This is a genomic window from Hydrogenophaga intermedia (genome assembly GCF_023715105.1).
Classification (GTDB): domain Bacteria; phylum Pseudomonadota; class Gammaproteobacteria; order Burkholderiales; family Burkholderiaceae_C; genus Hydrogenophaga; species Hydrogenophaga intermedia_A.
The window spans coordinates 1-54,799 of the sequence record NZ_JAMBNO010000004.1; the positions used below are offsets into that span (position 1 = coordinate 1).

Consider the following 54,799-nt stretch of genomic DNA (forward strand, 5'->3'; position numbering starts at 1 on the left):
GGGGCGATCTGCAGCACCTTGCAGATCGACTCGACCCCGTAGGCCTGTCGATGCTGATCGATGAAGCCCTTCAGGACTTCAGACGGCGGTCGAGCTCCGCCTGGGCGAAAAACGCGCTGGCCAGCTTGAGGATCTCGTTGGCCTTGCGCAGCTCCTTGTTCTCGCGCTCGAGCTCCTTCAGCCGCTGCAATTCGTTGGTGGTGATGCCCTCGCGCGCACCCGAGTCGATCTCGGCGCGCTTGACCCACTCGTTGAGGGTCTGCGGCACGCAGCCGATCTTGGCTGCAATCGATTCAATGGCCGCCCACAGCGAGGGGTACTCGCCCCGATGCTCCTGCACCATGCGCACCGCGCGCTCGCGCACTTCGGGTGAGAACTTGTTCGACTTCTTGTTCATGGCTCAATCCTCTCAGAGAAAAGAGCCTCCTCAAATCCCGGGGCGGTTCAGACTTCCGCCGAAGCGGGCGATTGCGAGAGGTAAAGGCATGTTTTCGCCCCATGGTGGATCGATCGCTCAGGCAGCAGTTGTACGACCTTACTGAGAACAGCAACTTTTTGAGCATGCACTTGCCGAACTCCTTGCACGCGTTCGGGTTGCGGCGCTTCGACTGGCGGCCCTGCCACGACCAGCCGGCCCCCCGGCAAGGATCCGGCAACTGTCGGCCTCCCGCCCGCGAATATCACTGTCATGAGGTTCTTGTCTAGCTAGTGCATCACCTATGGCAGGGTGACGTTCATGGGCTGAGTATTCGGTTTGACAAGAAGTTGTCGCCCATCATTCGACATCGACTGCCAGTGCTGCCAGTCAGATGTCGGGCAAGAAAGCCCGAATCGGTCCACGACTGGTTCGGGCTTTTTTGTTTTCCGGCTCCACCCCAACGCTCAGGCGAGCCGCTGTGCTCACCTGCAGGCGGAGCCGTGTCCGACTCAGCTTCGGGAGGTGATGTGGTCGGCTGCTTGTTGGTCGATCTCCCCATGGAGATCGCCGGTAGTCCATCCGTAAACCACCGCTAGGAGCTTGACCATGACAGAGATGAATCGGCGTGACGTCATCAAATCCACAGGATCCATGCTGATCCTGGGCGCCACCTCAGGAGTGCACGGCCTGGCCAGTGCTCAGGAAACTGTGAAGCTGGGCTTACTGCACTCGCTCTCCGGCACGATCGCGATCGCCGAGGCGTCGTTGGTCGACGCAGAAAAGATGGCCATTGACGAGATCAACGCCGCCGGGGGCGTGATGGGCCGGAAGATCGAAGCAGTGATCGAAGATGGCGCCAGCGATAACGCTGTGTTCGCCGAGAAGGCCCGCAAGCTGCTGGAGCGCGACAAGGTCGCGGCCATCGTCGGCTGCTACACCTCGGCCTCCCGCAAGGCCGTGCTGCCGGCACTCGGCCGTGCCAAGGGTCTGCTGTACTACCCGACCTATTACGAGGGTCAGGAGCAGGACAAGCAGGTGTTCTACCCCTCCCAGGAGGCCACCCAGTCGGTGATTGCAGCGGTGGAATGGCTTGCCAAGGAAAAAGGCAAGACCTTCTTCCTGGTGGGCTCCGATTACATCTATCCGCGCACCTGCAACAAGATCGCCAAACCGACCATCGTGAAGGCTGGCGGCAAGGTGCTTGGTGAAGAGTACGCCCCTCTGGGCCACACCGAGTTCTCCTCCATCATCAACAAGATCAAGGCAGCCAAACCAGACTGCATATACAGCACGGTGGTGGGCGGCTCCAACGTGGCCTTCTACAAGCAGTTGCGCGCAGCAGGCCTGGATGGCACCAAGCAGGTTCTGCTGTCGACCGTCGTTTCCGAGAACGAGGTCGAGGGCATCGGCAAGGACAACGCTGCCGGGTACTACGCCTGCATGGGGTACTTCCAGAGCATCAAGTCTCCCGTCAACGAGAAGTTCGTCAAGGCGTTCAAGGCCAAGTACGGCCAAGACCGTGTCATCGGTGACCCGATGCAGGTCGCGTACAACAGCGTATACCTGTGGAAGATGGCCGTGGAGAAGGCCAAGTCTTTCGATGTCGACAAGGTGATCGCTGCATCCGGTGGCCTGGAGCTGCAGGCGCCTGAGGGCACGGTTCGCATGGACGCGACCAACCATCACGTCTGGAAGAAGGTCCGCATCGGGCGTGCGCGCCCCGACGGCCAGTTCGATATCGTCTGGGAAGCGCCTTCCCTGATCGAGCCCAACCCGTTCCCCAAGATCTAACGACGACTGTGGTTATGCCGACTGTCCGTTGGGCAGTCGGCCGGTTCAACGACTTGGGAGCCTGGTGATGGGTTTCGACATCGCGGTAATGCAGGTGTTCAACGGCGTGAGCCTGTTCAGCATCCTGCTGTTGATGGCTATCGGCCTGGCCATCGTCTTTGGCCTGATGGGCGTCATCAATATGGCGCACGGGGAGCTGATGGCGCTAGGGGCCTACATGACCTACTTGGCCTCGCTGGGTTTTGAGCGCTGGGCGCCTCAGTGGATGGATATCTACCTGTTCGTGGCTATCCCATTCGCCTTCCTGGTCACATTTGCATTCGGCTATGTACTGGAGCGTGGATTCATCCGCTTCTTCTACAACCGGCCGCTGGACACGCTGCTGGCCACCTGGGGTTTGAGCCTCATCCTGCAGCAGTCCTACCGGAGCGTGTTCGGTGCCCAGGAGGTCAGCGTGCCGCTGCCCACCTGGCTGGCCGGAGCCTGGGAGCCCTCCGAGGGCATCCAGCTGCCCATCAACCGCATCTTCATCGTTGGGCTCACGGTGGCCGTGGCCGTGGCGGTGTACCTCCTCCTGTACCGAACGCGCTGGGGTCTGAAGGTAAGGGCCGTCACGCAGAACCGCTCGATTGCCGGTGCGGTGGGCATCAATACGCACCGCGTGGACGCATTGACGTTCGCACTGGGGTCCGGCCTGGCAGGTATTGCCGGCTGCGTGTTCACCATGATCGGATCCACCAACCCCGGAACCGGCCAACTCTACATCGTCGACTCCTTCATCGTGGTCGTCTTCGGGGGTGTGCAGAGCCTGCTGGGCACCGCCCTGTCTGCGCTCTCGATTGCGCAGGGCCAGACCTGGCTGGAGTTCCTGATGAGCGGCTCAATGGCCAAGGCCACCATCTTGGTGCTGGTCATCGTGGTCCTGTACTTCCGTCCCAACGGCCTATTCGCCGTGCGCTCCAGGAGCTGAGCATGTCCACCCACCACCGTTCCGACCTGGTCCGCTACGCCGCGATCCTGGCGCTGTTGGCCGTGGCACTGCCGCTGCTGCTGGATCCGTTCCGCCTCAATCTGATCGGCAAGTACCTGGCGCTGGCATTCGTTGCCATCGGGATTGTGCTGACTTGGGGTTACGGCGGCATCCTCAGCCTGGGGCAGGGCGTCTTCTTCGGTCTTGGCGGCTACATGATGGCCATGTTCCTCAAGCTGGAGGCATCGGCGCCCGAGCTGCCCGATTTCATGGTGTGGAGCAGCGTCGAGTCACTTCCGCTGTGGTGGCTGCCCTTCAAGTCCTTCGGGATCACGGTCCTGGCGATCCTGGTGATTCCGGCAGCACTGGCATACCTGTTCTCCTACGCCATCTTCCGCAGGCGCGTCAGCGGCGTGTACTTCGCCATCGTGACCTTGTCCCTGGCCCTGACCCTCACGGTGGTCGTGGTCGGTCAGCAGGGTGACACCGGTGGCGCCAACGGCATCACCGATTTCCGCACGATCATGGGCATGGACATCCTGTCCGACAGTTCGCTGCGATGGCTGTACTTTATCCAGGTGGCGTTCCTTGCGGTGGCCATGGCGTTGGCACTGCTGGTGGTGCGCAGCCGCTTCGGAAAGATCCTGATCGCCATCCGCGACCGTGAGGACCGTGTCCGGTTCTCCGGCTATGACACCGCCCACATGAAGGCCTTCGTATTTGCCTGTGGTGCCGTACTGGCCTCGGTGGGCGGCGCCTTCTTCACCCTGCAGACCGGGCTGATATCTCCCAGCGTGATTGGCGTGGTCGCTTCAGTCGAAATGGTGATCTATGCGGCAGTGGGCGGGCGGCTCTCCATCCCTGGCGCTGTTGTCGGAGCACTGCTCATCGGCTTCCTGAAGTCCTATCTCTCGGAGACGTTCCCGGAGATCTGGCTGTATTTCCTTGGTGCCATCTTCATCTTGGTCGTCTGGGTGATGCCCAACGGTTTGGCTGGTTTGAAGGCCCAGTGGCAAGCCCGCAAGGCGGTGGAGAGCGCGCCATGACCGCGAGTCTTGCCGTGTCCTCCATGAAACATCCCATCTCCACCATGCTCTCGTCCCAGCGCTCCAACCAGGTCCTTCAGGTTGAGAACCTGACTGTCTCCTTCGATGGTTTCAAGGCGGTTGACAACCTGAGCCTGCAGGTCGAACGCAATGAGCTGAGGGTCATCATCGGACCTAATGGAGCAGGTAAGACCACCTTGCTCGACATGATCTGCGGGAAGACCCGACCCACGTCCGGTAGGGTGTTATTCGAAGGTCAGGACCTGACTCGCATGAACGAGCACCGCATCGTTCGCACCGGTGTGGGCCGCAAGTTTCAGACACCTTCCGTATATGAAGACCTCACTGTCTTCGAGAACCTGGAGATCTCCTTCCCTCGGATGCATGGGCTGTTCCAGTCGCTCACCTTCAAGCGCACACCGAGCATCATCCAGCGGATTCAGGAGATGGCCGAGCAGATCTTCCTCGTCGATAGGCTGGGTCATCGGGCTGGGCAGCTCAGCCACGGCCAGAAGCAGTGGCTGGAGATCGGTATGTTGCTCATGCAAGAGCCCAAGCTGCTGCTGCTGGATGAACCCGTCGCCGGGATGAGCCCCCGGGAGCGTGAGCAGACCGGCGATCTGCTGAGTCGTCTGGCAGCCGGCCGCTCGGTAGTCGTGATCGAGCATGACATGGACTTCGTGAAACGAATTGCCCACAAGGTCACGGTGCTGCACCAGGGAAAGCTGCTCAGCGAAGGCTCGGCTGCCGAAGTTCAAGTCGATCCTCGCGTCATCGACGTATACCTGGGTCATTGAGGAGCTCGACCATGTTGCAAGTCTCCTCACTCAATGTGTCGTACGGTGAATCACGGGTGATTCACGATGTATCGCTAACCGTCAAGCCACGGGAGTCCGTGGCGATCATGGGGCGCAACGGCATGGGAAAGACCACCTTGCTGAAGTCCTTGATCGGACTATTGCCGGCCCGCTCTGGGGACATACAGATGGAAGGTACTTCCATCGCCGCAATGCCGAGCTACCGCCGAGTCCAGCATGGACTTGCCTTCGTTCCCCAGGGGCGGATGGTGTTTCCGTTCCTGACGGTTGAGCAGAACATCCTTTCAGGCGCCGAACACTCGGGGCACCGAACGGTGCCGGAATACCTGTACCAGTTCTTCCCGGTGCTCAAGGAGATGAAGCACCGCAAGGCCGGCAACCTTTCCGGTGGACAGCAGCAGATGCTGGCTATTGCTCGAGCGCTGATCTCAGAGCCCAGATTACTGATCCTTGATGAGCCCACTGAAGGTATCCAGCCTTCGATCATCAAGGAGATCGCCCACACCTTGAACGTGCTGCGTCACGAACGCGGTTTCTCCGTGATCGTGTCGGAGCAAGTACTCAGTTTCGCCCTCGACCTTGCTGACCGATTCATGGTCATCGACCGCGGGCGCATCGTGCACGAAGAACTGCGTGCCCATCTTGACCAGGACAAGGTCAAGTCTTTCCTCACTGTCTGACCACCAACCCCAAGGAGAACCTCATGCGACATGGTGACATTTCCAGCAGCAACGATTGCGTCGGCGTGGCCGTCGTCAACTACAAGATGCCCCGCCTGCACACCAAGGCCGAGGTCCTGGAGAACGCCCGCAAGATCGGTGACATGCTGGTGGGCATGAAGAAGGGTCTGCCCGGTATGGATCTGGTGATCTTCCCCGAGTACTCGACTCACGGAATCATGTACGACTCCAAGGAGATGTACGAGACCGCCTCGACCGTGCCAGGCGAAGAGACGGCGATCTTTGCCGATGCCTGCCGGCGGGCGAATGTTTGGGGCGTCTTCTCGCTCACCGGCGAGCGTCACGAGGAGCACCCTAACAAGGCGCCTTACAACACCCTCATCCTGATGAACAACCAGGGCGAGATCGTGCAGAAGTACCGCAAGATCATGCCGTGGGTGCCCATCGAGGGCTGGTATCCGGGTGACTGCACCTACGTGAGCGAAGGCCCCAAGGGCATGAAGATCAGCCTGATCATCTGTGATGACGGCAACTATCCCGAGATCTGGCGTGACTGCGCCATGCGCGGCGCCGAGCTGATCGTGCGTTGCCAGGGCTACATGTACCCAGCCAAGGAGCAGCAGATCATGGTGGCCAAGACCATGGCATTCATGAACAACTCCTATGTGGCGGTGGCCAATGCCACGGGATTTGATGGGGTCTATTCCTACTTCGGTCACTCGGCGCTCATCGGCTTTGACGGCCGCACCCTGGGCGAGTGCGGTGAAGAAGAAATGGGCATCCAGTACGCAGAACTCTCTAAGAGTCTCATTCGCGATGCCCGCAAGAACGGTCAGTCCCAGAACCACCTCTTCAAGCTGGTTCACCGCGGCTACACCGGGCTGATCAATTCCGGCGACGGCGACAAAGGCGTAGCAGCCTGTCCCTACAACTTCTATGCCAACTGGGTCAACGATCCTGAGGGCACCCGCGAGATGGTGGAGTCATTCACTCGCTCGACTGTCGGCACCGCAGAGTGCCCGATGGAGGGCATTCCTAACGAGACGACCAAGCACCGCTGAGGGCTGGGCCCCCTTGATTCGACCGACCGTATCTGAGGCCTTCATGAGTCAACCACTGGACGATCACCTTATCCGGCAAGAGCCCTTCTATCAATCTGCCGGTAACGAGGTGGAGTGCTACGAGAGGGCCTATCGCCACCGGATGCCCCTCATGCTCAAGGGACCGACTGGCTGCGGGAAGACCCGATTTGTCGAGTACATGGCCTGGAAGCTGGGCAAGCCCTTGGTGACGCTGGCCTGCAACGAAGACATGACGGCATCGGATCTGGTCGGTCGGTTCTTGCTGGATGCTGATGGCACCGCCTGGCATGACGGACCGCTCACCATGGCGGTCCGTCACGGAGGCATCTGCTATCTCGATGAGGTGGTCGAAGCCAGGCAGGACACCACCGTGGTGATTCATCCGCTGACCGATGCCCGGCGCATCCTGCCGCTGGACAAGAAAGGGGAGGTCATCCAGGCCCACCCCGACTTCCAGCTGGTGGTGTCGTACAACCCTGGCTATCAGAGCAGTGCTAAGGACATGAAGGCCTCGACCCGGCAACGCTTCTCGGCACTCGAGTTCGACTATCCGCCGATGGAGACAGAGGCGCTCATCGTGGCCCGCGAGGCCGACGTTGCTATCGATCTGGCGTTGCAGCTGGTGAAAATCGCTCACTGCACCCGTACGCTCAAGCAGCGCGGTCTGGATGAGGGCGCATCGACCCGGATGCTGATTTATGCAGGCACCTTGGTCCGGGATGGCCTTTCGCCCACCCAGGCATGCGAAATGACGCTGGTACAGGCCTTGACCGATGACCCGGACATGGCACAAGCGATTCGGGACTTTGTGCAGGCGCAGTTCGGATGAAGACGGACGACCGATCGTCCGGCGATGGCCTTGATGGGCTGCAGCGCAGCCTCTGTGGTCTGGCGACGGGCTTACTGGGTCGGCCCCTGGCAGTTGCCGCTGCAGACGCCAGCGCGCCCGGCTTGCGCTCCATCATCACATCGCAACACCTGCTGCTGGGCCGGTCGTTGCCTGAGGCCGGAGGCCCGCTTGGATCGGCCTGCGCAGCCGCGGTTGCCCATGCGGTTGCTCATCTGTTGTTCTCTCCGTTGGCTCAGCCAGCCAGATTGCTCAAGCCGATGAGTCAGGCGGTGGTGTCAGCCCTGGAGGACGCGCGGGTCGAGCAACTGCTGGCACGACGCTTCCCAGGTGTTCGGCGCTGGTTTTCCATCCACCGAGCACCGTTACCGCAGCCGGGTAACTTCAGCTTTGAAGCCCTCATTACCCGACTCGACTGGGTGCTGGCCGAGCCGCACCACGAGGACGACAACTACTGGGTCAACAAGGCCAGGCGGTTGTTCCTTGAGGCCAACGAGCAGCATGGGCTGGAAGATCCAGCCGCGTTCCGTGCAGTGGCGTCGATCCTGGCCAATGACCTGGGGCAGATGCGAGTGCGATTTGACCCCCAGCACTATGTGGTGCCGTCCGCATACCGTGACGACAACAGTGTTCTATGGACATTCGATCGGCAGGAAGAAGAGCAGGAGCAGACGCTATCGGTTTCGCAGGCAGCCAGGGCATTGCCTAGCGTGGACCGTGTTCCACAAAGTGCTGAAGGTCCGTCATCCATCCAGGAAGAAATCGAGCTTGGGCGTTACTCCCATCCGGAGTGGCACCATCGGTTGGCCCTGTGGCGCCGTGACTGGTGCACCGTAGTGGAGAAGCTGCCTGCGGCGTCGCTGGCTGGCGCAGCCTCTAGCCATCGGGCTTGGTGGTCGCGTGAAGCGCCTCTGTCGATCCAACGGCTCAGGCGTCTGAGCCGCCGGCAACGGCTCAGGCGCCAGTGGGAAGGAGACGACATCGACCTCAATGCCGCTATTGATGTGATGGTCGACAGAAGGGCGTTGCTCCAGCCCGAGCCTCGGCTTTTCATGCGCCCGGGTCGTGAGAGCACGACGTCGAGCATTCTGATCCTGCTGGACCTCTCGGAATCCACCAATGACCTCTCGACGGTGACCGGGCGATCCCTGTTGGATCTGGAAAAACAGGCTGCGTGGATGCTCGCCCAGGCCACCGGCCACACGGCTGACCGGATTGCCATCCATGGATTCCTGTCCAACACCCGATCGGAGGTGAGTTACTACCGGCTGCTGGACTGGGATCAGCCGGTCGATGAGCTGGCCTGCAGCCGGGTGATGTCGGTGAGTGCGCGTCACTCCACGCGTCTGGGTGCAGCGCTTCGGCAGGCCACCACTCACCTGCAGGTCGAGTCGGGCCGCTACCGCGGCATCCTGGTCGTCACCGATGGGGAGCCTGCCGATGTCGATGTCTTCGAGCCGGATTACCTGGTCGAGGACGCACGAATGGCGGTTCAGCAGGCCCAACGCCTGGGTATTCGAACCTTCTGCCTCGCCGTCGATCCCAAGGCCGATCGCTACGTCCGGCGCATCTTTGGCTGGCGCGACTACGGAATCGCCGATGACCCGCACCAGCTTCCAGTACAGTTACAGCGAGCCTACGTCAGGCTGGCCGCTGGATGACAACTGTCTTCCATCAACCACCTGACGATTGACCCAGCGCATGCCTTTGAATCGATCCACGCTCCATCAGCCAGCTGTCTTCAGCTGTCTCCCGCTGTCTTCATGTCCGAGGTCCGCATGATTGAGCGAGATCCGGTACGTGTGGGTGTGCTTTTCTCCGAAACTGGGGTGACCTCCACTATCGGGTTGTCCCAGCTGCATGGTGCCTTGCTGGCCATCGATGAGATCAATGAGGCGGGCGGTATCCATGGCCGGGAGTTGGTGCCGGTCCAGTACGACCCCCAATCCAATCCGCTGCGCTATGCACAGCTGGCCGAGCAGCTGATCCTGCACGACAAGGTCAATGTGATCTTTGGTTGCTACATGTCTAGCAGCCGTAAGGCCGTCATTCCCATCATCGAGAAGTGGAACAAGCTTCTGTTCTACCCCACCTTGTACGAGGGATTTGAGTACTCGGCCAACGTGATTTACACCGGGGCGGCCCCCAACCAGAACAGCGTGCAGCTCGCCGAGTTCATGACCGCCAACTTCGGCGCACGGGTCTACCTGATTGGCTCGGATTACATCTATCCCTACGAATCCAACCGGATCATGGGTGAGTTGGTGCTGCAGCGTCAGGGCAGCGAAAAACTAGCCGAGCGTTATGTGGCGCTGGATGCGACCGAGAAGGACTTCGCTGAGATCATGGTCGACATTCGCCAGAAGCGACCTGACTTCATCTTCTCCACGGTGGTGGGCGACTCGACGGCAGCGCTCTATCGCGCATACGCCGACGCCGGATTCGACCCCAAGGTGATGCCCATAGGCAGCCTCACCACGTCGGAGGCTGAGGTCTCTCAGATGGAGCGGGGCCTGGCAACAGGACACTACACATCGGCGCCGTATTTCCAGTCGATCGATTCGGCTGCGAACCAGCGTTGTCTGAACAACCTGCGTCGGCGGTTTGGGGAGTGTTGTGTTCCCAATCTCTGCTGGGAGGCGTCGTATTTTCAGATGCACATTTTTGCCAACGCGATACGTCAATCAGGGAGTGACGAGATCTCTGAGCTGATGCCTCACGTGCTGGGCAGCGAATTCGACGCTCCGCAAGGTCGGGTGAAGATCGATCCTACGAATCATCACACTTGTCTCTACCCTCGAATCGGCAGAGTCAATCCTGAGGGGCAGTTCACCATCGTTCGACAAGCCCGGCGATCGGTGTATCCCGATCCCTACCTGGTCACCCATTCGCTGGGCGATTGGGCAGCTCGGCTGGATGCTCTGGAGTACTGATGGCAGACCGTCCGGAGCACCGACCACCGCTGCGGGCTACTCCGCAGCAGCTCAAGGAGCTTCGCACGCTGACGGTCGCGGTCATTCACCCGGACGATGCCGACGGCAAACAGCTCACCCAGCAGCTACAGCGTATTGGCTGCAAAGTGCAGGCCTTCTGGCCGCCTGCCCAGTCGGTCGGCAAGGATGTCGATGTCGTGTTTGTTGCAGTGCGGCCTGACATCCTCAACCTCAACATGGACTGGGCCCATGCGGAAGATGCGCCTACCGTGATAGCTGTAGTGAACTACGAGAATCCCACCATCGTCGAAGTGGTGCTCGGTCTGCAGGCCAAGGCCGTCCTGCCCTCGCCAGTTCGTTCCTTCGGGCTGCTGTCCACGCTAGTCCTGGCCCGCGAAAGCCACAAGGTGGCCAGGACTTTGGCCCGTCGCCTAAAGAAGGTGGAGGCCAAGCTGCTGGGCGTCAGGCACATTGCAGATGCCAAGGCCATCCTCATGAAGACGCACCAGGTGTCAGAGACAGAGGCGTATGACTTGATCCGGGATCAGGCGATGACCAAGCGCACAACCACCGAGGAGGTAGCCATGGCGATCGTCGAGGCGCACGAGCTGCTCTCTCTGGCGGTGTCGCCGAAGCCGCGACCAGGCGGCTGAATCCTCGCAGCGTCCAGTCCGCATCGGTCTAGGGCCTGTTAACACATCCTCAGCCCATCAGCGACGAGCACGAAGCTGATGAAGCCCAGGAACATGAGGTCGAGCTTCTCGAACCGCGAGAAGATACGGCGATAGCCTTTGAGCCGACGGAACAAGCGCTCGACCTCATTGCGACGCTTGTACATCTCGCGGTCGTACTCCCAAGGTTCGATCCGCGTCTTCATTGGCGGTACCACCGGAATGAAACCCAGATCCAGTGCCAGCTGCCGTGTCTCGTTGCCTTCGTACGCACCTAGGGCCTGCAGATCAGCGCACATCTGCTTGAGGGTGCGCCGCTGCTTGCGCGAGCGTGTGGACTCGGTCTTGAGCCAGGCGGCCAGCTTGGCGGCAAAAGGGTCGAGCTTGCTCACGCTGCGCCGCCCGGCGTACCGGGGCTCGACCGTCTCGGCGCGAAGGTACTTGCGGATCGTGTTGCGAGACAGGCCGCTGCGGCGGGAGATCTCGCGGATGGACAACTGCTCTCGCAGCGCCCACCGCCTGATGACACTCAGTGTTGCCACGTCTATCACTCCTCATCTCCTGCTGCACACAAAAGCAGCAGGCTAGGGTTAGTACGTGGGTCAGTTCTGGATGGAAATCCCCTGACTTACTGGGTCACTTCTGGGTGGAAATCAACAGCGAGATCTCGCGGTTCAGGGCCATTGCGGTCGGAACGTGAGGCCGATGGCTGGAGCCATTACTCATGTGGCGAGCAGCTCAGGTACTTCCCGTCGGCGGTGCCCGAGTGTCGGCATTGCGTCGGGACTTTGAACGACTCTTTATGGCCGATTGCGGAAGTCTAGCCATCGCCGAGCCAACGGCGAGCAGGCGATCTAGCGGTATCGAGGATGAACGACCGCAACGTGGCGTAGAGCGAACATCCAGCGCTGCAGGTCGACCGGCCGCAACCGCTGCATAGCCGCCCCTATGGGGTACTCAGGCACAGCAGCAAGGCAAGCCTGACATGCCTCTGCTCCCTAACGCCCCCTTCTAGTACCTGGGGAGAAGTCCATCAACCGGTGTGGTGGCTAGATCGCGTCAGATGCCCAACGGTCGCAAGGCCCGAGGTCTCAATCTGTGAGGGCTACAGATGGGCTATGAATGGGCTACAGATGGGCTAAAACAAAAAGGCCCTCGTTTCCGAGGGCCTCATTGACAAGCAAGTGCTTGATTTTGTTGGTTGCGGAGGCAAGATTTGAACTTGCGACCTTTGGGTTATGAGCCCAACGAGCTACCAGGCTGCTCCACTCCGCGTCAAGCCTTAAATTATATCACGCTTTGTCTGCTTCACCGGCCTCGGCCGCCGGCTCGGCGCGGTCGACCAGCTCGACCAGAGCCATGGGGGCGTTGTCGCCCACGCGGAAGCCCATCTTCAGGATGCGGGTGTAGCCACCCGGTCGCGCCTTGAAGCGCGGGCCCAGTTCGTCGAACAGCTTGACCACCACATCGCGGTCGCGCAGGCGGTTGAATGCCAGGCGGCGGTTGGCCACGGTGGCTTCCTTGGCCAGGGTGATCATGGGTTCGACGACGCGGCGCAATTCCTTGGCTTTGGGCAGCGTGGTCTTGATGACTTCGTGCGTGAGCAGCGAGTTCATCATGTTGCGCAGCATCGCCTGGCGGTGCTCGCTGGTGCGGTTGAGTTTGCGAAGTCCGTGTCCGTGACGCATGGTGTTTCCTTTCCGTCTTTTGCCGCCGGCCGGATCAGGTACCGGCGGTTCGTCATGGTCTGGCCCGAAGGCTCAGGGTTGAAAAACGATCAGTGCTTGTCGAGGCCAGCGGGCGGCCAGTTCTCGAGCTTCATGCCCAGCGTGAGACCACGCGAGGCCAGCACTTCCTTGATTTCGTTGAGCGACTTGCGGCCCAGGTTCGGGGTCTTGAGCAGCTCGTTCTCGGTGCGCTGGATCAGATCACCGATGTAGTAGATGTTCTCGGCCTTGAGGCAGTTGGCCGAGCGCACGGTGAGCTCGAGCTCATCGACCGGGCGCAGCAGGATCGGATCAAACTGCTGCGAGCTGCGCTGTTGCGGCGCTTCAGCGAACAGTTCGGCGCCTTCGAGTTGCGCGAACACGGCCAGTTGCTCGACCAGGATCTTGGCAGAGGCGCGAACGGCCTCTTCCGGACCGATCGAACCGTTGGTTTCGATCTCGAGAACCAGCTTGTCGAGGTCGGTGCGCTGCTCGACGCGGGCGCTCTCGACTGTGTAGCTCACGCGCTTGACGGGCGAGAACGAGGCGTCGAGAACGATGCGGCCGATGGAGCGACCGGCGTCGTCGCCGCGGCGCAGGGTGCCGGGCACGTAACCGCGCCCTTTCTCGACCTTGATCTGCATGTCCAGCTTGGCGCCGGCAGACAGCGTGGCGATGACGTGACCCGGATTGACGATCTCGACGTCATGCGGCGTCTGGATGTCGGCCGCGGTCACGACGCCTTCGCCATCCTTGCGCAGGCTGAGCGTGACTTCATCGCGGTTGTGGAGCTTGAACACCACGCCCTTGAGGTTGAGCAACAGGTTGACGACGTCTTCCTGCACGCCATCGATGGAGGAGTACTCGTGCACCACACCGGCGATCGTCACTTCGGTTGGCGCGTGGCCCACCATGGACGACAGCAGCACGCGGCGCAGCGCATTGCCCAGGGTGTGTCCGTAGCCGCGCTCGAAGGGTTCGAGGGTGACCTTGGCGCGATTGGTCGAGATTTGCTCGACGTTGATGGACTTGGGCTTGAGCAGATTGTTGAGCATTCAGACTTCCTTCAGGACCCTCGGCTCGTTACACCGATAAGGCAGACGGAGCATGGAATGACCCGGCCATCGCGGCGCGTGCCGCGGCGACCGGGGACGAGGATTAACGCGAATACAGTTCGACGATGAGCGACTCGTTGATGTCCGAGCCAAACTCGTCGCGGTCCGGGGTCTTCTTGAAGACGCCTTCGGCCTTGTCGACCGAGACCTCGACCCAGCCGGGGAAGCCGATCTGCTTGGCCAGTTCGAGCGCTTCGATCACGCGGGCCTGCTTCTTCGACTTCTCACGCACGGCAACCACGTCGCCGGCCTTGACCAGGAAGGACGGAATGTTGACCGGTTGACCGTTCACCGTGATGGCCTTGTGCGAAACCATCTGGCGCGCTTCGGCGCGGGTGGAAGCAAAGCCCATGCGGAAGACAACGTTGTCCAGACGCGATTCCAGCAGGAACAGCAGGTTGGCGCCGGTGTTGCCGCGGCGGCGATCGGCCTCGGCGAAGTAGCGGCGGAACTGGCGCTCCAGCACGCCATAAGTGCGCTTGACCTTCTGCTTCTCGCGCAGCTGCACGCCGAAGTCAGAGGTGCGCTGGCCCGAGGTACGACCGTGCTGGCCGGGCTTGGAGTCGAACTTGGCCTTGTCGCTGATGGAGCGGCGCGCGCTCTTGAGCAACAGGTCGCTGGCTTCGCGACGGGAGAGTTTGGCCTTGGGGCCGAGATAACGTGCCACGTTGGTGTCCTTGTGATGTCTGCCGCAGCCGGTTTGCTGCGGGAGCCACCCGCGATGGCGGGGGCGGTGGGCTTAGCAAAAATGCCACCGAAGCAACAACGCTGCGGTGGCGGCTCGAAAAACCCGGCATTCTACCGCGAACGCGGCGAACCTCCGGGTTGATGATCAGATGCGGCGGCGCTTCTGCGGACGGCAGCCGTTGTGCGGCACCGGCGTCACGTCGGAGATCGACGTGATGCGGATGCCCAGGGCACCCAGGGCACGCACCGACGACTCACGACCCGGGCCGGGGCCCTTGATTTCGACGTCCAGGTTCTTGATGCCTTGCTCGATGGCGGCGCGGCCGGCCACTTCGGAGGCCACCTGGGCGGCGAACGGGGTCGATTTGCGCGAACCCTTGAAGCCCTGCCCACCCGACGAAGCCCACGACAGCGCGTTGCCCTGGCGATCGGTGATGGTGATGATGGTGTTGTTGAACGACGCGTGCACGTGCGCAATGCCGTCCGCAATGTTCTTGCGGACCTTCTTGCGAACGCGGGCAGCGGCGCTGCTGGCGGGAGACTTGGCCATGGTTTTCCTTCGAACCGATTACTTCTTCAGCGACTGAGCAGCCTTGCGCGGGCCCTTGCGGGTGCGGGCATTGGTCTTCGTGCGCTGACCGCGCACGGGCAGGCCGCGGCGATGACGGAAACCGCGGTAGCAGCCGATGTCCATCAAACGCTTGATGTTCATCGTGGTCTCGCGGCGCAGATCACCTTCGATCGTGAAGGTGTTGACCTGGTCACGCACCTTCTCGAGCTCGGCGTCGCTCAGATCCTTGATCTTCTTGCTGTAAGCAATGCCGCAAGCGTCGCAGATCTGGCGAGCGCGGGTGCGGCCGATCCCGAAGATGGCGGTCAGACCGATCTCGGCGTGCTTGTGCGGCGGAATGTTGATGCCTGCAATACGGGCCATGTGAATCCTCTTACGAAATCGATCAGCCTTGACGCTGCTTGTGGCGGGGATCGGTGCAGATCACGCGCACGATGCCGTGGCGCTTGATGATCTTGCAGTTGCGGCACATCTTCTTCACAGAAGCCGAAACTCTCATTTGTCTTCTCCTAGAAATCCAGTAAACGTTCAGGTCGTGCGCTTCACTTGGCGCGGAACACGATGCGGGCGCGGGTCAGGTCATAGGGCGTGAGCTCCACCTTCACCTTGTCGCCAGGCAGGATGCGGATGTAGTGCATACGCATCTTCCCGGAGATGTGGCCGAGCACGATGTGCCCGTTTTCGAGCTTGACCCGAAAGGTCGCATTGGGGAGGTTTTCGACGACCTCCCCCTGCATCTCGATCACATCGTCCTTGGCCATGGTTCAGCCGCCGAGGGAGGTTTTGAAGTTCGCCTTTTTCAGCAGTGATTCGTACTGCTGCGACATCATGTAATTCTGTACCTGCGTCATGAAATCCATGGTCACGACCACAATGATCAGGAGCGAGGTGCCGCCGAAATAGAACGGCACGTTGTACTCAAGGATCAGGAATTCGGGCAGCAGGCACACCGCGGTGATATAGATCGCACCGGCCATCGTCAGGCGCAGCAGGATCTTGTCGATGTGGCGCGCGGTCTGGTCGCCCGGGCGAATGCCCGGAATGAATGCGCCACTCTTCTTCAGGTTGTCGGCAGTTTCCCGGCTGTTGAACACCAGGGCCGTATAGAAGAAGCAGAAGAAGATGATCGCCGCGGCATACAGGGCCACATAGATCGGCTGACCCGGCGACAACGCAGACGCAATGTCACGCAGCCAACGCGTCGAATCCCCGGTGCTGACCCAGCTCACCACCGTTGTGGGCAGCAGAATGATCGACGACGCGAAGATGGGCGGAATCACCCCGGCCATGTTCAGCTTGAGCGGCAGGTGCGACGACTGGCCGCCGTACACCTTGTTGCCCACCTGGCGGCGCGCGTAGTTCACAAGGATCTTGCGCTGGCCGCGCTCCACGAACACCACGAAGTAGGTCACCAGCACCACTAGGGCGATGATGAACAGGGCCACCAGCACGTTCATGGCGCCAGTGCGAACCAGTTCGAGCAGGCCACCAATCGCGCTTGGAAGGCCGGCCACGATACCCGCGAAGATCAGCAGCGAGATGCCGTTGCCCAGACCGCGCTCGGTGATCTGCTCACCCAGCCACATCAGGAACATGGTGCCCGCCACCAGGCTGACCACCGCCGTGACCCGAAAGCCCATGCCGGGATCGATCACGAGGCCGGCCTGCCCTTCGAGTGCCAGGGCAATGCCCATGGCCTGGAAGATGGCCAGTGCCAACGTGCCGTAGCGCGTGTACTGCGTGATCTTGCGACGGCCCGCCTCGCCTTCCTTCTTCAGCTGCTCGAACGTGGGGACCACGTACGTCATGAGCTGCATGATGATGGACGCCGAGATGTACGGCATGATGCCCAACGCGAACACGGTGAAGCGCGAGAGCGCGCCGCCCGAGAACATGTTGAACAGGCTCAGGATGCCGCCCTGCTGCCCCTGGAACAACTGCTGGAGCTGTTCCGGGTTGATGCCAGGCACAGGAATGTGCGCGCCGATGCGATACACCACCAGCGCCAGCAGCAGGAAGACCAGCCGGCGACGGAGGTCGCCGTACTTGCCGGTCTTGGCCAGGGACGGGGAAGCGGTTGCCACGAGGTCCTTTCGAACAGGCGCGGTCAGGCAGCGGCCACCTGGCCACCGGCGGCTTCGATCGCCGCCTTGGCACCAGCGGTGGGCACCACGTCCTTGAGCGTCACCGCGCGGGTGATCTCACCGGACTTGATGACCTTCACGCGCTTGGCCAGCTGGTGCACGAGGCCGTGTTGCTTGAGCAGCAGCACGTCGATCTCCTTGGCGTCGAGGCCATTCAGATCGGACAGCGTGACTTCCGCGTTGTACTGCAGCAGGGCCGACTTGAAGCCGCGCTTGGGCAGACGACGCTGCAGCGGCATCTGACCGCCTTCGAAGCCCACCTTGTGGTAGCCGCCGGCGCGCGATTTCTGACCCTTGTGGCCGCGACCCGCGGTCTTGCCCAGGCCCGAACCGATGCCGCGGCCCACGCGACGCTTGGCGTGCTTGGCACCGTCAGCCGGCTTGATGTTGTTGAGTTGCATGTCGTCGGTCTCCGATCAGAGCACTTGGACCAGGTAGCTGATCTTGTTGATCATGCCGCGCACCGCAGGCGTGTCCTGCAGCGTGCTGGTGCTGTTGAGCTTGCGCAGGCCCAGGCCGCGCACGGTGGCACGGTGGTCCTCTTTGCAGCCGATGGGGCTGCGCACGAGCTTGACCGTAACGGTGTTCGTGTTGCTCATGGTGATTCCTCTCAGCCCAGGATTTCCTCGACCGTCTTGCCGCGCTTGGCAGCGACTTCGGCCGGGGTGGTGGACTTCTCGAGTGCGTCCAGCGTGGCGCGCACCAGGTTGTAGGGGTTGCTCGAGCCGTGGCTCTTGGCCACGACATCGGTCACGCCCAGCACTTCGAAGACGGCGCGCATCGGGCCGCCGGCGATGATGCCGGTACCCTTGACGGCCGGCAGCATCATGACGTTCGAAGCGCCGTGCTCGCCGTGCACCGCGTGGTGCAGGCTGCCGTCGCGCAGCGAGACCTTGATCATGTTGCGGCGGGCCTGCTCCATGGCTTTCTGCACGGCCACCGGCACCTCACGCGCCTTGCCCTTGCCCATGCCCACGCGGCCATCGCCGTCACCGACGACGGTGAGTGCAGCGAAACCGAGGATACGACCACCCTTGACCACCTTGGTCACGCGGTTGATCGCGATCATCTTCTCGCGAAGACCGTCCTCGTTCGCTTCGTTCTTGATGTTTGCCTGAAACTTAGCCATGTCGTGTATCCCGTTTCATCAGAACTGCAGGCCGGCCTCGCGGGCGGCGTCTGCAAGGGCCTTGACGCGACCGTGGTACGCGAAGCCGGCGCGATCGAACGCGACCTTCTCGATACCGGCGGCCTTGGCCTTCTCGGCGATGCGCTTGCCGATGATCGCGGCGGCAGCGGCGTTGCCACCCTTGCCCGAAGCACCCAGCTGCGCGCGCACTTCCTTCTCGGCCGTGGAGGCAGAGGCGAGCACGCGGCCGCCGTCGGCCGAGATCACGTTGGCGTAGATGTGCAGGTTGGTGCGGTTCACCGTCAGGCGCACGGCGCCCTGTTGGGCAATGCGGATGCGCGTCTGGCGGGCGCGACGCAGGCGTTGTTCTTTCTTGGTCAGCATGATCGGACTCCTTATTTCTTCTTGGTTTCCTTGATCACGACCTTCTCATCCGCATAGCGGATGCCCTTGCCCTTGTAGGGCTCGGGCGGACGCACGGCACGCACTTCCGAGGCGATCTGACCCACACGCTGACGATCGGCACCCTTGATGACGATCTCGGTCGGCGCAGGCGTTTCCACCTTGATGCCGGCCGGCATGTCGATGACCACGGGGTGCGAGAAACCCACCGTAAGGTTGAGCTTGGCACCCTGCGCCTGGGCCTTGAAGCCCACGCCGACCAGGTTCAGCTTCTTCTCGAAACCCTTGCTGACGCCCGTGACCATGTTGTTCACCAGCTGACGCATGGTGCCCGACATGGCATTGGCTTCGCGCGACTCGTCGACGGGGGTGAAGCTCACCTTGCCGCCGTCGAGCTCGACCTTGACCAGCGCGTTCAGCGCCTGGCTCAGGGCGCCGTTGGCGCCCTTGACGTTGACCAGGCCGTCCTTGACGGCCACTTCGACCCCGGCGGGGACGGTGACCGGCAGTTTTCCAATACGTGACATTCAAATTCTCCTTGAAGCCCGCATCAGGCGACGTAGCACAGGACTTCGCCGCCCACGCCGGTGGCGCGGGCTTTGCGGTCGGTCATCACGCCGCGCGGGGTGGTCACGATGGCCACGCCCAAGCCGTTTTGGACCTGGGGGATGGCGTTGCGGCCACGGTAGACGCGCAGGCCGGGGCGGCTCACACGCTCGATGCGCTCGATCACGGGACGGCCGGCGTAGTACTTGAGGGCGATTTCGAGTTCGCTCTTGCCGCCCTCGTTGACCAGCTTGAAACCGTCGATGTAGCCCTCGTCCTTCAGGACCTGGGCAATCGCCGTCTTCACTTTGGACGCCGGCATCGACACGGTGGCCTTCTCGACCATCTGCGCGTTGCGGATGCGGGTCAACATGTCGGCGATGGGATCACTCATGCTCATGTGGGGATCTCCTGAGGCTTACCAGCTGGCTTTGGTGATGCCGGGAATCTCACCGGCAAACGCCATCTCGCGCACCTTGGCGCGGGCCAGGCCGAAATGGTTGAAGGTGCCGCGCGGACGACCGGTGATCTCGCAGCGGTTGCGCTGGCGGGTCGGGTTCGCGTTGCGGGGCAGCTTCTGGAGCGCCAGGCGCGCGGCGTCGCGCTCCTCGTCGCTCTTCTTGGCATCACCAGCGGTGGCCTTGAGTTCGTTGTATTTCTTGGCGAACTTGGCGGCGAGCTTCTCGCGCTTCAGTTCACGTTGGAGCAGTGCTTGTTTGGCCATGCGCCACCTCAGTTCTTGAAGGGGAATTTGAAACCAGCCAGCAGTGCCTTGCACTCCTCGTCGGTCTTGGCGGTCGTCGTGATGCTGATGTTCAGACCACGCAGGGCGTCGACTTTGTCGTACTCGATCTCGGGGAAGATGATCTGTTCCTTGACGCCGACGTTGTAGTTGCCACGGCCGTCGAAGGAGCGACCCGAAATGCCACGGAAGTCGCGCACGCGGGGCAGCGCCACGGTGACGAAACGGTCCAGGAATTCGTACATGCGAGCGCCACGCAGGGTGACCATGCAGCCGATGGCCTGTTGCTCGCGGATCTTGAAGCCGGCGATGGCCTTGCGAGCCTTGGTGACCACGGGCTTCTGGCCGGCGATCTTGGTGAGGTCGCCGACGGCGTTGTCCATCACCTTCTTGTCGGCCACGGCTTCGCTCACGCCCATGTTCAACGTGATCTTGGTGATGCGGGGCACCTCCATCACGGACTTGTAGCCGAACTTCTTGGACAGCTCGGGGACCACCTTCTCGCGGTAGTGTTGTTGCAGTCGTGCCATGGTCATGCCACCTTGATTTCTTCGCCGTTGGACTTGAAGACGCGCACGTTCTTGCTGTCCACAGCCTTCACACCCACGCGGTCGGCCTTGCCCGTCGTCGGGTTGAAGATCGCCACGTTGGACTGGTCGATGGGCATGGTCTTCTCGACGATGCCGCCCGTGACACCCTTCATGGGGTTGGGCTTGGCGTGCTTCTTGACGATGTTGACGCCCTCGACCACGACGCGCTGTTCGTCGGCGCGGGAGAGCACCTTGCCGCGCTTGCCCTTGTCGCGGCCGGCGATCACGATGACTTCGTCACCGGTACGGATCTTGTTCATGGGATGTTCCTCAGAGAACCTCGGGGGCCAGCGACACGATCTTCATGAACTTCTCGGTACGCAGTTCGCGCGTGACCGGGCCGAAGATGCGGGTGCCGATGGGCTCGAGCTTGGCGTTGAGCAACACCGCGGCGTTGCCGTCGAATTTGATCAGCGCGCCGTCCTGGCGGCGGATGCCTTTGGCGGTGCGGACCACCACAGCGTTGTAGACCTCGCCCTTTTTGACGCGGCCGCGCGGCGCTGCTTCCTTGATGCTGACCTTGATGACATCGCCCACGCTGGCGTAGCGGCGCTTGGAGCCACCGAGCACCTTGATGCACATCACGGACTTGGCGCCCGTGTTGTCAGCAACATCGAGTCGAGATTGCGTTTGGATCATTTGATTTAAGTCCCAACTTGAATCGTGAGGGCCACCACGGCCCGCAGCGATCAGTCTTGGGCCCGTCGTTGGAGGACACCCACTGCAAGCGGCTGCTGCCGCGGCGGATGCCACCCTTCGGTGGGCAGAAGGCTTGCGCCAGACACATCGCCCCAAAGAGCGAAGCCGCGGATTATGGCATGACCGCGATGGTCCGTCAAACGCTGACGTTGGCGTAACGCTGTGCCAGGCACAGAAAGTCGTCAGCGCGCGGGTCGGCCACGCCTTCTTCGCGCAGGATGGACGCGACCGCGGGCGCCATCTGCATGGCTTGGGCGGCATCCAGAAACAAGGCCCGCCACCGCCTGGCAAGAACATCCTCAACGGTGAGTGCATACTCTTTTCGAACGGCAAACCGGACCATCGCTGCGGTCAGACCAAGCCCCAGGGCCTGGTCGGCACCCGGCAGTGCCCGCACCTCGTCGGCTTCAGCGCCATACAGGTGCCAGCCGGGCGCGGCGTGGATCGGCACCGAGGCACTGGCTGGCGCGCCCACCAGCCGGTGGTGCACGCTCTGCCCGCCCTGGCGTGGCGGCAGGCGGCCGGCATCAAAGCACTGCTGCAGCACGTCCTCGGCCATGGCGCGGTAGGTCGTCCATTTGCCCCCCGTCACGGTCACCAGGCCGTTCGGGTCGACCACCACGGTGTGTTCGCGCGACAAGGCCTTTGTATTGCCGCCCCCCTCGGCCGGCGGCGCCACCAACGGGCGCAAACCCACCCAGACGCTGCGGATGTCGCTGCGGCCCACTGGCCGGCTCAGCGCGCGCGAGGCCTCGTCGAGGATGAACGCCAGCTCGTCGGCAAACGGCTCGGGCTCGCGCGCCAGGTCCTGGCGCGGGGTGTCGGTGGTGCCCAGAATGACCTTGCCCAGCCAGGGCACGGCAAACAGCACGCGGCCGTCTCGCGTCTTGGGCACCAACAGCGCGTGCTCGCCCCCGAGAAACTCACGGTCGACCACCACGTGCACGCCCTGGCTCGGGCTGACCATGTGGGAGGGCGTGCCCGCGGCTTGGCGCATGGCGTCGACCCAGACGCCGGTGGCGTTGACGACGCAGCGTGCGCGCACGCGGTACTCGCCACCGCCAATGCGGTCGCGTACGGTCACGGCGTGGCCGTCGCTGTCGGAGGCGATCGCGGTCACTTGCGCATGGTTGAACATGCGCGCGCCTGCGGCTTCGGCAGTTCGGGCCAGTGCAATTGCGAGGCGCGCGTCGTCGAACTGGCCGTCCCAGTAACGCACGCCGCCGCGCAGCCCGTGCGGGCTGACGCCGGGCAGCGCTTGCATGGTTTGCGCCCGGTTCAAGAATTCGGTGGGCCCCAGGCCGGCACGGCCGGCCAGCAGGTCATACAGCTTGAGCCCGATGCCATAGAACGGCGTCTGCCACCATTGATGGCTGGGCATCACGAACGGCAATGGCTGCGCCAGGTGCGGCGCGATCGCCATCACGGTGGTGCGCTCAGCCAGCGCTTCACGCACCAGCGCCACATTGCCCTGCGCCAGGTAGCGCACGCCGCCGTGCAGCAACTTGGTGGCCCGTGACGAAGTGCCACCCGCGAAATCGTGTGACTCGAACAGCGCGACGGTGAAGCCGCGCAGGCTTGCGTCGAGCGCCACGCCCAGCCCGGTGGCACCGCCACCGACCACGACGAGGTCGAAGCGGTCGGTGTCGGTGAGCGATGCGAATCGTTGTTCTCGGTTCATGGGCGTGGCGCTCAGGCCCCGGCGCGGGTGGGCGCCGGGGTTTCAATGGGCAAGGTCGCGATCAGCGGACCTTGCCCGCCTTCCATGCATTCAGCAGGGAATCGTAGGCGATGGTTTCGCCCTTGGGCTTCTCGTTGGCCAGCTTCTTCCAGGGTGCGGCCTTGTCGCTCAACCACTTGTTGGGATCGCTCTTGGGGTTGAGCTTGGGCGCGCAACGCTCCATGCCAGCGCGCTCCAGACGGGCCAGCACCTGGTCCATCTGGTCGGCCAGGCCGTCCATGGCCTGCTGCGGCGTCTTCTCACCCGTCACGGCCTGTGCCACGTTCTGCCACCACAGCTGCGCGAGCTTGGGGTAGTCAGGCACGTTGGTGCCGGTCGGGCTCCAAGCCACGCGAGCGGGCGAGCGGTAGAACTCCACCAGACCGCCGAGCTTGGGCGCCATGTCGGTCATGGCCTTGCTCTGGATGTCGCTCTCGCGGATCGGCGTGAGGCCGACGATGGTTTTCTTGAGCGAGGTGGTTTTGGCGGTGATGAACTGCGCGTAGAGCCAGGCGGCTGCCGTCTTGTTGGCGTCGTGGTTCTTGAAGAAGGTCCACGAACCCACGTCCTGGTAGCCGTTCTGCATGCCTTGCTTCCAGTACGGGCCGTTGGGGCCGGGGGCCATGCGCCACTTGGGCGTGCCATCGGCATTGACCACCGGCAGGCCGGGCTTGGTCATGTCGGCGGTGAAGGCGGTGTACCAGAAGATCTGCTGCGCGATCTGTCCTTGCGCGGGCACCGGGCCGGCTTCGCCGAAGGTCATGCCGGTGGCCTCCTTGGGCGCGTACTTCTTCATCCAGTCCACGTACTTGGTGAGCGCGTACACGGCAGCCGGCGAGTTGGCCGCACCGCCGCGCGCCACCGAGGCGCCCACCGGCGTGCACTTGTCAGCGCCGACGCGGATGCCCCACTCGTCGATCGGCAGACCGTTGGGGTTGCCGATGTCGGCGGTACCGGCCATGGAGAGCCAGGCGTCGGTGAAGCGCCAGCCCAGCGACGGGTCCTTCTTGCCGTAATCCATGTGACCATAGATCGGCTTGCCGTCAATGGTCTTGACGTCGTTGGTGAAGAACTCGGCGATGTCTTCGTAGGCGCTCCAGTTCAGTGGCACGCCCAGGTCGTAGCCGTACTTGGCCTTGAACTTGTCCTTCAGATCCTGGCGCGCGAACAGGTCGGCGCGGAACCAGTACAGGTTGGCAAACTGCTGGTCGGGCAGTTGGTAGAGCTTGCCGTCGGGCCCGGTGGTGAACTTCAGGCCGATGAAGTCCTTCAGGTCGAGGCCGGGGTTCGTGAACTCCTTGCCCGGGCCGGCCATGTAGTCGGTCAGGTTGAGGATCTGGCCGTAGCGGTAGTGCGTGCCGATGAGGTCGGAGTCGCTGATCCAGCCGTCATAGATGCTCTTGCCCGACTGCATGGAGGTCTGCAGTTTCTCGACCACGTCACCTTCCTGGATCAGGTCGTGCTTGACGGTGATGCCCGTGATCTCGCTGAAGGCCTTGGCCAGAGTTTTTGCTTCGTACTCGTGCGTGGTGATGGTCTCGGACACGACCGAGATTTCCTTCACGCCCTTGGCCTTGAGCTTGGCTGCGGCGTCGATGAACCACTTGAGCTCGGCCGCCTGCTGGGCCTTGGTCAGCGTGGAAGGTTGGAACTCGCTGTCGATCCATCGCTTGGCGGCGGCCTCGTCGGCCCAGGCCGGCAGCGCAGCCCCCATCGCGATCAGCGCAGCCAGCGCCGTGTGTCGCAGTTTCATGTCGTCGTCTCCTTGGTGGTTTCCGCCCCCCGGCATACACATCGACGCGGCACCGGGGAAGCGGCGGGCCGGTCGTTGGAAAACAAACTCAACCCTTGCGCATCACCCAGGCCAGCCAGAGCATGGAGAGCACGAAGCTGAACCACACCGATGGCTCCTGCTCCAGCGCCAGCCGCTCGGCGAGCCAACCGGCCACACCGACAAAGGCGAGGTTGATGTAGGCCGCACCCAGCAGGCCGATGAACAGCCGGTCGCCGCGCGTGGTCTTCATCGGCAGGAAGCCCTTGCGCTCCATCGTAGGTGAGCGGATTTCCCACACCGTCATGCCGATCAGCATGAGCACGATGCAGGTGAAGAAGATCGCGACCGGCGTGGTCCAGACCATCCAGGCGAACATGTCAGACCCTCCCCATGGCAAAGCCCTTGGCGATGTAGTGGCGCACGAACCAGATGACGATGGCGCCAGGCACGATGGTGAGGACACCGGCCGCGGCCAACGTGGCCCAGTCCATGCCGGATGCGCTCACGGTGCGCGTCATGGTGGCCACGATGGGTTTGGCGTTCACGCTCGTGAGCGTGCGTGCCAGCAGCAGCTCGACCCAGCTGAACATGAAGCAGAAGAACGCCGCCACGCCCACGCCGGCTTTGATGAGCGGCAGGAAGATGGTGAAGAAAAAGCGCGGGAAGCTGTAGCCGTCGATGTAGGCGGTCTCGTCGATCTCGCGCGGGATGCCGCTCATGAAGCCTTCGAGAATCCACACCGCCAGCGGCACGTTGAACAGCAGGTGCGCCATGGCCACCGCGATGTGCGTGTCCATCAGCCCCATGGTGGTGTAGAGCTGGAAGAACGGCAGCAGGAACACCGCGGGCGGCGTCATGCGGTTGGTGAGCAGCCAGAAAAAGACGTGCTTGTCGCCCAGGAAGCGGTAACGCGAAAAAGCATACGCCGCGGGCAAGGCCACGGTGAGCGAGATCACCGTGTTGATGCCGACGTAGATCAGGCTGTTGATATAGCCCGAGTACCAGGACGGATCGGTGAAGATGGTGCGGTAGTTGGCCCAGGTGAAGGTCTCGGGCCACAAGCTGAACGAGGAGAGGATTTCCTCGTTCGTCTTGAAGCTCATGTTGACCATCCAGTAGATGGGCAGCAGCGCAAAGATCAGATAAGCGATGAGGAACAACGTCCTCTTGCGGAAACGACGCTCATTCATGGCCTTGCTCCTTCTGCGCCGTGCCCAGGCTCTGCATCCAGTTGTAGAGCACGAAGCAGAACAGCAGGATGATGAAGAAATAGATCAGCGAGAAGGCGGCCGCGGGCCCGAGGTCGAACTGGCCGACCGCCTTGGTGGTGAGGTACTGCGAGAGGAACGTGGTGGCGTTGCCCGGGCCACCGCCGGTGAGCACGAAGGGTTCCGTGTAGATCATGAAGCTGTCCATGAAGCGCAACAGCACGGCAATCATCAGCACGCCGCGCATCTTGGGCAGCTGGATGTAGCGGAACACCGCCCACTTGCTGGCGCCGTCGATGCTGGCGGCCTGGTAATAGGCGTCGGGAATGCTGCGCAGGCCGGCATAGGCCAGCAGCGCCACCAGCGGCGTCCAGTGCCACACGTCCATGATGAGCACCGTCCACCACGCGTGGTCCGGGTCGCCGGTGTAGCTGTAGGCAAAGCCCAGGCGTTCCAGCGTGTGGCCGAGCAGGCCGATGTCGGTGCGTCCGAAAATCTGCCAGATCGTGCCGACCACGTTCCACGGAATCAGCAGCGACAGCGCCACGATCACCAGCACCACCGAGGATCGCCAGCCCTTGGCCGGCATCGACAGCGCGAGCGCAATACCGAGCGGTATTTCCACCAGCAGCACCGCCAGCGAGAACTGGATCTGCCGCCACAGCGCCAGGTGCAGCTCCTGGTCGCGCATGACCATGGCAAACCATTCGGTGCCAACGAAGACGCGCCGTTGCGGCGAGATGATGTCCTGCACCGAGTAATTCACCACCGTCATCAGCGGCAGGATGGCGGAAAAGGCCACGCACAGGATGACGGGCAGCACGAGCCACCAGGCCTTTTGATTCACGGGTTTGGTCGTACCGCTCACGGCGCCACCTCCACCAGTTGTTCGTCGCGATAGAAACAGGTGTGCTCGTCGATCAGGCGCAGCTGCACCGTGGCGCCCACCGCCGGTACACCGGCTTCGGTGGGCAGGCGGCACTTGAGCGTGTGCTCGCCCAGCGCGCAGGTGAGCAGCACGTAGGTGCCGATGTCCTGCACGCGGCGTACCTGCGCCGGCAAGGAACGGCCGTCACCCGGCTCGCCCAGGGCGAGGTATTCAGGGCGAATGCCAAGCTTTAGCGGGCCCTCGGGCAGTTGGCGGCCGTCCCGCAGGGCCAGCGGCTGTTCGTTCACAATCAGGCCACCGCGCACCGCCTGCGCAGGCAGAAAGTTCATGCCGGGCGAGCCGATGAAGTGGCCCACGAAGGTGTGCGCCGGGCGCTCGAACAGGTCCTCGGCCGCGCCTTTCTGCACCGCGCGCCCGCGCGACATCACGACCACTTCGTCGGCGAAGGTGAGCGCTTCCACCTGGTCGTGCGTGACGTAGATCAGCGTGAGCTTCAACTCGTGATGGATCTGCTTGAGCTTGCGCCGCAGTTGCCACTTCAGGTGCGGGTCGATCACCGTTAGCGGTTCGTCGAACAGCACCGCCGACACATCGGGCCGCACCAGGCCGCGGCCGAGCGAAATCTTCTGCTTCTGATCCGCGCTCAGGCCGGCCGCGCGCTGGTCGAGCTGTCCGCTCATCTCCAGCATCTCGGCGATGCGGCCCACGCGCTGGCGGATCTCGGCCTCGGGCACCTTGCGGTTGCGCAGCGGGAACGCCAGGTTCTGCGCCACGGTCATGGTGTCGTAGATCACCGGGAACTGGAACACCTGGGCGATGTTGCGCTGCTGCGGCGACTGGCGCGTCACGTCGCGGCCATCGAACTTCACCGTACCCTGCGAGGGGGCGAGCAAGCCCGAGATGAGATTGAGCATGGTGGTCTTGCCGCAGCCCGAGGGTCCAAGCAGCGCATAGGCACCGCCATCGCGAAAAGCCATCTTCAGCGGCAGCAGCGCGTAGTCCTCGTCGGCCCGTGGGTTCGGGCGGTAGGCGTGTGCGAGGTCGAGTTCGATCAATGCCATCAACGCACTCCTTGGCGAACCAGCGGCGCGCGCACCAGCGGGCCGCGCGCGTCGAAGACGAACAGGTGGTCCGGGTTGAGGTGCAGCGTGATGCGCTCGCCCAGGTCGAGCTTGTGCACGCCCACGAGCTGCGCCACCAGCTCGCCCACCGCGCCATGCACGTGCACGAAGGTGTCCGAACCGGCGATCTCGGCCAGCTCGACCTGCACCTCGATCGCCACGTCGCCCGGCTGGGCGCGCTCGCGCAGGCCACCGGCGCGAATTCCAAGCATCAGTTCGTCGCCCACATCGGGTGGCAGGGCCAGCGGCCAGTCGACCGCGTCGGCCACGCGCGCACCACCCTGTGGATTGCGCCGCGCGGGCATCAGGTTCATCGGCGGGTCGCTGAAGGCGCGCGCGACGCGGATGCTCTGCGGCGCGTGGAACACCTCGGCCGTGGGGCCGTATTGCAGCAGTTCGCCCGCGTCCATCACCGCGGTGTGGCCGCCCAGCAGCAAGGCTTCGCCGGGCTCGGTGGTGGCATAGACCACGGTGGAGTCACCGCTGGCGAACAGCGCGGCCAGTTCCTCGCGCAACTCCTCGCGCAGCTTGTAGTCGAGGTTCACCAGGGGTTCGTCGAGCAGCATCAAGGGCGCCTGCTTGGCCAGCGCACGCGCCAGCGCCACGCGCTGCTGTTGCCCGCCCGAGAGTTCGGCCGGCAAGCGATCGAGAAACATCTCGATGTGCAGTCGCGCGGCCAGCGCACGCACGCGCGCGTCGATGTCGCGCTCACCACGCAAGCGCAGCGGTGAGGCGATGTTCTGGGCCACCGTCATCGACGGGTAGTTGACGAACTGCTGGTAGACCATGGCCACGTTGCGCTCGCGCACCGAGCGACGCGTCACATCCTCACCATCCACCAGCACGCGGCCCGAACTTGCGGTGTCGAGCCCGGCCATCACGCGCATCAGGCTGGTCTTGCCGGCCTGGGTGGCGCCCAGTAACACGGTGACCGAACCGGGCACGGGCGCCAGGCTCATCGGATAGAGGTGGACCTCGGGTCCGACCGTCTTGGTGATCTGATCCAGCAACAGTTCCATAGGGGGAGTGGTGTGCGCAGCGGCGCCCGGACACGGGGGCGTGCGTTTTCGTTTCGGCGTATCTTTGTTCGTTTCTTTTCTTTTTTCTTTCGGTAATTACCCTTAGAAGTCCATCAGCGTTTTCCGATATGTTCGGTTTGCATCGTTTGCCGGCACGCCATGACCCTGAACCTGAACCCTCGCCACACCGCACTGCTCGACGAAGTCCGCGCGCACGGGCCGCAGACCATCGAAGCGCTGGCCGAACGCTTCGGTGTGACCCTGCAGACGGTGCGCCGCGACGTGCAGCGCCTGGCGGAGGCGGGGCTGCTGGCACGCTTTCACGGCGGCGTGCGCTTGCCCAGTTCCACCACCCAGAACATCGCCTACCGCCAGCGTCAGGCCATGCAGTCCGACGCCAAGCAGCGCATCGCGCGCGCAGTGGCTGCGCGCGTGCCCAACGGCTGCTCGCTCATCATGAACATCGGCACCACCATCGAGGCCGTGGCGCGCGAACTGCGCCACCACCGCGGTCTGCGCGTCATCACCAACAACCTGCACATCGCCTCGCTCATGAGCAGCAACCCCGACTGCGAAGTGATCGTGGCCGGCGGCCAGGTGCGCGCGGCCGACCAGGGCATCGTCGGCGAGGCCACGGTGGACTTCATGCACCAGTTCAAGGTCGACATCGGCCTCATCGGCATCAGCGGCATCGAGGCCGACGGCACGCTGCGTGATTTCGACTACCGCGAGGTGAAGGTGGCGCGCGCCATCGTGGCGCAGTCGCGCCAGGTGTGGCTGGCGGCCGACCACAGCAAGTTCAACCGGCCCGCGATGGTCGAGCTCGCGCGGCTCGACGACCTCGACGTGCTGTTTACCGACGCACCACCGCCACCCCCCTTCTCCGAGCTGCTCGAACAAAGCCACGTGGAGTGCGTGGTGGCCGCCGAGCGCGAAGCCACACCCGCCTGACCAACGCACCATGACCTACCTGCTCGCCCTCGACCAGGGCACCTCCAGCTCCCGCAGCATCGTGTTCGACCGAGAAGGCCACGTGGTGGCCATGGCGCAGCGCGAGTTTCCGCAGATCTACCCGCGCCCGGGCTGGGTCGAGCACGACCCGCGCGACCTTTGGAATACGCAACTCGAAACCGCGCGCGAGGTGCTGACCAAGGCTGGCCTGCGCAGCGACAGCGTGCGCGCGGTGGGCATCACCAACCAGCGCGAAACCACGCTGGTGTGGAACCGGCGCACCGGCCAGCCCGTCTACAACGCCATCGTCTGGCAGGACCGGCGCGCCGAAGCCGCCTGCGCGAAGCTGCGTGAACAGGGTCATGAAGCCATGGTCCAGCAAAAGACCGGCCTGCGCATCGACGCCTACTTCTCGGGCACCAAGCTGCAGTGGATTCTCGACAACGTCGAGGGTGCGCGCGCACAGGCCGAACGCGGCGAGCTTGCCTTCGGCACCGTGGACAGCTGGCTGATCTGGCAACTCACGCGCGGTGCCCGCCATGTCACCGACCACAGCAACGCCGCGCGCACCATGCTGTTCAACGTCAACACACGCGACTGGGACGACGAGCTGCTCGCGCTGCTGCGCATCCCCCGCAGCCTGCTGCCGGAAACACTGCCTTCCAGCGCCGATTTCGGCACCGCCGACGCCAGCTGGCTGGGCACTGCGCTGCCCATCGGCGGCGTGGCCGGCGACCAGCAGAGCGCGTTGTTCGGCCAGGCCTGCTTCAAGGCCGGCATGGCCAAGAACACCTACGGCACCGGTTGCTTCATGCTCATGCACACCGGTGAGCGGTTCCAGACCAGCCAGAACGGCCTCATCACCACCGCCTGTGCGCAGGCGCCCGGCCCGGCGCAGTACGCGCTGGAGGGCAGCGTGTTTATCGGCGGCGCGGTGGTGCAATGGCTGCGCGACGGACTGAAAGCCATCGAGTCGAGCAGCGAGGTGCAGGCCCTGGCCGAGAGCGTGCCCGACGCCGGCGGCGTGGTGCTGGTGCCGGCCTTCACCGGCCTGGGCGCGCCCTACTGGCAACCCGACGTGCGCGGCACCATCACCGGGCTCACGCGCGGCACCACCATGGCCCACATCGCGCGCGCCGCGCTCGAGAGCATTGCGTTCCAGAGCGCCGCGCTGTTGCAGGCCATGAGCCGCGACGCGGTGGCCGCGGGCGGCGTGCCGGTGAGCGAGCTCCGTGTGGACGGCGGCGCCAGCGTCAACAACCTGTTGATGCAGATCCAGGCCGATCTGCTGGGCATTCCGGTGGTGCGGCCGGCCGTGGTGGAGACCACCGCGCTGGGCGCCGCTTACCTGGCTGGCCTGCACGTGGGCGTGTACCAGGGCACGGGCGAACTCAGTGCACAGTGGCGCGCCGAGCGCACCTTCCGGCCCACGCTGTCGCCCGAACGCGCGGCCGAGAAGATGGCGGCCTGGGAGCACGCGGTTAGGCAGACGGTGGCATCGTAGCCGGCGCCCCACGCGGCGACAATGCCGCGCATGAACACGCCCACCTCTCCCCTCATCACCTTCATCGGCGGCGGCAACATGGCCAGCGCCATCGTCGGCGGCCTGCTGCGCCAGGGCCATGCGGCCTCCGCCATCCAGATCGTCGAGCCGTGGGACGAGCAGCGCACGCGCCTGGCGCAGCAGTTCCCTGGCGTGGCGCTGTTCGCCGCCGCGAGCGCCGATCTCAAACGCTCCGACCTCGTTGTCTGGGCCGTCAAACCCCAGACCTTCAAGGACGCCGCCCTCGCCGCCGGCCCGCACCTGGGCGGCGCGCTGCACCTGAGCGTGGCTGCCGGCATCACCAGCGAGAGCATGGCGAGCTGGCTCGGCACGCAGCGCATCGTGCGCGCCATGCCCAACACGCCCGCGCTCGTGGGCCTGGGCATGACGGGACTGTTCGCGCGCGACGGCGCGTCGGCGGACGATCGCGCGCTGATCGAAGCGGTGGTGAAGACCACCGGCGAGCTGGTGTGGGTGGCCACCGAACGCGACCTCGACGCCGTGACCGCCCTCTCGGGCTCGGGCCCGGCCTACGTGTTCTATTTCCTCGAAGCCATGCGCGACGCCGGTGCCCGCATGGGCTTGCCGCCCGAGACAGCCCTGCAACTCGCCATCGGCACCTTCGTTGGCGCGTCCACGCTGGCGCAACGTTCGACCGAGCCGCCGCAGTTGCTGCGCGAGCGGGTCACGTCCAAAGGCGGGACGACCTACGCGGCGCTCACGGCAATGGAGGCGGCGGGGATGAAGGCGTCGTTCGAAGTTGCGCTGAAAGCAGCCCAGTTGCGCGCCGAGGAGTTGGGGCGGGAGTTCGGGAAGTAAGTCGCTTCACGCGCGGCACCTCGCGCTGCTCGCGGACGCGCCGTACCCTGCTCCGCGGCTGTCCCCCGGACCGGCTGCGCCCGGTCCTCCTCCTTCATGCCGCTGCGCAAAGCACAGCGCATCCACGAGCGAAAGTGATGGACGCTGGTGACCGGTTTGGGCCGAGGCTGTGTGGAAACGAGTTGAGCGCATCCACGTGATTGCACTTGATGGCGGTTCTTCCGGTTTTGACCTGTCATGCCGCGTATGGGCGTCTCTGTGAGGTTTCAAGGCCTCTGCAGCTGGTCCTGAGGGCGCGATTGGAGGCAAAAGGGCTTACGCCCTCACCAGTCGCATCGCTTTCATCATGTCCTCGAACCCGAGGATGGCGAGCAAGCGCTTGAGGTTGTAGGCCAGCACAGTCAGGCTCACCTCCGTGCTCACGCCGCCCAGTCGCCTGGTCAGGAAGTGGGTGTGGCCCATCCAGTGCTTGAAGGTCCCGAATACATGTTCCACCGTGCGCCTGCGCACCCGCATGGCCTGCGGCATTCGGTCCAGGCGCCGCTGCGCCGCCTCCAGAACCGTCTCGTGCTCCCAACGGCTGATGCGCCTGTGAGCGCTGGGCGTGCATTGCGTCTTCATCGGGCATTGCGGGCACGCACTGCTCCAGTAGCGCCTGAGTTGCAGACCATTCTCCTCACGGGTAAAGCGGTAGATGGCCCGCTGACCTGCAGGGCACAGGTACTCGTCGTCCTTGGCGATGTAGATGAAGTCTGATCGGTCGAAGCGCCCAGCGGCTCTGGCGCCGGAGGTCGTGGGTTTGGGCAGGATCACCGCCACACCCGCCTCGACACAAGCCTTGATCTGAGGCGCGCTGTAGTAACCGCGATCGGCAATGGCACGCAATCTCTTACGGTCCATTGCTTCGCGTGCGGCCTTGGCCATGGGCGCAAGTGCGTCGCGGTCGTGCCCGCGATTGGTCACCTCGTGCGCCACCACGAGGTGATGCTCGCTGTCGACGGCGATCTGTACGTTGTAGCCCACGATGCCCGAAGCGCGCGCGGTGGTGGCCATGGAGCGGGCATCGGGGTCGGTCATGGACAACTGGCCGTCGGGCTGCTCGCGCAGTTGATCACGCACCCCATCGAGCACGCGCATTTGCTGACGCAGCAGTTCGATCTTTCCCTTGAGGCGCTGGGTCTTGGCTTCGAACTCGACCGGCTGTGTGCGATCGGCCGTGTCCAGTGCCACCAGGTAGCGGTGAATGCTCTCCTCGATCTGCTGCTGGCGCTTGTCGATCTTGCCGGCGGTGAAGTTTCTGTCGCGCGAGTTCACCGCTTTGAACTTGCTGCCGTCGATGGCGACCAGGGATTGGCCAAAGAGCTTGAGGTCACGGCAGAGTTCGACGAAGCGCCGGCAAACGTTGCGAATGCCTTGGCCGTTGTCGCGGCGGAAGTCGGCAATCGTCTTGAAGTCGGGCGCCAGCCGCTGCGTGAGCCACATCAGCTCCACGTTGCGCTGGCATTCACGCTCCAGGCGACGGCTGGACTGCACTCGATTGAGGTAGCCGTAGAGATAGACCTTGAGCAGCACCGCTGGGTGGTAGGCGGGGCGCCCGGTGGCTGCTGGCTCAGCGCCGTCGAACCCAAGCGCCGCCAGGTCCAGCTCGCTCACGAACGCATCGACCACGCGCACCGGGTTGTCCTCGGCAACGAAGTCGTCCAGACACTCGGGCAGCAACGTCACCTGGTGGCGGTCCTGGCCTTCGATGAATCGGGGCATCGCGACTCCGGAAATTGCGATGCCGCAACTCTAGAAGGACATCATCGAAAAGTGCAGAGGGTTTTCACACAGCCTCGGCCCGAAGCGGGCAGCCGTCGGTTCGATTGAAGCGCCGCAATGCGGCCGTCCGCAACCGCCGACGCTAGATACCAGACAACACCGCGTCCATGGCTGACACCAGCGCGCTGGCTTGCGCGGCAACGTTGTCCACCGGCCGGCGCAAGTCCTTGGCTGGCAGAGGCGCGGCATAGTGCGCCAGTGCATGCAAACGCTTGCCCTTGACCATGATGACCGGGCACAGCGTGGTCGGCACCTTGGTGCCCGACGTGAACACGGCAAGCGGTATTGTCAGGCGCGTGGCCAGTGCATCGAGCAGGTCACTCTGGATCACGACCACGTAGGGAATGCCGTCGGCCGCGCTGCGGCTGGGATTGGCGAACACGTCGTACTGCGGCATCGGCTGTTCACCACGGGCGCAAATCTTCGCCCGGAATACCGTGCGTTTCGAAGCGGGCGTTCTGAGCCTCGATCCAGTCGCCAAATTCGGCTTCGAACGCCCTCTTGCGCGCGGCACGGCTGGCTTTCTCGCGGCTGGCCTGAAGGGCCTGGTAATGCTCAGCCGACAGGATCACCGTGTCGATTTGCCCGGCTTTCTCAACGAAGACAGGTTCGCGCTTGGCTTGGGCGCAAAGGCTGCCAAATCGATTTTTGGCTTCGGTGGCGGTCACGCGCATGGTCGGCTCCTTGAATCGCCAGCCATTTTAGCCATCGCTGGACGACCGGCGAGGAGATTGGCAACGATCTGTGTGCAACACCGCAGCGGTCATTCATCAATGACCGCTTCTGGCCGATACGCGCCATCGTAGCGCTCTCACCCTGGTCACCGCCCGCGGATGCGGTGTGCCCTGCGCAGCGGCATAAAGGAGGAGCCAAGGGCGCAGACCTTGGCGGGGGACAGCCGCGGAGCAGGGCGCGGCGCAGCCGCGGGCACGCGAGGTGCCACGCGCGAAGAATCAAGCCAACCCGACCACCACCCCCGCAAACACCGTGAACCCCAGCCAGTGGTTGGCGCGGAACGCGGTGAAGCAGCCCTCTCGCGAGCGGTCGCGGATCAGCGTGAAGTGCCACATCACCTGGGCCAGCGCCGCCGCGAGCGCGAGCAGCCAGGCCACCGGCCGCAGCATGGGCCACAGCGCCGCCGTCCAGATCGCCAGGTGCAGCAGGTAAAAGCCCGTCACAGCCGCCACGTCGGCGCGACCTAGCGTGATGGCCGAGGTCTTCATGCCGATCTTGAGGTCGTCGTCGCGGTCGACCATGGCGTACTCGGTGTCGTAGGCCAGCACCCAGAACGCGTTGCCCAGCAGCAGAACCCAGGCCTGCGCGGGTACCGTGCCTTGCACCGCCGCGAAAGCCATGGGGATGCCGAAGCTGAAAGCCACCCCGAGCACCGCCTGCGGCATCGACACGAATCGCTTGGCGAACGGGTAGGCCAGCGTGATCGCCAACGCCGCGAACGACAGCGCGATGGTTAGGGCGTTGGTGGTCAGCACCAGCCCGAAGGCCGCGAGGGCGAGCACCGCACCCACCGCGAGCGCTTCTTTTGTTGATACCTTGCCCGAGGTGACGGGGCGCTGGGCGGTGCGCTTGACGTGGCGGTCGAAGTCGCGGTCGGCCACGTCGTTGACGCAGCAGCCCGCGCTGCGCATGAGGATGGTGCCAAGCGTGAACACGGCGAGCAGGTGCCAGCCGGGGAAGCCGCCCGAGGCCACCCACAGCGCCGACAAGGTGGGCCACAGCAGCAACAGCCAGCCGGCAGGCCGGTTCCAGCGGATCAGATCGAGCCAGAGCGAAAGGCGCGAGGGTTGGGGCAAGGCGGGCATGGAGGCCGACACGGCAACACTCCGACGGGAATCAGGACAGGCGCTTTACGCCCGGCAGTTCGCAGGCGTAGATGGCATTGCGCAGCTCGGCGATGGCCTCGTAGCGCGTGAAGCTGCGCCGCCAGGCCAGCACCACGCGCCGCGTGGGGGCATCGCCCTGGAAGGGCAGGTAGCGCACGTAGGGCGAGTCGCCGAAATCCTGCCCGGGCTTCATCGAATCGTCGAGCGCGGAGCGCGGCACCGACAGGCGCGGTACCAGCGTCACGCCCATGCCCGCGGCTACCATGTGCTTGATGGTCTCCAGCGACGAGCCTTCAAAACTCTTGCGGATGCCCTCGGTGTCGTTCGAGAAACGCGCGAACTCGGGGCAGACCTCGAGCACGTGGTCGCGAAAACAATGGCCGGTGCCCAGCAGCAACATGGTCTCGCGCTTGAGCTCCTCGGCCGTGATGTGGCCTTGTTTTGCAAGCGGGTGCGTGTGCGGCACCGCGGCCAGGAAAGGCTCGTCGTACAGCGGCGCGAGCGCGAGGTTGGTGTCGGGGAAAGGCTCGGCAAGGATGGCCGCATCGATCTCGCCCAGCCGCAACTGTTCCAGCAGCTTGCTGGTGAAGTTCTCCTGCAGCACCAGCGGCATCTGCGGCGTGCGCTCGATGACCTGGCGCACGAGGTCCGGCAGCAGGTAGGGGCCGATGGTGTAGATCACGCCCAGGCGCAACGGGCCGGCCAGCGGGTCCTTGCCGCGCTTGGCGATTTCCTTGATGGCGGCGGCCTGCTCCAGCACGGTCTGGGCCTGGCGCACGATTTCTTCGCCCAGCGGCGTGACGGCGATTTCGGTGGCGTTGCGCTCGAAGATCTTGAGCTCAAGCTCCTCTTCGAGCTTCTTGATCGCCACCGACAGGGTGGGTTGCGAGACGAAGCAGGCCTCGGCCGCCTTGCCGAAGTGCCGCTCACGCGCCACGGCGACGATGTACTTGAGTTCGGTGAGCGTCATGGGCCGCATTGTGCCCCCCTGCGCCGCTTCGCGTCTTCCCCCCAGGGGGACCGCGCCGATGGCCCGGCAGAGCAGGTTCCATGGCGCGCCGGATAGGTATCAGGCCTTGAGGTATTCGGCTTTGCTGCCCAGCCAGCGCGCGATGTGTTGCTCGGCCAGCGCGGGATGGCGCGACAACATCAGCGGCGCGGTCTCACGTGCCCAGGCCAGCAGATGACCGTCGGTGGCGAGGTCGGCAAAGCGCAGTAGCGGCGCACCCGATTGGCGCGCGCCGAGGAACTCGCCGGGGCCGCGGATCTCCAGGTCGCGGCGGGCGATCTCGAAGCCGTCGTTCGTATCGACCATGGCACGCAGGCGTTCGCGAGCGGTCTCACCCAGCCGGCCGCCTTCGGGTGCGCTGTAGAGCAGCACGCAGGCCGAGGCTGCCGCGCCGCGGCCCACGCGGCCGCGCAGCTGGTGCAACTGGCTCAGACCAAAGCGCTCGGCGTGTTCGATCACCATCAGCGAGGCGTTGGGCACGTCCACACCGACCTCGATCACGGTGGTCGATACGAGCACACCCATCTGCCCCTGCACGAACAGCGACATCACGGCCTTCTTCTCGGCCGGCGGCATGCGCGAGTGCAGCAAGCCCACCAGCACGCCCGGCAGGGCCTGCGACAGCTCGGCGTGCGTGGCGGTGGCGTTGGAGAGATCCAGCGCCTCGCTCTCCTCGATCAGCGGGCACACCCAGTACACCTGCCGGCCTTGTTCGATCTGCCCGCAGATGCGCTGCACCACTTCGTCGCGGCGCTGGTCGCTCACCACCTTGGTGACGATGGGTGTGCGACCGGGTGGCAGCTCGTCGATGGTGGAGACGTCGAGGTCGGCGTAGTAGCTCATGGCCAGCGTGCGCGGAATCGGCGTGGCCGTCATCATCAGCAGATGCGGCTCCAGGTGCTCAAGCGATTTGCCGCGCAGCGCCAGGCGCTGCGCCACGCCGAAACGGTGCTGCTCGTCGATGAGGGCGAGCGCCAGCCGCTGGAACACCACCTGCTCCTGAATCACCGCGTGTGTGCCCACCACCAGCGCGGCCTCGCCGCTGGCGATGAGTTCGAGCATCTCGTTGCGCTGCTTTTTCTTCTGGCTGCCGGTGAGCCAGGCCACGCGCTTTCCCAGCGGCTCCAGCAAGGGCTCCAGCCAGCCGATGAGCTTGCGGAAATGCTGCTCGGCCAGGATCTCGGTCGGCGCCATGAGCGCGCACTGCCAGCCCGCGTCGATGGCAATCGCCGCGGCCAACGCGGCCACCACGGTCTTGCCCGAGCCCACATCACCCTGAAGCAGGCGGTGCATGGGCACGGTGCGCGCCAGATCGCGCGCAATCTCCTCGCCCACGCGGCGCTGCGCGGCAGTGAGTGCAAAGGGAAGCGTGGCCAGCAACTGCTCGTGCAGCCCACCGCGGCGCAGCGGCAGGTCCGGCGCGCGCAGTGCATCGCGCTCGCGCTTGGCCACCGCCTGCGAGAGTTGCTGCGCAAGCAATTCTTCGGCCTTGAGGCGTTGCCAGGCGGGGTGGCTGCGGTCTTCCAGCGCGGCCAGGGCGGCGTCGGGCCCCGGGTGGTGCAGGAGTTGCAGCGCTTCGCGCAGCGTGGCGCTCACGCGCGCGCTGCGCTGCAGGCCGGCCAGCGCGTCGGGCGGCAAGGTTTCGTGCAGGTCGGCCCGCGCGAGTGCCCCCACCACCGCCTTGCGCAGGTAGGCCTGGGGCAGTTGCGCGCTGGTGGGGTAGACGGGCGTGAGCACCTCAGGCAGCTCGCCGCCCGCCAGCTTGAACGCCGGGTGCAGCATGGTGTAGCCCGCAAAGCCACCCTTGATCTCGCCGCGCGCGCGGATGCGTGCGCCCACCGCGAGCGTCTTCTGGTGCGAAGGGTAAAAGCTGAAGAAGCGCAGCGTGCAGGTGTCACTGCCGTCGTCGAGCGTGACGAGCAACTGGCGCCGGCCGCGGTACTGCACCTCGCTGTGCGTCACCGTACCCTCGATCTGCACCAGATCACCGTTGCGCACGTCGCGCAGCTTCACGATGCGGGTCTCGTCCTCGTAGCGCAGCGGCAGGTGCAGCGCGAGGTCGATGTCGCGCTTCAAGCCGAGCTTGTGCATCGCCTTCTGGGGCGCTGACAAGGGCTTGGGTGCGACGGAGGTGCCTGCGGATTCGGCCATGGGACAATTCTGCCCGTCCGACCCCACCCCCCCTTGGAACGGGCCCGTCCGGCCCTCAAGCGATATGACACTGTCTTCCGCACCGACGGCGCAGCGCGCCTTCACCCTGAGCGATTTCGACTTCGCTCTGCCCCCCAAACTGATCGCCCAGCACCCGGCACCCGAGCGCAGCGCCTCGCGCCTGCTCGACGGTCGCGGTCCAGCCCCCGTGGACCGCGTGTTCCGCGAACTTCCCGCACTGCTGGCGCCGGGCGATCTCCTGGTATTCAACAACACCCAGGTCATCAAGGCGCGCCTGTTTGGCGAAAAGGCCAGTGGCGGCAAGGTTGAGCTGCTGGTGGAGCGCGTGCTGCAGAACCACGAGGTGGTCGCGCACATGAAGGTGAGCAAGAAGCCGCCGGTGGGCGCGGTGCTGCGCATGCAGGGGGAAATCGCTGCCGGGCCGCCCCAAGGCGATTTCGCGCCCCCTCGGGGGGCAGCGACCCGCGCAGCGGCGGAGCATGGGGGCCACGCGTTCACCGCCGAGCTGCTGGGCCGCTGGCCCGACGAACATGGTGCGCTGTTCCGCCTGCGCTTCAGCGGCGAGCCGCACGCGCTGATGGCGGCATATGGCCACGTGCCGCTGCCACCTTACATCGAACACGGCGACACCGCCGAGGACGAGCGCCGCTACCAGACCGTGTTTGCCAAGCACCCCGGTGCCGTGGCCGCACCCACCGCGGCGCTGCATTTCGACGACGGCGTGTTGGCGGCGCTGCGCGCGCGCGGCATTCACACCGCCGAGGTCACGCTGCACGTCGGCGCCGGCACCTTCCAGCCGGTCAAGACAGAGAACATCGCCGAGCACACCATGCACGCCGAGTGGTACCGCGTGCCGGCCGAGACCATCGCCGCCATTGAGGCCTGCCGCGCGCGTGGCGGCCGCGTGGTGGCCGTGGGCACCACCACCGTGCGCACACTGGAAAGCTGGGCCGCCTTCGGTCACACCGAAGGCGACACGCAGATCTTCATCACGCCCGGGTTCCGATTCCAGATGATCGACGCGCTGATCACCAACTTCCACCTGCCCAAGAGCACGCTGATGATGCTGGTGAGCGCATTCGCGGGTTACGAGCACGTGATGCGGCTCTATCAGCACGCCATCGCACAACGCTACCGCTTCTTCAGCTACGGCGACGCCATGCTGCTGCAGCGGCGCTGAGCGAGGCGGGCGACAACGGCAGGCGTCAGGGCGTCTGCAGCCGGCTGATGTATTCGATCAGCGTCAGGATGCGCGCACGCACCACCGCGGCCGAGTCGTAATTGCCGCGTGCCTCGCGCAGCCGCTGAGACTCCTCGACGCTGTAATCGCGGCCCCACACCGGCATGTCGCGCACGCCGTGGGCGGGCACGGCCGCCGTGCCCTCGATCACCGCGTACATGCGGTTGACGGGCAGCACACCGCCGTTCTTCTTCGCCAGTTGCGTCAGGTCGGGCGGGCTCTTCTGCAGCAGCCAGACCAATGAGCCGTTGCCTTTACCTTCGATGCCGTGGCAACTGGCGCAGTTGTCGCTGAACTCCAGCTTGCCGAGGTCGATCTGCGCCTGCGGCGCCTGGGCCTGCGCAAACGCCGCGCCCAGCGTGCAGGCCAGCAGCACCAAGCCCTTGATGGTCTTCTTCATGGGGTTCTCCAGTGGGGTTGAAGCAAGCGCACTGCCCGAACGGCAATGAACTCCCATGGCCCATGCTAGGAAGGCGCCGGGCGCCGAAGTTGATGCGGCGCAAGTTCCGTGAGAGGCCTCCTTACAATCCGCCGCTCACGAAAGCCCCTCATGCTGCGGTTCGACCTGCTCACCACCGACCCCACCAGCCACGCGCGCCGCGGCACGCTCACGCTCAACCACGGCGTGGTGCAGACCCCCATCTTCATGCCCGTGGGCACCTACGGCACGGTCAAAGGCGTCATGCCGCGCAGCCTGCACGAGATGGGCGCGCAGATCATCCTGGGCAACACCTTCCACCTCTGGATGCGCCCGGGGCTGGACATCATGAAGAGCTTTGGCGGCCTGCACGGCTTCGAGCAGTGGCACAAACCGATCCTCACCGACTCGGGCGGTTTCCAGGTCTGGTCGCTCGGTGCCATGCGCAAAATCACCGAGGAAGGCGTGCACTTCGCCAGCCCCGTCAACGGCGACAAGCTGTTCATGTCGCCCGAGGTGAGCATGCAGATCCAGACCGTGCTCAACAGCGACATCGTGATGCAGCTGGACGAGTGCACGCCCTATGAGACCAACGGCCATCTCACCACCGAGGCCGACGCGCGCAAGAGCATGGAGATGAGCCGGCGCTGGGCGCAGCGATCGAAGGACGAATTTGCGCGGCTGGAGAACCCGAACGCGTTGTTCGGCATCGTGCAGGGCGGCATGTTCGAGCACCTGCGCCAGGAATCGCTGGAGGCGCTGGTCGAGATGGACTTCCCGGGCTACGCCATCGGCGGCGTGAGCGTGGGCGAGCCCAAGGAAGACATGCGCCGCATCATGGCGCACACGCCGCACCGCCTGCCCGCGCACAAGCCGCGCTACCTGATGGGCGTGGGCACACCGGAGGATCTGGTGGAAGGCGTGGCCGCCGGAGTGGACTTGTTCGACTGCGTGATGCCCACGCGCAACGCGCGCAACGGCACGCTGTTCACGCGCTACGGCGACCTGAAGATCCGCAACGCAAAGCACAAGGCCGACCACCGGCCGCTCGACGAAACCTGCACCTGCCACGCATGCGCAGGCAGCAGTGGTGTGGCCTGGGCCGACGGCGGCCGCGACGGCTTCAGCCGCGCCTACCTCCACCACTTGGACCGCTGCGGCGAGATGCTCGGGCCCATGCTCGCGAGCGTGCACAACCTGCACTACTACCTCAACCTCATGCGCGAGGTGCGCGAGGCGCTGGACGCCGGCACCTTCGGCGCTTTCCGTCAGCGCTTCCACGCCGATCGCGCGCGCGGGATCTGAGTTCGGCATCCGAGCGTGCGCGACAGCGCCGGGCATCGGGCGCCGCTAAGCTGCGCGCGATGAGCGCCGCCCCCATTCCCCGCCACGTGCTGCCCGTGCTGGTGTTCGCCCAGTTCGCAGGCACCTCGCTTTGGTTCGCGGTCAACGCCGTCATGCCCGACCTGCAGCGCGAACTGGGCTGGGCCACCAGCGCGGTGGGCACACTCACCTCGGCGCTGCAGTTCGGTTTCATCGCGGGCACGCTGGTGTTCGCGCTGCTCGCCATCGCCGACCGTTTCTCCCCGCGAGGGGTGTTCCTGGTGTGCGCACTCGCGGGCGCAGCCTGCACCGTGGGTGCCTGGTGGACGGTGCGCGACTACCACGCGCTGCTGGCCTGGCGCTTTGCCACCGGCTTTTTTCTCGCGGGAATCTACCCGGTGGGCATGAAGATCGCCGCGCAGTGGTACAGCCGCGGGCTCGGCGGTGCACTGGGCCTGTTGATCGCGGCGCTGGTGGTGGGCTCGGCCAGCGCGCACGCGCTGCGCGCGTTGGGCGATGCCCTGCCCTGGCCCACGCTGATGCTGGGTGTGGCGCTGCTGGCGGCCTTGGGCGGGGTGCTGCTGTACGCCACGCTAGGTGATGCCCCCGGCGCAGTGGCGCGCGTGAGCACATTGCAGTGGCGCGCGCTCAGCACGGTTTGGACGGACACGCGCGTGCGCTCCTCGGTACTGGGCTATTTCGGCCACATGTGGGAGCTCTACACCATGTGGGTGATGGTGCCGCTGATCCTGGCCACGCGGCTCGCGGGCACCGAGTTGTCGTGGGCCGCGTTCTGGGTGCTGGGCGCCGGCGCCATTGGTTGTGCGGGCGGCGGCTGGGTGGCGCAGCGCTGGGGCAGCGCGCGCGTGGCGGGCACGCAGCTCGCACTCAGTGGCGCCTGCTGCCTGGCCACGCCGCTGGCCATCGGCGCGCCCGACGCGCTGTTCTACGCCTGGCTCGTGCTCTGGGGCATCACCGTCTCGGGTGACTCACCGCAGTTCAGCACACTCACCGCGCGCAACGCCCCGCCGCAGGCCGTGGGCAGCGTGCTCACGCTCACCAACAGCATCGGCTTCGGCATCAGCATCGTGAGCATCCTGCTGTTCGTGTGGCTGGCCGAGTCGGTGGCGTTGGGTGCGCTGCTGCCCTGGCTGGCCATCGGGCCGGCGCTGGGCCTATGGGCGTTGCGGCCCTTGCTGGCCGAAGAGCGCGCAAAGGCCTGACGCGGTTCAGGATTTCGCTTCCAGAAACTCCTGCGGATCGGGCAGCGTGGTGGTGGTCACCTGCATCTCGCCGGGCTTGAGCTGCTCGGTGAAGCCCTCGATCGATCCCATGCTTTGACGGTCGCGCCGCGCCACCGGCTCGGACATCAGGTAGGCCACCGACAACGCACCGAGCGCGCGCAGCGAATCCATGTGCGTGCGCTCCTGCGCGTGCGAGGCGTCGGCACCGAAGCCGATCAGCGCGGTGCGGATGTCGTTGCCGGCCTCCACCGCGGCGGCCGAGTCGCTGCGGTAGAACTTGAACACGTCGCGCCGGTGCGCAATGCCATGCGTTTGCGCGAGCTTGATGAGCTTGTGCGAGAGGTGGTAGTCGAACGGGCCCGACAGATCCTGCAGGCAGATGGTGACGGCGCGCTCGTCGGTGCCCTGGCCGGGCGCGGCAATCGCGATGTCCAGGCTCACCATTTCGGCGATGTCGCCGTGCAGCGCGGCCGAGGCGCCCGAGCCCACCTCCTCGGTGATGGTGAACAGCGGGTGCACGTCCACCGGCAGGCTGGCGCCGCTGTCCTTGAGCGCCTTGCAGGCGGTCAGCAACACGGCCACTGACGCCTTGTCGTCCAGGTAGCGCGCGTTGATGTAGCCGCCGGGCTGCACCTCGGGCTGCGGGTCGAAGGCGATCCAGTCGCCCACGTTCACGCCCGCGGCCTCGAGCTCTGCACGGCCACTGGCGGGCATGTCCAGCCGCACCTCGACGTGATCCCAGCTGTTGGGCTGGCTGTCGATGCCGTCGCCGAAGGCGTGGCCCGAGGTCTTGAGCGGCAGGCAGGTGCCGCGGATCTGCTGCGTGTCGGTGTAGAGCGTGAGCCGACCGCCCTCGGCAAAACGCGAGGACCAACTGCCGATGGGCACGATGCCCACACGGCCGTTGTCCTTGAGTTCGCGCACCATGGCGCCCAGCGTGTCCAAGTGGGCCACGATGGCGCGCGCCGGGTGGCGCTCGCGGCCCTTGAGGGTGGCGCGAATGGCGCCGCGGCGGGTGATGACGTAGGGAACGCCCAGCGCATCGAGCCGCGCAGCCACGTAACGCACGATGGCGTCCGTCAGACCCACCGGGCTCGGGATCGCGAGCAGTTGCAGCAGGGTCTCTTCGAGGTAGGCCTCGTCCAGCGGCGGCAGGGTGAAGTTCTTTTCGCTCATGGCGCGGTCTCCGGTTGGGCGGTGGCGGGGAACAGCAGGTCCACGAAGCGCTGCGCGGTGGGCTGCGGTTCGTGGTTGGCCAGGCCCGGTCGCTCGTTGGCCTCGATGATCACGTGGTCGGGCCCGTCGACGGTGGGCACCAGGAAGTCCAGGCCCGTGACCGGGATGTCCAGCACGCGGCTGGCGTGTTCGGCGGCGGTCTTGAGCGCCGGGTGAAGCCGATCGGTGACGTCGTGGATGGTGCCGCCGGTGTGCAGGTTGGCGGTGCGCCGCACGGGTAGAGCGGTGCCGAAGGGCAGCACATCGCCCAGTGCGTAGCCTTGCGCTGCCAGGCAACGCCGCGTCTCGCCATCGACGGGAATGCGCGACTCGCCACCGGTGGCCGCGGCGCGGCGGCGGCTCTGCTTCTCGATCAGCTCGGCGATGGTGGCGTGGCCGTCGCCCACCACGGTGGCGGGCTGGCGCACCGCAGCGGCCACCACCTCGTGGTTGATGACCACGATGCGCAGGTCCTGCCCTTCGCAGAACTGCTCCAGCAAAACGCCGCCACCGAAATGGCTGGCGTGCTCGATCGCGGTCTCGACCTCGTCGATCGACGTGAGGTTGACCGCGATGCCGCGGCCCTGCTCGCTGTCCACCGGCTTGACCACGATCGCACCGTGCTGGCGCAGAAAGGCCTCGCTGTGTTCGCGGTCACCCGCCATGGTCTGCGCCGGCACGGCCAGCCCGGCGCGTTCCAGCAGGCGCGATGTCACGCGCTTGTCAGCACAGCGACTCATGGCCACCGCACTCGTGAGTTCGCTCAGCGACTCGCGGCAGGTGACGCTGCGCCCGCCGTGCGTGAGGCGGAAGTAGCCTTGCTCGGCGTCGATCACCTCGACCCGGATGCCGCGCCGCTGCGCCTCGTCCACGATGATGCGGGCGTAGGGGTTGAGGCCGTCGCGGTCGGTGCCCTCGCTGAACAGTGCCTCGTTGATGGCGTTGCGCCGCTTCACCGCAAAGACCGGGATGTTCTGGAAACCCAGCTTCTGGTAGAGCGCGATGGCCTGCGCGTTGTCGTGCAGCACCGAGAGGTCCATGAAGGCACGCCCGCGCGCCAGGAACAACTCGGCCAGGTAGCGCGTGAGCGCCTCGCCGATGCCTGGGTGGCTGGCCTGCGGCGCCACCGCCAGCGCCCACAGGCTGGCGCCGGGGTTGGCGTCGCCGAAGGCGTCGGCGTGGTCCAACCCCATGGCCACGCCCAGCACCTCGCCGCTCAGCCGGTCCTCGGCGAGCACGTAAACCGTGGTGCGATCGGCGCGCTCGCCCCACACGCGCGCCGGATCCACCGGCACCATGCGGCGCGCGCGGTAGATCGCGTTGATGGCGGCCACGTCGGCGCGCGAGCGCAGACGGCGGATGGTGAAGCCCTGGCGCCGCGCGCGCTGCGGCGTGTAGGTATTGAGCGGCAGACGGAAGGTCTCCGACGGATCGACGAACAGCTGCTGCGGCGCGTGCGACACCACCACATGCGGCTTGTCCAGGTAGAAGGCGATATCGCGTTCGCCGGGGGCCTCCTGCAGCAGCGCCTGGGCGATGGCGGCCGGGTCAGTGAAGGTGTGGCCACCGATCAGGCGGCCCCAGCCGCAGTGCACCACGGCATCGCGGCGATCGGTGGTCTGGTGCGGGAGGGCGGAGCGCTCCAGGCGCAGGGCGCGCTGGGCGTGCTGGCGGGCGGTGCTCATGGCGTGTGTCTCCTCGGTTTCAACGCAGGTGGGTCTGCAGCCACAGCTCCAGCAGGCCGAGCTGCCAGAGCTTGGAGCCGCGCAGCGGCGTGATGTGATCGCTGGGCGCGGCCAGCAGCTGCTGCACATAGTCCGCGCGGAACAACCCGCGCTCGCGCGCCGCTCGGCTGTGCAACGCGTCCTTCACCGTCTCCAGCACCCGGCCCTTGAGGTGCTTGAGCGCGGGCACAGGGAAGTAGCCCTTGGGCCGGTCGATCACCTCGTGCGGAATCACCGCGCGCGCCGCTTCCTTCAGGATGCCCTTGCCGCCGTGCGCGAGCTTGTGCCGCGACGGGATGCGCGCCGCAAGCTCCACGAGCTCGTGGTCGAGGAAGGGCACGCGCGCCTCCAGGCCGAAGGCCATGGTCATGTTGTCCACTCGCTTGACCGGGTCGTCCACCAGCATCACGGTGGTGTCCAGTCGCAGCGCCTGGTCCACCGGGTCGCCGGCTCCGGGCGCGGTGAGACGTTCGGCGATGAAGGCGCGGGTCGCGTCCGCGCCGAGGTGCGCGTCCTGCAGCACGGCGCGCATCTCGGCGTGGTCGCGGTCGCAGAAGGCAGCGGCGTAGTCGTCCACCGGCCGCGCGCTGCCCGACAGCTTCGGGTACCAGTGATAGCCGCCGAACACCTCGTCGGCGCCCTGGCCGCTTTGCACCACCTTGCTGTGGCGAGACACCGCCTCGCTGAGCAGGTAGAAGCCAATGCAGTCGTGGCTCACCATGGGTTCGCTCATGGCGGCGATGGCCTCGGGCAGGCGGTCGAGCAGTTGCGCCTCGGGCACGAAGATGCGCTCGTGCACCGTGCCGAAGCGCTGCGCCACGATGTCGGCGTAGGCGAACTCGTTGCCGACCTCGCCACCCACGTCCTCGAAGCCCACGTTGTAGGTGCGCAGGCCGGGCACACCCTGCTCGGCCATCAGACCGACGATCAGGCTCGAATCGACACCTCCGGAGAGCAGCGCACCCACCGGCACGTCGGCCACCAGGCGGCGCTTGACCGCCGCACGCAGGCCGTCGAGCAGGATGGCCTTCCAGTCGTCGAACGAGCGCGATTCCTCCTCGGCACTGCGCTCGAAGTTCAGCGACCAATAGCGCTCTTCGCGCTGCGTGCCGTCGGCTTCGATGTGCAACAGACTGCCCGGCGCGAGCTTGCGCACGCCGCGCAGCAGCGTGCGCGGCGGCGGCACGATGGCGTGCAGCGAGAGGTAATGGTGCAGCGCGTCGGTGTCGATGCCCGTGTCCACACCGCCTGCCGCCAGCAAGGCCGGCAGGGTGGAGGCAAAGCGCAGCCCGCCGGGCACCGGCGCCAGGTACATCGGCTTGATGCCGAGCCGGTCGCGCCCGAGCAGCACGCGCCCGCTGTCGCGTTCCCAGATCGCGAAGGCGAACATGCCGTTGAGGCGTTCGACGAAGCGCGGGCCCCAGGCGTGGTAGGCCTTGAGCAGCACCTCGGTATCACCGCTTGAATGAAAGCGGTAGCCCTTGGCCTGCAGTTCCTGGCGCAGCGCGTTGTGGTTGTAGACGGCACCGTTGAAGACGATGCCCACGCCCAGGCCGGGGTCGAACATCGGCTGCTGGGCCGCGTCGCTGAGGTCCATGATCTTCAGCCGCCGGTGGCCGAAGCCGAAGCGGTCGAAAACCATGAGGCCCTGGCCGTCCGGGCCACGCGCGCGCTGGGATTGGTTCATGCGCGCAATGGCGCCGGGGTCGATGGCTTCTCTGTCGAAACGGATCTCGCCTGCAAGTCCACACATGGCGGTTCTGCCCTCCTGTTCGGATGGCCGATCGCCGTCGGGTCAGTGCTTCGGGAATACGGGCCGGGCCGGGCAGCGCCGGACAGGGCCAGGAAACAGCGGGGGGATGGCGACGATCGGCCGGTGCACGTCCGAGGCGGGCGGCCTGCCGGGGGCGGGCCGGGCGGGAAGCGAATCGCCGGTGATCGACGATGCGACCGGTGGCGCCCGGCAGAACCGGGGCTCCCCCCACACCGTGGCACGGGGTGCACGCGGGGTTGATGATGGGGTGGAGCCCGGCATTATATATGAATTCGAATGATGATCAATTTCGAATTATGGTTTTTCATATGATGAATCCGGTCACCGCCGCATCACACCAGCGATGAAGCTGACCAGCGCCATCACCAGAAACACCAGGAAAAGGATCTTGGCGATGCCGGCAGCCCCGGCGGCGAGGCCGCCGAAGCCCAGCAGGGCGGCGATGAGGGCGATGACAAAGAAGACGACGGCGTAGTGCAGCATGGCTGGCTCCTGAAAGGCGGCGTGTTCGCCGCGGTGAAGCCACTGTAGGCAGCGGGCACCGCGCTGGCTGTCGGCGCAATGCGCCCTGCCGGGTAGGACACGGCCGACAGCGACGCCCATCGCCCGCCGACATCCGGTGGGGCCTGCGCGCGCCACACTGGCAACGAAGCCACCAATGCCGCCCGCCATGTGCCCCGACGAAGAACGCCAGGCAACGCCGACCGGACACCCACCTGCGCCAGCCCGAGAAGGCCGCGCCAGCGCGGGGGCCTGGTTGCCGTGCCTGTTGTCGGCGCTGCTGCTGGGGGCCTGCACCAGCCTGCCGCCTCGCCAACCCGAAGCGACCGCTGCACCGGGGCGGGTTCAGGTGCGGGGCGCGCAGGGCTCGCTCACGCCCGAGGCACGGCGCGAGACGCTGCGCGGTGTGGCGGCCGAGGGCGCGCGTGAACGCTTCGTGCACCAACTGCGCACGCTCACGCGCAGCGGCGACGCCGACCTCTACCGCGGCAACCGCACGCGGCTGCTGGTGGATGGACCGGCCACCTTCGGCGCCATGAAGGCGGCCATTGCCAGCGCACGCGAGCGCGTGCTGCTGCAGAGCTACATCTTCGAAGACAGCGGCGTCGCGGCCGAGGTCGCCGAACTGCTGTTGCAGCGCGCAGCCGAGGGCGTGGCGGTCGCTGTGATCTACGACGCGGTGGGATCCATCACCACGCCGATCGAGTTCTTTCAGCACCTCACCGACGGCGGCGTGCGGGTGTGCGAGTTCAACCCCGTCAACCCTGTACGCCGCCCGGGGCATTGGGGCATCACGCACCGCGACCACCGCAAGCTCATGGTGGTGGACCAGTCGGTGGCCTTCACCGGCGGCATCAACATCAGCCGGGTCTACGGCTCAGGCTCCGGCTCATGGCGCCGCCGGGCACCCGCCAGCGAACCCGGCGCCGCGCTGGACGACGGGTGGCGCGACACGCAGATCGAGTTGCGCGGCCCGGTGGTGCCGGCCATCGCGCGCGTGTTCGAGGACACCTGGCGTGAGCAGGGCTGCCCGGGGGAGCCGCCAACCTCAACCCGGCCCGCAGCCGCGCCCGAGCCCGGGGACCGCGTGGTCAAGGTGCTGGCGAGCGATCCGCGCGACGAGGGCAACCGCATCTACAGCGCGCTGCTCGCCGCCATCGACGCGTCGCAGTCGCAGGTGCGCCTGACAATGGCCTACTTCGCACCCGGGGCCGACTTCGTGCAGGCGCTTTGCGACGCGGCGCAGCGGGGTGTGGCGGTGGAGTTGGTGCTGCCCGGACGCAGCGACTCCACGCTGGCTCTGCACGCGGGGCGTTCGTACTACACGCAGCTGTTGCAAGCGGGCGTGCAGATCCACGAGATGGACCAGGCCGTGATGCACGCCAAGACGGCCGTCATCGACGGCGTGTTCTCCACCGTGGGGTCGAGCAACCTCGACTGGCTGAGCTTCGTGGCCAACAATGAGCTCAACGTGATCGTGCTGGGCGAAGCCTTTGGCAGCGAGATGAACGCGCTGTTCGAGCGCGATCGCGCGGCCTCACGCCCGATCACGCTGGACGCCTGGGAACGCCGCGGGCCGGGCTCGCGGCTGATGGAGGGCGTGGGCCGTTTGCTGGAGCGCTGGCTGTGAGCGCCGCGCAGCGCCTCACTGGATCAGGCCGTTCTTCAGGGCGTAGTAGGTGAGGTCGCTGTTGCTGGCGAGCTTGAGCTTCTCGAGCACGCGGGATCGGTAGGTGCTCACGGTCTTCACGCTCAGGAACATGCCCTCGGCAATGGCCCCCACCGTCTCGCCCTTGGCCAGGCGCAGGAAGACCTGCAGTTCGCGTTCGGACAAGGCTTCGTGCGCTGGCTTGTCGGCGTCGCCCAATGCGTTGTCGGCCAGCAGCTCGGCCACCGCGGGGCTGATGTAGCGGCGTCCGCGCGCCACCACGCGGATCGCTTCGACGATCTCCTCGGGCGCGCATTCCTTGTTGAGGTAGCCACTGGCGCCATGGCGCATGAGCTGCGTGGCGTATTGCGCCTCGGGGAAACCACTCAGGATGAGCACCGCCAGGTCCGGAAAGCGCGCCTTGATCGCCTGCAGCGCATCGATCCCACCGTGTTCGGGCATCGACAAGTCCATCAGCAGCACGTCCACCTCGCCACTGCGCGCGAGTTCCAGCGCCTCGCGGCCGTTGTTCGCTTCGCCGGTAACGCGCAGGTCCACGTGCTCGCCAAGGAACTGGCGCAGACCGGTGCGCACGATGGCGTGGTCGTCGACGATGCCTACCTTGATCATTCGGTTCATCCAGGGGTTGCGCGGCGCGCCAATTTAGCAGGCCGCTCGCGCGCCTCACATAGGCCTTGTCCTACACGCTCGCGGCGACACCGCCGACAGCCAGCGCGGCCGCGCCTTCCTACAGTCATTCCACGGCCCGACGCCCTGCAACGGGCCGACGTTCAACCCCAAGGAAGGAGCCTCTCCATGAACCGCCAACTCCGCATCACCGCCCTCGCCGCCGCCCTCGCTGCCTCCACCCTCGTGGTGGCCTGCGGCGAACAGGAAGACGCCACCGTCGGCCAGCGTCTGGACAGCACCGTGACCGAGGTGCAGAACGCCGGCACGCAAATGGGCCAGGACGCCCGCCAAGCCGCGCAGGACGTGCAGGCCGCGGGCAGCAACGCCGCCGACGCCATGGCGCGCGGCGCGGCCGACGCCACCATCACCGCCAAGGTCAACGCCGCCCTGGTGGCCGACGACCAGTTGAAGGCGCTCGCGATCGACGTCGACACCACCAACGGCCGCGTCCAACTCAGCGGCACCGCCCCGAGCGCCGAAGCCCGCGAGCGCGCCACCACGCTGGCCCGCGCCGTGGAAGGCGTCATCGAGGTCGACAACCGCCTGACCGTCCAGGGCCAGGGCTGAAGGAGCACACCATGAGCACGCTCAAGCTCCCGCACGCGCTGCTCGCCGTGGCCGCCGCGCTGATGGTGGTGCAGACCACCGGCTGCGCAGTCGCCCGTGACCAGCAGACCGTCGGCTCCTACATCGACGACGCGACCATCACCACGCGCGTGAAGACCCGCTTTGCCGAGGACAAGACGGTCAGCGCCATGGCCATCAACGTCGAGACGCTCAAGGGCACGGTGCAACTCTCGGGCTTTGCCAAGTCGGCCGACGAAAAGAACACGGCCGAGCGCCTGGCGGCCAACGTGCCTGGCGTGGTGGCGGTGCGCAACGACATCGTCATCCGCTGACGCCACCTGCGAAGGCGTTGTAGGACCCGTCCTACAACGCCTTCGGCAAAGCGGCATTGGCCGACGCGCACGAACGCGGCATCATGCGGCGTTCGTGCGCGTTGCCACGTGCACACCCGCCCGGCTTGCCGTCCACCATCGCCCGCGCTTTCGCCGTGATCCCGCTGCGCACCTTCATCGTCGAGGACAACCCGCTGATCTACGACCACCTGGCCACCACGCTGCAGGAGCTGGCCGGGGTCGAGGTGATCGGCCACGCGCGCGACGAGGCGCACGCAGTGCAATGGCTGCGCCAGGCGCAACCCTTTGAACTCATGATCGTCGACATCTACCTGCTCTCGGGCTCGGGGCTGGGTGTGCTCAAGGCGGCGCAGGATGCTCGGCTCAGCGCGCGGCGCGTGGTGCTTACCAACCGCGCCACGCCCGACATTCGCCAGCGCTGCGCGCAACTTGGCGCCGACCGGGTGTTCGACAAATCCTGCGAACTCGAGGAGCTGATCAGCTACTGCGAACGCATCGCCGACGGTTCGGCCACCGCACCGGGTGGGCTGCATTGACGCCCTGCGCCACCGATACCACCACGCGCCGGCCATGGCGTCAGGCCCTGCGGCGCACCCCGGTGGCCGCGGCCCTGGCGCTGCTGCTGGCACTGGGCGTGTTTGCCGGCACCGAATGGACCTACCAGCGCGCCCTGGAGTCGCTGGTGAACCTGGGCGGTCGTGACATCGCGCGCACCGCAGCACAGAACGTGGTGCGCAGCATGCTCGATCTGGAGTCCGCGCAACGCGGCTACCTGCTCACCGGGCGGCAGCAGTACCTGGCACCCTACCGCAACGCGGCCAACGAACTCGACAACGCGGTGAGCCGGCTGCGCGAGCACTACCGCAACGACCCCGAACTGTTGCAGTTGGTCGACGCCTTGCATGAGCGTGCGCTGCAGAAGGTCTCGGAGGCGGCCGAAACGATCGCGCTCTATGACGCCGGCTCGCACCAGGCCTGGCAGGGCCTGGTGCTCACCGATATCGGCCGCGAGAAGATGGAAGCGGTGCGCCGCGCGGCCGATGTGCTGCTGGTCACCGAGGAGCGCCGCATCGCCGCCGAACGCGTGGCGATCTACCGCACGCTGGCGGTCGGGCGCTTCACGGTGCATGGCCTGGCGATGCTGGGGCTGCTGGCCTACGTGTTCTTCCTGCGCCAGAACGCGGTGCTGCACGCGAGCCGCGTGGCGCACGCCCAGCAGCTGCGCAGCGAGCGCGATTCGCTGGAACGCCAGGTGGCCCTGCGCACCACCGCGCTGCGCAACCTCGCGAGCCACCACGTGAGGGCGCGCGAAGACGAGCGCGGCCGGGTGGCGCGCGAACTGCACGACGAAATGGGCGGCCTGCTCACCGCCATGAAGCTGGAGATCGCGCGGCTGCGCCGCGTGCCCGAGGTGCCGTCGCTGGCGCTGGAGCGCGTGGCCGGCATCGAGCAGCGCCTCAACGAGGGCATCGCGGTCAAGCGACGCATCGTGGAGAACCTGCGACCGTCCTCGCTCGACCAACTCGGCCTGATCCCGGCACTGGAAGTGCTGTGCCGCGACACCGCTGCGGCCCTGGGCATCGCCATCGACACGTATTTTTCATCTGTCGATCTCGACGAGAACGCCGAGCTGACCGCTTACCGGCTGGTGCAGGAGTCGCTCACCAACGTGAGCAAGTACGCGCACGCGCGCCACGTGCAGGTTCACCTGTCGCAGGCGGGTGATCGCGTGCGGGTGCGGGTGCATGACGACGGCCGGGGTTTCGACACCGAGAGCGTGCCGGCGGGACACCACGGCCTGCTCGGCATGCGCGTGCGTGTGGAATCGCACAGCGGGCAACTGCTGGTGCGCAGCGCCCCCGGCGAGGGCACGCGCATCGACGCCGAACTGCCAGCCCGCGCCGTTGGTAACCCCGAGGTAACCGGTTCCACCCATAATTGAAACCGAGTTACATGGCCGGACCCTCCGGCCGCCCACACATCCACAGGAGACTGCCCCCCATGCCCACGCGCGCCACCAAGATCGTCGCCACCCTCGGCCCGGCTTCCAGCGACCCCGCCCTGCTTGAAGCCATGATCCGCGCCGGCGTGAACGTGGTGCGCCTGAACTTCTCGCACGGCACCGCGCAGGACCACATCGACCGTGCCAACCTCGTGCGCGAGGCCGCGCAGCGCGCGGGCCGCGAGGTTGGCATCATGGCCGACCTGCAGGGCCCCAAGATCCGCGTCGGCAAGTTCGCCGAGGGCAAGGTGCAGCTCGTGCCGGGCGCCAAGTTCGTGCTGGACGCCGCTCGCAACGAGCCCGGCGACGCGCTCGGCGTGGGCCTGGACTACAAAGAGCTGCCGCGCGATGTGAAGCCCGGCGACACCTTGCTGCTCAACGACGGTCTGATCGTGCTCACGGTGGACGCAGTGCAGGGCCCGGCGGTGCACACCACCGTCAAGCTCGGCGGCGAGCTCTCCAACAACAAGGGCATCAACAAACAGGGCGGCGGCCTCACCGCGCCTGCGCTCACCGCCAAGGACATGGACGACATCAAGACCGCCATGGGCCTGAAGGCCGACTACGTGGCGGTGAGCTTCCCCAAGAACGCCACCGACATGGAGCTCGCACGGCAGCTCTGCGCG

At 65.4% G+C, this 54,799-nt stretch carries 59 protein-coding genes, 1 tRNA gene, 2 pseudogenes and 1 other annotated feature (1 of these 63 cut by a window edge); of the genes and pseudogenes, 22 read left to right on the plus strand and 40 right to left on the minus strand.

Going from position 1 to position 54,799, the window contains the following annotated elements; genetic code table 11:
* Positions 1-116 (minus strand) — a sequence feature (AL1L pseudoknot). This feature is flagged as partial in the annotation.
* Positions 1-397, minus strand: a pseudogene (locus tag M3149_RS04700) (transposase); the annotation flags it as partial. It overlaps the preceding feature by 116 nt.
* 627 nt (positions 398-1,024) lie before the next feature.
* On the opposite strand from M3149_RS04700, the gene urtA reads away from it, so the two are divergent.
* The 10 genes from urtA to M3149_RS04750 all read left to right on the plus strand — a co-directional run bounded on the left by urtA (position 1,025) and on the right by M3149_RS04750 (position 11,238).
* Positions 1,025-2,209 (plus strand): urea ABC transporter substrate-binding protein, encoded by a 1,185-nt coding sequence (gene urtA / locus M3149_RS04705; protein ID WP_251708180.1) that lies wholly within the window; start codon positions 1,025-1,027, stop codon positions 2,207-2,209.
* A 67-nt stretch (positions 2,210-2,276) separates the two neighbouring features.
* Entirely contained in the window at positions 2,277-3,179 is a 903-nt protein-coding gene (gene urtB, locus M3149_RS04710; RefSeq protein WP_251708181.1) for an urea ABC transporter permease subunit UrtB, read from the plus strand.
* A gap of 2 nt (positions 3,180-3,181) precedes the next feature.
* On the plus strand, positions 3,182-4,225 hold the full coding sequence (gene urtC, locus M3149_RS04715) for an urea ABC transporter permease subunit UrtC (RefSeq protein ID WP_251708182.1): 1,044 nt from the start codon (positions 3,182-3,184) through the stop codon (positions 4,223-4,225).
* 44 nt (positions 4,226-4,269) lie between these two features.
* Positions 4,270-5,022, plus strand: coding sequence for an urea ABC transporter ATP-binding protein UrtD (gene urtD / locus M3149_RS04720; RefSeq protein WP_251708373.1), 753 nt, complete (start codon positions 4,270-4,272; stop codon positions 5,020-5,022).
* Between the two features lie 11 nt (positions 5,023-5,033).
* A complete protein-coding gene (gene urtE, locus M3149_RS04725; RefSeq protein WP_251708183.1) occupies positions 5,034-5,723 on the plus strand; it encodes an urea ABC transporter ATP-binding subunit UrtE in 690 nt (229 codons plus the stop codon).
* A gap of 23 nt (positions 5,724-5,746) precedes the next feature.
* Positions 5,747-6,784, plus strand: coding sequence for an aliphatic amidase (locus M3149_RS04730; protein WP_251708184.1), 1,038 nt, complete (start codon positions 5,747-5,749; stop codon positions 6,782-6,784).
* Between the two features lie 43 nt (positions 6,785-6,827).
* Positions 6,828-7,634, plus strand: a complete 807-nt coding sequence (locus M3149_RS04735) for a CbbQ/NirQ/NorQ/GpvN family protein (protein ID WP_251708185.1) — start codon at positions 6,828-6,830, stop codon at positions 7,632-7,634.
* On the plus strand, positions 7,631-9,313 hold the full coding sequence (locus M3149_RS04740; RefSeq protein WP_251708186.1) for a nitric oxide reductase activation protein NorD: 1,683 nt from the start codon (positions 7,631-7,633) through the stop codon (positions 9,311-9,313). Before M3149_RS04735 ends, M3149_RS04740 begins: the two co-directional genes overlap by 4 nt.
* A 117-nt stretch (positions 9,314-9,430) precedes the next feature.
* Positions 9,431-10,585: a transporter substrate-binding domain-containing protein gene (locus M3149_RS04745; RefSeq protein WP_251708374.1), complete on the plus strand. Its 1,155-nt coding sequence runs from the start codon at positions 9,431-9,433 to the stop codon at positions 10,583-10,585.
* The gene (locus M3149_RS04750; RefSeq protein WP_251708187.1) at positions 10,585-11,238 is read left to right on the plus strand and encodes an ANTAR domain-containing response regulator; all 654 of its coding nucleotides are present in this window, start codon (positions 10,585-10,587) and stop codon (positions 11,236-11,238) included. Before M3149_RS04745 ends, M3149_RS04750 begins: the two co-directional genes overlap by 1 nt.
* Positions 11,239-11,495: 257 nt before the next feature.
* Here M3149_RS04750 and M3149_RS04760 read toward each other — a convergent pair.
* The 27 genes and pseudogenes from M3149_RS04760 to M3149_RS04890 form a co-directional block, all read right to left on the minus strand.
* Positions 11,496-11,807, minus strand: a pseudogene (locus M3149_RS04760) (IS21 family transposase); the annotation flags it as partial.
* Positions 11,808-12,454: 647 nt separating this feature from the next.
* Positions 12,455-12,531 (minus strand) — tRNA-Met (locus tag M3149_RS04765).
* 17 nt (positions 12,532-12,548) lie between these two features.
* A complete protein-coding gene (gene rplQ / locus M3149_RS04770; protein ID WP_251708188.1) occupies positions 12,549-12,944 on the minus strand; it encodes a 50S ribosomal protein L17 in 396 nt (131 codons plus the stop codon).
* Positions 12,945-13,033: 89 nt separating this feature from the next.
* Positions 13,034-14,017, minus strand: coding sequence for a DNA-directed RNA polymerase subunit alpha (locus M3149_RS04775; RefSeq protein WP_251708189.1), 984 nt, complete (start codon positions 14,015-14,017; stop codon positions 13,034-13,036).
* Positions 14,018-14,120: 103 nt separating this feature from the next.
* On the minus strand, positions 14,121-14,744 hold the full coding sequence (gene rpsD / locus M3149_RS04780; RefSeq protein ID WP_251708190.1) for a 30S ribosomal protein S4: 624 nt from the start codon (positions 14,742-14,744) through the stop codon (positions 14,121-14,123).
* Between the two features lie 165 nt (positions 14,745-14,909).
* Entirely contained in the window at positions 14,910-15,314 is a 405-nt protein-coding gene (gene rpsK, locus M3149_RS04785; protein WP_251708191.1) for a 30S ribosomal protein S11, read from the minus strand.
* A gap of 18 nt (positions 15,315-15,332) precedes the next feature.
* Positions 15,333-15,698, minus strand: a complete 366-nt coding sequence (rpsM, locus tag M3149_RS04790) for a 30S ribosomal protein S13 (RefSeq protein ID WP_251708192.1) — start codon at positions 15,696-15,698, stop codon at positions 15,333-15,335.
* Between the two features lie 22 nt (positions 15,699-15,720).
* Positions 15,721-15,834, minus strand: a complete 114-nt coding sequence (rpmJ, locus tag M3149_RS04795; protein WP_084236402.1) for a 50S ribosomal protein L36 — start codon at positions 15,832-15,834, stop codon at positions 15,721-15,723.
* A gap of 43 nt (positions 15,835-15,877) precedes the next feature.
* On the minus strand, positions 15,878-16,096 hold the full coding sequence (gene infA / locus M3149_RS04800) for a translation initiation factor IF-1 (protein ID WP_251708193.1): 219 nt from the start codon (positions 16,094-16,096) through the stop codon (positions 15,878-15,880).
* Between the two features lie 3 nt (positions 16,097-16,099).
* Positions 16,100-17,419, minus strand: a complete 1,320-nt coding sequence (gene secY, locus M3149_RS04805) for a preprotein translocase subunit SecY (protein ID WP_251708194.1) — start codon at positions 17,417-17,419, stop codon at positions 16,100-16,102.
* A gap of 23 nt (positions 17,420-17,442) precedes the next feature.
* The gene (gene rplO / locus M3149_RS04810) at positions 17,443-17,880 is read right to left on the minus strand and encodes a 50S ribosomal protein L15 (protein WP_251708195.1); all 438 of its coding nucleotides are present in this window, start codon (positions 17,878-17,880) and stop codon (positions 17,443-17,445) included.
* Between the two features lie 15 nt (positions 17,881-17,895).
* On the minus strand, positions 17,896-18,078 hold the full coding sequence (gene rpmD, locus M3149_RS04815; protein ID WP_166228108.1) for a 50S ribosomal protein L30: 183 nt from the start codon (positions 18,076-18,078) through the stop codon (positions 17,896-17,898).
* An 11-nt stretch (positions 18,079-18,089) separates the two neighbouring features.
* The gene (rpsE, locus tag M3149_RS04820; protein WP_251708196.1) at positions 18,090-18,608 is read right to left on the minus strand and encodes a 30S ribosomal protein S5; all 519 of its coding nucleotides are present in this window, start codon (positions 18,606-18,608) and stop codon (positions 18,090-18,092) included.
* An 18-nt stretch (positions 18,609-18,626) separates the two neighbouring features.
* Entirely contained in the window at positions 18,627-18,992 is a 366-nt protein-coding gene (gene rplR, locus M3149_RS04825) for a 50S ribosomal protein L18 (RefSeq protein WP_251708197.1), read from the minus strand.
* Positions 18,993-19,003: 11 nt separating this feature from the next.
* A complete protein-coding gene (gene rplF, locus M3149_RS04830; RefSeq protein WP_251708198.1) occupies positions 19,004-19,537 on the minus strand; it encodes a 50S ribosomal protein L6 in 534 nt (177 codons plus the stop codon).
* A gap of 23 nt (positions 19,538-19,560) precedes the next feature.
* Positions 19,561-19,956 (minus strand): 30S ribosomal protein S8, encoded by a 396-nt coding sequence (gene rpsH, locus M3149_RS04835; RefSeq protein WP_251708199.1) that lies wholly within the window; start codon positions 19,954-19,956, stop codon positions 19,561-19,563.
* A gap of 18 nt (positions 19,957-19,974) precedes the next feature.
* Positions 19,975-20,280, minus strand: coding sequence for a 30S ribosomal protein S14 (gene rpsN, locus M3149_RS04840; RefSeq protein WP_251708200.1), 306 nt, complete (start codon positions 20,278-20,280; stop codon positions 19,975-19,977).
* An 8-nt stretch (positions 20,281-20,288) separates the two neighbouring features.
* Positions 20,289-20,828, minus strand: coding sequence for a 50S ribosomal protein L5 (rplE, locus tag M3149_RS04845; protein ID WP_251708201.1), 540 nt, complete (start codon positions 20,826-20,828; stop codon positions 20,289-20,291).
* A 2-nt stretch (positions 20,829-20,830) separates the two neighbouring features.
* Entirely contained in the window at positions 20,831-21,148 is a 318-nt protein-coding gene (gene rplX / locus M3149_RS04850) for a 50S ribosomal protein L24 (protein WP_251708202.1), read from the minus strand.
* Between the two features lie 10 nt (positions 21,149-21,158).
* Positions 21,159-21,527, minus strand: coding sequence for a 50S ribosomal protein L14 (gene rplN, locus M3149_RS04855; RefSeq protein WP_009514936.1), 369 nt, complete (start codon positions 21,525-21,527; stop codon positions 21,159-21,161).
* 196 nt (positions 21,528-21,723) lie between these two features.
* Entirely contained in the window at positions 21,724-23,268 is a 1,545-nt protein-coding gene (locus M3149_RS04860) for a glycerol-3-phosphate dehydrogenase/oxidase (protein ID WP_251708203.1), read from the minus strand.
* Positions 23,269-23,329: 61 nt separating this feature from the next.
* On the minus strand, positions 23,330-25,060 hold the full coding sequence (locus M3149_RS04865; RefSeq protein ID WP_251708204.1) for an ABC transporter substrate-binding protein: 1,731 nt from the start codon (positions 25,058-25,060) through the stop codon (positions 23,330-23,332).
* An 88-nt stretch (positions 25,061-25,148) separates the two neighbouring features.
* Positions 25,149-25,457: a DUF2160 domain-containing protein gene (locus tag M3149_RS04870; RefSeq protein ID WP_251708205.1), complete on the minus strand. Its 309-nt coding sequence runs from the start codon at positions 25,455-25,457 to the stop codon at positions 25,149-25,151.
* A 1-nt stretch (position 25,458) separates the two neighbouring features.
* A complete protein-coding gene (locus M3149_RS04875) occupies positions 25,459-26,271 on the minus strand; it encodes a carbohydrate ABC transporter permease (RefSeq protein WP_251708206.1) in 813 nt (270 codons plus the stop codon).
* Entirely contained in the window at positions 26,264-27,157 is an 894-nt protein-coding gene (locus M3149_RS04880; protein ID WP_251708207.1) for a carbohydrate ABC transporter permease, read from the minus strand. Before M3149_RS04880 ends, M3149_RS04875 begins: the two co-directional genes overlap by 8 nt.
* Positions 27,154-28,239 carry an ABC transporter ATP-binding protein gene (locus M3149_RS04885; RefSeq protein ID WP_251708208.1) on the minus strand — a complete coding sequence of 362 codons (1,086 nt, stop codon included), beginning with the start codon at positions 28,237-28,239 and terminating at the stop codon, positions 27,154-27,156. Before M3149_RS04885 ends, M3149_RS04880 begins: the two co-directional genes overlap by 4 nt.
* Positions 28,239-29,318, minus strand: coding sequence for an ABC transporter ATP-binding protein (locus M3149_RS04890; protein ID WP_251708209.1), 1,080 nt, complete (start codon positions 29,316-29,318; stop codon positions 28,239-28,241). The genes M3149_RS04885 and M3149_RS04890 overlap by 1 nt, the downstream gene beginning before the upstream one ends.
* 165 nt (positions 29,319-29,483) lie before the next feature.
* Between M3149_RS04890 and M3149_RS04895 the strand changes: the two genes are divergently transcribed.
* Genes M3149_RS04895 through proC form a run of 3 tightly spaced genes read left to right on the plus strand, consistent with a single transcriptional unit; the run spans position 29,484 to position 32,631 of the window.
* A complete protein-coding gene (locus M3149_RS04895; RefSeq protein ID WP_251708375.1) occupies positions 29,484-30,269 on the plus strand; it encodes a DeoR/GlpR family DNA-binding transcription regulator in 786 nt (261 codons plus the stop codon).
* A 10-nt stretch (positions 30,270-30,279) separates the two neighbouring features.
* A complete protein-coding gene (gene glpK, locus M3149_RS04900) occupies positions 30,280-31,773 on the plus strand; it encodes a glycerol kinase GlpK (protein WP_251708210.1) in 1,494 nt (497 codons plus the stop codon).
* A 30-nt stretch (positions 31,774-31,803) separates the two neighbouring features.
* On the plus strand, positions 31,804-32,631 hold the full coding sequence (gene proC / locus M3149_RS04905; RefSeq protein WP_251708211.1) for a pyrroline-5-carboxylate reductase: 828 nt from the start codon (positions 31,804-31,806) through the stop codon (positions 32,629-32,631).
* A gap of 315 nt (positions 32,632-32,946) precedes the next feature.
* Here proC and M3149_RS04910 read toward each other — a convergent pair whose 3' ends face one another.
* The 6 genes from M3149_RS04910 to recG form a co-directional block, all read right to left on the minus strand.
* Positions 32,947-34,392: an IS1182 family transposase gene (locus M3149_RS04910; RefSeq protein ID WP_251708212.1), complete on the minus strand. Its 1,446-nt coding sequence runs from the start codon at positions 34,390-34,392 to the stop codon at positions 32,947-32,949.
* 142 nt (positions 34,393-34,534) lie between these two features.
* Positions 34,535-34,849, minus strand: coding sequence for a CcdB family protein (locus tag M3149_RS04915; RefSeq protein WP_251708213.1), 315 nt, complete (start codon positions 34,847-34,849; stop codon positions 34,535-34,537).
* Between the two features lie 7 nt (positions 34,850-34,856).
* On the minus strand, positions 34,857-35,126 hold the full coding sequence (locus M3149_RS04920; RefSeq protein ID WP_251708214.1) for a type II toxin-antitoxin system prevent-host-death family antitoxin: 270 nt from the start codon (positions 35,124-35,126) through the stop codon (positions 34,857-34,859).
* A 279-nt stretch (positions 35,127-35,405) separates the two neighbouring features.
* The gene (gene ubiA / locus M3149_RS04925; RefSeq protein ID WP_251708215.1) at positions 35,406-36,272 is read right to left on the minus strand and encodes a 4-hydroxybenzoate octaprenyltransferase; all 867 of its coding nucleotides are present in this window, start codon (positions 36,270-36,272) and stop codon (positions 35,406-35,408) included.
* Between the two features lie 31 nt (positions 36,273-36,303).
* Complete coding sequence (locus tag M3149_RS04930; RefSeq protein WP_251708216.1) at positions 36,304-37,263, minus strand: hydrogen peroxide-inducible genes activator; 960 nt, start codon at positions 37,261-37,263, stop codon at positions 36,304-36,306.
* Between the two features lie 99 nt (positions 37,264-37,362).
* Positions 37,363-39,453, minus strand: a complete 2,091-nt coding sequence (gene recG, locus M3149_RS04935) for an ATP-dependent DNA helicase RecG (RefSeq protein ID WP_251708217.1) — start codon at positions 39,451-39,453, stop codon at positions 37,363-37,365.
* A gap of 64 nt (positions 39,454-39,517) precedes the next feature.
* Between recG and queA the strand changes: the two genes are divergently transcribed.
* On the plus strand, positions 39,518-40,654 hold the full coding sequence (gene queA / locus M3149_RS04940; protein ID WP_251708218.1) for a tRNA preQ1(34) S-adenosylmethionine ribosyltransferase-isomerase QueA: 1,137 nt from the start codon (positions 39,518-39,520) through the stop codon (positions 40,652-40,654).
* Positions 40,655-40,679: 25 nt separating this feature from the next.
* On the opposite strand, the gene M3149_RS04945 is transcribed toward queA, so the two are convergent.
* The gene (locus M3149_RS04945) at positions 40,680-41,114 is read right to left on the minus strand and encodes a c-type cytochrome (protein WP_251708219.1); all 435 of its coding nucleotides are present in this window, start codon (positions 41,112-41,114) and stop codon (positions 40,680-40,682) included.
* A 150-nt stretch (positions 41,115-41,264) separates the two neighbouring features.
* On the opposite strand from M3149_RS04945, the gene tgt reads away from it, so the two are divergent.
* Together tgt and M3149_RS04955 are read left to right on the plus strand one after the other, a co-directional pair.
* Complete coding sequence (gene tgt / locus M3149_RS04950) at positions 41,265-42,437, plus strand: tRNA guanosine(34) transglycosylase Tgt (protein WP_251708220.1); 1,173 nt, start codon at positions 41,265-41,267, stop codon at positions 42,435-42,437.
* 59 nt (positions 42,438-42,496) lie between these two features.
* Positions 42,497-43,678 (plus strand): MFS transporter, encoded by a 1,182-nt coding sequence (locus M3149_RS04955; RefSeq protein WP_251708221.1) that lies wholly within the window; start codon positions 42,497-42,499, stop codon positions 43,676-43,678.
* Positions 43,679-43,684: 6 nt separating this feature from the next.
* Here the strand turns inward: M3149_RS04955 and M3149_RS04960 are convergent, their stop codons facing one another.
* The 4 genes from M3149_RS04960 to M3149_RS04975 form a co-directional block, all read right to left on the minus strand.
* Entirely contained in the window at positions 43,685-44,875 is a 1,191-nt protein-coding gene (locus tag M3149_RS04960) for an osmoprotectant NAGGN system M42 family peptidase (RefSeq protein ID WP_251708222.1), read from the minus strand.
* The gene (ngg, locus tag M3149_RS04965; RefSeq protein WP_251708223.1) at positions 44,872-46,599 is read right to left on the minus strand and encodes an N-acetylglutaminylglutamine synthetase; all 1,728 of its coding nucleotides are present in this window, start codon (positions 46,597-46,599) and stop codon (positions 44,872-44,874) included. Before ngg ends, M3149_RS04960 begins: the two co-directional genes overlap by 4 nt.
* Positions 46,600-46,618: 19 nt before the next feature.
* Positions 46,619-48,391, minus strand: a complete 1,773-nt coding sequence (locus tag M3149_RS04970) for an N-acetylglutaminylglutamine amidotransferase (RefSeq protein WP_251708224.1) — start codon at positions 48,389-48,391, stop codon at positions 46,619-46,621.
* Between the two features lie 342 nt (positions 48,392-48,733).
* Entirely contained in the window at positions 48,734-48,895 is a 162-nt protein-coding gene (locus tag M3149_RS04975; RefSeq protein ID WP_251708225.1) for a DUF1328 domain-containing protein, read from the minus strand.
* A gap of 187 nt (positions 48,896-49,082) precedes the next feature.
* Here M3149_RS04975 and M3149_RS04980 point away from each other — a divergent pair, with 187 nt between their 5' ends.
* Positions 49,083-50,543 (plus strand): phospholipase D-like domain-containing protein, encoded by a 1,461-nt coding sequence (locus M3149_RS04980; RefSeq protein ID WP_251708226.1) that lies wholly within the window; start codon positions 49,083-49,085, stop codon positions 50,541-50,543.
* A 15-nt stretch (positions 50,544-50,558) separates the two neighbouring features.
* Here M3149_RS04980 and M3149_RS04985 read toward each other — a convergent pair whose 3' ends face one another.
* Positions 50,559-51,191: a response regulator gene (locus M3149_RS04985; protein ID WP_251708227.1), complete on the minus strand. Its 633-nt coding sequence runs from the start codon at positions 51,189-51,191 to the stop codon at positions 50,559-50,561.
* A 186-nt stretch (positions 51,192-51,377) separates the two neighbouring features.
* Between M3149_RS04985 and M3149_RS04990 the strand changes: the two genes are divergently transcribed.
* From M3149_RS04990 to pyk, 5 genes are all read left to right on the plus strand, one after another.
* Positions 51,378-51,818, plus strand: coding sequence for a BON domain-containing protein (locus M3149_RS04990; protein ID WP_251708228.1), 441 nt, complete (start codon positions 51,378-51,380; stop codon positions 51,816-51,818).
* An 11-nt stretch (positions 51,819-51,829) separates the two neighbouring features.
* A complete protein-coding gene (locus tag M3149_RS04995) occupies positions 51,830-52,150 on the plus strand; it encodes a BON domain-containing protein (protein ID WP_251708229.1) in 321 nt (106 codons plus the stop codon).
* Positions 52,151-52,275: 125 nt separating this feature from the next.
* A complete protein-coding gene (locus M3149_RS05000) occupies positions 52,276-52,707 on the plus strand; it encodes a response regulator (protein WP_251708230.1) in 432 nt (143 codons plus the stop codon).
* A complete protein-coding gene (locus tag M3149_RS05005; RefSeq protein WP_251708231.1) occupies positions 52,704-54,113 on the plus strand; it encodes a CHASE3 domain-containing protein in 1,410 nt (469 codons plus the stop codon). Before M3149_RS05000 ends, M3149_RS05005 begins: the two co-directional genes overlap by 4 nt.
* 59 nt (positions 54,114-54,172) lie before the next feature.
* Positions 54,173-54,799: the beginning of a pyruvate kinase gene (gene pyk, locus M3149_RS05010; protein ID WP_251708232.1), read on the plus strand. The gene runs 801 nt beyond the window's last position; the window shows 627 of its 1,428 coding nt (coding positions 1-627); the start codon lies at positions 54,173-54,175; its stop codon lies beyond the right edge, outside the window.

Excerpts from the sequence above, each read along its gene's own strand:
- urtA (WP_251708180.1), top strand. The coding sequence starts at position 1,025 with ATGACAGAGATGAATCGGCGTGACGTCATCAAATCCACAGGATCCATG.
- urtB (WP_251708181.1), top strand. The coding sequence starts at position 2,277 with ATGGGTTTCGACATCGCGGTAATGCAGGTGTTCAACGGCGTGAGCCTG.
- urtC (WP_251708182.1), top strand. The coding sequence starts at position 3,182 with ATGTCCACCCACCACCGTTCCGACCTGGTCCGCTACGCCGCGATCCTG.
- urtD (WP_251708373.1), top strand. The coding sequence starts at position 4,270 with ATGCTCTCGTCCCAGCGCTCCAACCAGGTCCTTCAGGTTGAGAACCTG.
- urtE (WP_251708183.1), top strand. The coding sequence starts at position 5,034 with ATGTTGCAAGTCTCCTCACTCAATGTGTCGTACGGTGAATCACGGGTG.
- M3149_RS04730 (WP_251708184.1), top strand. The coding sequence starts at position 5,747 with ATGCGACATGGTGACATTTCCAGCAGCAACGATTGCGTCGGCGTGGCC.
- M3149_RS04735 (WP_251708185.1), top strand. The coding sequence starts at position 6,828 with ATGAGTCAACCACTGGACGATCACCTTATCCGGCAAGAGCCCTTCTAT.
- M3149_RS04740 (WP_251708186.1), top strand. The coding sequence starts at position 7,631 with ATGAAGACGGACGACCGATCGTCCGGCGATGGCCTTGATGGGCTGCAG.
- M3149_RS04745 (WP_251708374.1), top strand. The coding sequence starts at position 9,431 with ATGATTGAGCGAGATCCGGTACGTGTGGGTGTGCTTTTCTCCGAAACT.
- M3149_RS04750 (WP_251708187.1), top strand. The coding sequence starts at position 10,585 with ATGGCAGACCGTCCGGAGCACCGACCACCGCTGCGGGCTACTCCGCAG.
- rplQ (WP_251708188.1), bottom strand. The coding sequence starts at position 12,944 with ATGCGTCACGGACACGGACTTCGCAAACTCAACCGCACCAGCGAGCAC.
- M3149_RS04775 (WP_251708189.1), bottom strand. The coding sequence starts at position 14,017 with ATGCTCAACAATCTGCTCAAGCCCAAGTCCATCAACGTCGAGCAAATC.
- rpsK (WP_251708191.1), bottom strand. The coding sequence starts at position 15,314 with ATGGCCAAGTCTCCCGCCAGCAGCGCCGCTGCCCGCGTTCGCAAGAAG.
- rpsM (WP_251708192.1), bottom strand. The coding sequence starts at position 15,698 with ATGGCCCGTATTGCAGGCATCAACATTCCGCCGCACAAGCACGCCGAG.
- rpmJ (WP_084236402.1), bottom strand. The coding sequence starts at position 15,834 with ATGAGAGTTTCGGCTTCTGTGAAGAAGATGTGCCGCAACTGCAAGATC.
- infA (WP_251708193.1), bottom strand. The coding sequence starts at position 16,096 with ATGGCCAAGGACGATGTGATCGAGATGCAGGGGGAGGTCGTCGAAAAC.
- rplO (WP_251708195.1), bottom strand. The coding sequence starts at position 17,880 with ATGCAACTCAACAACATCAAGCCGGCTGACGGTGCCAAGCACGCCAAG.
- rpmD (WP_166228108.1), bottom strand. The coding sequence starts at position 18,078 with ATGAGCAACACGAACACCGTTACGGTCAAGCTCGTGCGCAGCCCCATC.
- rpsE (WP_251708196.1), bottom strand. The coding sequence starts at position 18,608 with ATGGCTAAGTTTCAGGCAAACATCAAGAACGAAGCGAACGAGGACGGT.
- rplR (WP_251708197.1), bottom strand. The coding sequence starts at position 18,992 with ATGCTGACCAAGAAAGAACAACGCCTGCGTCGCGCCCGCCAGACGCGC.
- rplF (WP_251708198.1), bottom strand. The coding sequence starts at position 19,537 with ATGTCACGTATTGGAAAACTGCCGGTCACCGTCCCCGCCGGGGTCGAA.
- rpsH (WP_251708199.1), bottom strand. The coding sequence starts at position 19,956 with ATGAGCATGAGTGATCCCATCGCCGACATGTTGACCCGCATCCGCAAC.
- rpsN (WP_251708200.1), bottom strand. The coding sequence starts at position 20,280 with ATGGCCAAACAAGCACTGCTCCAACGTGAACTGAAGCGCGAGAAGCTC.
- rplE (WP_251708201.1), bottom strand. The coding sequence starts at position 20,828 with ATGGCACGACTGCAACAACACTACCGCGAGAAGGTGGTCCCCGAGCTG.
- rplX (WP_251708202.1), bottom strand. The coding sequence starts at position 21,148 with ATGAACAAGATCCGTACCGGTGACGAAGTCATCGTGATCGCCGGCCGC.
- rplN (WP_009514936.1), bottom strand. The coding sequence starts at position 21,527 with ATGATCCAAACGCAATCTCGACTCGATGTTGCTGACAACACGGGCGCC.
- M3149_RS04860 (WP_251708203.1), bottom strand. The coding sequence starts at position 23,268 with ATGAACCGAGAACAACGATTCGCATCGCTCACCGACACCGACCGCTTC.
- M3149_RS04865 (WP_251708204.1), bottom strand. The coding sequence starts at position 25,060 with ATGAAACTGCGACACACGGCGCTGGCTGCGCTGATCGCGATGGGGGCT.
- M3149_RS04870 (WP_251708205.1), bottom strand. The coding sequence starts at position 25,457 with ATGTTCGCCTGGATGGTCTGGACCACGCCGGTCGCGATCTTCTTCACC.
- M3149_RS04875 (WP_251708206.1), bottom strand. The coding sequence starts at position 26,271 with ATGAATGAGCGTCGTTTCCGCAAGAGGACGTTGTTCCTCATCGCTTAT.
- M3149_RS04885 (WP_251708208.1), bottom strand. The coding sequence starts at position 28,239 with ATGGCATTGATCGAACTCGACCTCGCACACGCCTACCGCCCGAACCCA.
- M3149_RS04890 (WP_251708209.1), bottom strand. The coding sequence starts at position 29,318 with ATGGAACTGTTGCTGGATCAGATCACCAAGACGGTCGGACCCGAGGTC.
- glpK (WP_251708210.1), top strand. The coding sequence starts at position 30,280 with ATGACCTACCTGCTCGCCCTCGACCAGGGCACCTCCAGCTCCCGCAGC.
- proC (WP_251708211.1), top strand. The coding sequence starts at position 31,804 with ATGAACACGCCCACCTCTCCCCTCATCACCTTCATCGGCGGCGGCAAC.
- M3149_RS04910 (WP_251708212.1), bottom strand. The coding sequence starts at position 34,392 with ATGCCCCGATTCATCGAAGGCCAGGACCGCCACCAGGTGACGTTGCTG.
- M3149_RS04915 (WP_251708213.1), bottom strand. The coding sequence starts at position 34,849 with ATGCCGCAGTACGACGTGTTCGCCAATCCCAGCCGCAGCGCGGCCGAC.
- M3149_RS04920 (WP_251708214.1), bottom strand. The coding sequence starts at position 35,126 with ATGCGCGTGACCGCCACCGAAGCCAAAAATCGATTTGGCAGCCTTTGC.
- ubiA (WP_251708215.1), bottom strand. The coding sequence starts at position 36,272 with ATGCCCGCCTTGCCCCAACCCTCGCGCCTTTCGCTCTGGCTCGATCTG.
- M3149_RS04930 (WP_251708216.1), bottom strand. The coding sequence starts at position 37,263 with ATGACGCTCACCGAACTCAAGTACATCGTCGCCGTGGCGCGTGAGCGG.
- recG (WP_251708217.1), bottom strand. The coding sequence starts at position 39,453 with ATGGCCGAATCCGCAGGCACCTCCGTCGCACCCAAGCCCTTGTCAGCG.
- queA (WP_251708218.1), top strand. The coding sequence starts at position 39,518 with ATGACACTGTCTTCCGCACCGACGGCGCAGCGCGCCTTCACCCTGAGC.
- M3149_RS04945 (WP_251708219.1), bottom strand. The coding sequence starts at position 41,114 with ATGAAGAAGACCATCAAGGGCTTGGTGCTGCTGGCCTGCACGCTGGGC.
- tgt (WP_251708220.1), top strand. The coding sequence starts at position 41,265 with ATGCTGCGGTTCGACCTGCTCACCACCGACCCCACCAGCCACGCGCGC.
- M3149_RS04955 (WP_251708221.1), top strand. The coding sequence starts at position 42,497 with ATGAGCGCCGCCCCCATTCCCCGCCACGTGCTGCCCGTGCTGGTGTTC.
- M3149_RS04960 (WP_251708222.1), bottom strand. The coding sequence starts at position 44,875 with ATGAGCGAAAAGAACTTCACCCTGCCGCCGCTGGACGAGGCCTACCTC.
- ngg (WP_251708223.1), bottom strand. The coding sequence starts at position 46,599 with ATGAGCACCGCCCGCCAGCACGCCCAGCGCGCCCTGCGCCTGGAGCGC.
- M3149_RS04970 (WP_251708224.1), bottom strand. The coding sequence starts at position 48,391 with ATGTGTGGACTTGCAGGCGAGATCCGTTTCGACAGAGAAGCCATCGAC.
- M3149_RS04975 (WP_251708225.1), bottom strand. The coding sequence starts at position 48,895 with ATGCTGCACTACGCCGTCGTCTTCTTTGTCATCGCCCTCATCGCCGCC.
- M3149_RS04980 (WP_251708226.1), top strand. The coding sequence starts at position 49,083 with ATGTGCCCCGACGAAGAACGCCAGGCAACGCCGACCGGACACCCACCT.
- M3149_RS04985 (WP_251708227.1), bottom strand. The coding sequence starts at position 51,191 with ATGATCAAGGTAGGCATCGTCGACGACCACGCCATCGTGCGCACCGGT.
- M3149_RS04990 (WP_251708228.1), top strand. The coding sequence starts at position 51,378 with ATGAACCGCCAACTCCGCATCACCGCCCTCGCCGCCGCCCTCGCTGCC.
- M3149_RS04995 (WP_251708229.1), top strand. The coding sequence starts at position 51,830 with ATGAGCACGCTCAAGCTCCCGCACGCGCTGCTCGCCGTGGCCGCCGCG.